50 protein-coding genes and 1 pseudogene (2 of these 51 cut by a window edge) are annotated in these 56,519 nt (G+C 73.8%); 22 read left to right on the top strand and 29 right to left on the bottom strand.

Annotated elements, in window-relative coordinates; translation table 11 throughout:
- The 3 genes from ACZ6KO_RS07235 to ACZ6KO_RS07225 form a co-directional block, all read left to right on the top strand.
- On the top strand, positions 1 to 648 hold the 3' portion of the coding sequence (locus ACZ6KO_RS07235; protein WP_469301065.1) for a cytochrome P450, cyclodipeptide synthase-associated. The gene continues 573 nt to the left of window position 1, outside the view; the window shows 648 of its 1,221 coding nt (coding positions 574-1,221); its start codon lies off the left edge, out of view; it ends in the stop codon at positions 646 to 648.
- Positions 649 to 838: 190 nt separating this feature from the next.
- Entirely contained in the window at positions 839 to 2,860 is a 2,022-nt protein-coding gene (locus ACZ6KO_RS07230; RefSeq protein ID WP_469301063.1) for an AAA family ATPase, read from the top strand.
- Between the two features lie 171 nt (positions 2,861 to 3,031).
- On the top strand, positions 3,032 to 4,396 hold the full coding sequence (locus ACZ6KO_RS07225; RefSeq protein WP_469301060.1) for a carotenoid oxygenase family protein: 1,365 nt from the start codon (positions 3,032 to 3,034) through the stop codon (positions 4,394 to 4,396).
- A gap of 40 nt (positions 4,397 to 4,436) precedes the next feature.
- On the opposite strand, the gene ACZ6KO_RS07220 is transcribed toward ACZ6KO_RS07225, so the two are convergent.
- The 3 genes from ACZ6KO_RS07220 to ACZ6KO_RS07210 form a co-directional block, all read right to left on the bottom strand.
- Entirely contained in the window at positions 4,437 to 5,087 is a 651-nt protein-coding gene (locus tag ACZ6KO_RS07220; RefSeq protein WP_469301058.1) for a CE1759 family FMN reductase, read from the bottom strand.
- The gene (locus ACZ6KO_RS07215; RefSeq protein WP_469301056.1) at positions 5,084 to 6,211 is read right to left on the bottom strand and encodes an LLM class flavin-dependent oxidoreductase; all 1,128 of its coding nucleotides are present in this window, start codon (positions 6,209 to 6,211) and stop codon (positions 5,084 to 5,086) included. Before ACZ6KO_RS07215 ends, ACZ6KO_RS07220 begins: the two co-directional genes overlap by 4 nt.
- Before the next feature lie 138 nt (positions 6,212 to 6,349).
- On the bottom strand, positions 6,350 to 7,273 hold the full coding sequence (locus ACZ6KO_RS07210) for an aldose 1-epimerase family protein (protein WP_469301053.1): 924 nt from the start codon (positions 7,271 to 7,273) through the stop codon (positions 6,350 to 6,352).
- 245 nt (positions 7,274 to 7,518) lie between these two features.
- Here ACZ6KO_RS07210 and ACZ6KO_RS07205 point away from each other — a divergent pair, with 245 nt between their 5' ends.
- The gene (locus ACZ6KO_RS07205) at positions 7,519 to 8,469 is read left to right on the top strand and encodes a DUF389 domain-containing protein (RefSeq protein ID WP_469301050.1); all 951 of its coding nucleotides are present in this window, start codon (positions 7,519 to 7,521) and stop codon (positions 8,467 to 8,469) included.
- Positions 8,470 to 8,580: 111 nt separating this feature from the next.
- Positions 8,581 to 10,422, top strand: coding sequence for a glycoside hydrolase family 15 protein (locus ACZ6KO_RS07200; RefSeq protein WP_469301047.1), 1,842 nt, complete (start codon positions 8,581 to 8,583; stop codon positions 10,420 to 10,422).
- Here the strand turns inward: ACZ6KO_RS07200 and ACZ6KO_RS07195 are convergent.
- The 7 genes from ACZ6KO_RS07195 to ACZ6KO_RS07165 form a co-directional block, all read right to left on the bottom strand.
- On the bottom strand, positions 10,382 to 12,166 hold the full coding sequence (locus tag ACZ6KO_RS07195; RefSeq protein WP_469301045.1) for a cation:proton antiporter: 1,785 nt from the start codon (positions 12,164 to 12,166) through the stop codon (positions 10,382 to 10,384). The genes ACZ6KO_RS07200 and ACZ6KO_RS07195 overlap by 41 nt on opposite strands.
- Before the next feature lie 45 nt (positions 12,167 to 12,211).
- A complete protein-coding gene (locus tag ACZ6KO_RS07190; RefSeq protein WP_469301592.1) occupies positions 12,212 to 13,246 on the bottom strand; it encodes a cytochrome d ubiquinol oxidase subunit II in 1,035 nt (344 codons plus the stop codon).
- Positions 13,247 to 13,260: 14 nt separating this feature from the next.
- The gene (locus tag ACZ6KO_RS07185; RefSeq protein ID WP_469301043.1) at positions 13,261 to 14,745 is read right to left on the bottom strand and encodes a cytochrome ubiquinol oxidase subunit I; all 1,485 of its coding nucleotides are present in this window, start codon (positions 14,743 to 14,745) and stop codon (positions 13,261 to 13,263) included.
- A gap of 33 nt (positions 14,746 to 14,778) precedes the next feature.
- Complete coding sequence (locus ACZ6KO_RS07180; protein WP_469301590.1) at positions 14,779 to 15,573, bottom strand: SDR family oxidoreductase; 795 nt, start codon at positions 15,571 to 15,573, stop codon at positions 14,779 to 14,781.
- 240 nt (positions 15,574 to 15,813) lie between these two features.
- Positions 15,814 to 17,394, bottom strand: coding sequence for a GMC oxidoreductase (locus tag ACZ6KO_RS07175; protein WP_469301041.1), 1,581 nt, complete (start codon positions 17,392 to 17,394; stop codon positions 15,814 to 15,816).
- A gap of 131 nt (positions 17,395 to 17,525) precedes the next feature.
- Positions 17,526 to 18,440, bottom strand: coding sequence for a cyclase family protein (locus ACZ6KO_RS07170; protein WP_469301588.1), 915 nt, complete (start codon positions 18,438 to 18,440; stop codon positions 17,526 to 17,528).
- Positions 18,441 to 18,514: 74 nt separating this feature from the next.
- Positions 18,515 to 20,119 carry a hypothetical protein gene (locus tag ACZ6KO_RS07165; RefSeq protein ID WP_469301039.1) on the bottom strand — a complete coding sequence of 535 codons (1,605 nt, stop codon included), beginning with the start codon at positions 20,117 to 20,119 and terminating at the stop codon, positions 18,515 to 18,517.
- Positions 20,120 to 20,655: 536 nt separating this feature from the next.
- Here ACZ6KO_RS07165 and ACZ6KO_RS07160 point away from each other — a divergent pair.
- Entirely contained in the window at positions 20,656 to 22,155 is a 1,500-nt protein-coding gene (locus ACZ6KO_RS07160; protein ID WP_469301036.1) for a glycoside hydrolase family 15 protein, read from the top strand.
- 63 nt (positions 22,156 to 22,218) lie between these two features.
- Here the strand turns inward: ACZ6KO_RS07160 and ACZ6KO_RS07155 are convergent, their stop codons facing one another.
- From ACZ6KO_RS07155 to ACZ6KO_RS07140, 4 genes are all read right to left on the bottom strand, one after another.
- Positions 22,219 to 22,761, bottom strand: a complete 543-nt coding sequence (locus ACZ6KO_RS07155; protein ID WP_469301034.1) for a sugar O-acetyltransferase — start codon at positions 22,759 to 22,761, stop codon at positions 22,219 to 22,221.
- Positions 22,762 to 22,799: 38 nt separating this feature from the next.
- Entirely contained in the window at positions 22,800 to 24,950 is a 2,151-nt protein-coding gene (locus tag ACZ6KO_RS07150) for a PIG-L family deacetylase (protein ID WP_469301032.1), read from the bottom strand.
- 421 nt (positions 24,951 to 25,371) lie between these two features.
- Positions 25,372 to 26,625 (bottom strand): winged helix DNA-binding domain-containing protein, encoded by a 1,254-nt coding sequence (locus ACZ6KO_RS07145; RefSeq protein WP_469301030.1) that lies wholly within the window; start codon positions 26,623 to 26,625, stop codon positions 25,372 to 25,374.
- Positions 26,626 to 26,629: 4 nt separating this feature from the next.
- Positions 26,630 to 27,349: an NADPH-dependent F420 reductase gene (locus ACZ6KO_RS07140; protein WP_469301028.1), complete on the bottom strand. Its 720-nt coding sequence runs from the start codon at positions 27,347 to 27,349 to the stop codon at positions 26,630 to 26,632.
- Positions 27,350 to 27,444: 95 nt separating this feature from the next.
- Between ACZ6KO_RS07140 and ACZ6KO_RS07135 the strand changes: the two genes are divergently transcribed.
- Positions 27,445 to 28,404 carry a helix-turn-helix transcriptional regulator gene (locus ACZ6KO_RS07135; protein ID WP_469301025.1) on the top strand — a complete coding sequence of 320 codons (960 nt, stop codon included), beginning with the start codon at positions 27,445 to 27,447 and terminating at the stop codon, positions 28,402 to 28,404.
- An 87-nt stretch (positions 28,405 to 28,491) separates the two neighbouring features.
- On the opposite strand, the gene ACZ6KO_RS07130 is transcribed toward ACZ6KO_RS07135, so the two are convergent.
- Together ACZ6KO_RS07130 and ACZ6KO_RS07125 are read right to left on the bottom strand one after the other, a co-directional pair.
- A complete protein-coding gene (locus ACZ6KO_RS07130; RefSeq protein ID WP_469301022.1) occupies positions 28,492 to 29,232 on the bottom strand; it encodes a sortase domain-containing protein in 741 nt (246 codons plus the stop codon).
- Between the two features lie 120 nt (positions 29,233 to 29,352).
- Positions 29,353 to 30,429: a DUF5954 family protein gene (locus tag ACZ6KO_RS07125; protein WP_469301020.1), complete on the bottom strand. Its 1,077-nt coding sequence runs from the start codon at positions 30,427 to 30,429 to the stop codon at positions 29,353 to 29,355.
- A gap of 179 nt (positions 30,430 to 30,608) precedes the next feature.
- On the opposite strand from ACZ6KO_RS07125, the gene ACZ6KO_RS07120 reads away from it, so the two are divergent.
- Complete coding sequence (locus tag ACZ6KO_RS07120; protein WP_469301018.1) at positions 30,609 to 32,144, top strand: CehA/McbA family metallohydrolase; 1,536 nt, start codon at positions 30,609 to 30,611, stop codon at positions 32,142 to 32,144.
- A 9-nt stretch (positions 32,145 to 32,153) separates the two neighbouring features.
- Here the strand turns inward: ACZ6KO_RS07120 and ACZ6KO_RS07115 are convergent, their stop codons facing one another.
- Complete coding sequence (locus tag ACZ6KO_RS07115; protein ID WP_469301016.1) at positions 32,154 to 32,918, bottom strand: hypothetical protein; 765 nt, start codon at positions 32,916 to 32,918, stop codon at positions 32,154 to 32,156.
- 128 nt (positions 32,919 to 33,046) lie between these two features.
- Positions 33,047 to 33,763 carry a TetR/AcrR family transcriptional regulator gene (locus tag ACZ6KO_RS07110; RefSeq protein ID WP_469301014.1) on the bottom strand — a complete coding sequence of 239 codons (717 nt, stop codon included), beginning with the start codon at positions 33,761 to 33,763 and terminating at the stop codon, positions 33,047 to 33,049.
- 236 nt (positions 33,764 to 33,999) lie between these two features.
- Between ACZ6KO_RS07110 and ACZ6KO_RS07105 the strand changes: the two genes are divergently transcribed.
- Positions 34,000 to 35,232 (top strand): saccharopine dehydrogenase family protein, encoded by a 1,233-nt coding sequence (locus ACZ6KO_RS07105; protein WP_469301012.1) that lies wholly within the window; start codon positions 34,000 to 34,002, stop codon positions 35,230 to 35,232.
- A gap of 72 nt (positions 35,233 to 35,304) precedes the next feature.
- On the opposite strand, the gene ACZ6KO_RS07100 is transcribed toward ACZ6KO_RS07105, so the two are convergent.
- Positions 35,305 to 36,696 (bottom strand): acyltransferase family protein, encoded by a 1,392-nt coding sequence (locus tag ACZ6KO_RS07100; protein WP_469301009.1) that lies wholly within the window; start codon positions 36,694 to 36,696, stop codon positions 35,305 to 35,307.
- A gap of 233 nt (positions 36,697 to 36,929) precedes the next feature.
- Here ACZ6KO_RS07100 and ACZ6KO_RS07095 point away from each other — a divergent pair, with 233 nt between their 5' ends.
- Entirely contained in the window at positions 36,930 to 38,243 is a 1,314-nt protein-coding gene (locus ACZ6KO_RS07095; RefSeq protein ID WP_469301007.1) for an LCP family protein, read from the top strand.
- Positions 38,244 to 38,288: 45 nt separating this feature from the next.
- On the opposite strand, the gene ACZ6KO_RS07090 is transcribed toward ACZ6KO_RS07095, so the two are convergent.
- From ACZ6KO_RS07090 to ACZ6KO_RS07065, 6 genes are all read right to left on the bottom strand, one after another.
- Complete coding sequence (locus ACZ6KO_RS07090; RefSeq protein WP_469301005.1) at positions 38,289 to 38,603, bottom strand: hypothetical protein; 315 nt, start codon at positions 38,601 to 38,603, stop codon at positions 38,289 to 38,291.
- A 187-nt stretch (positions 38,604 to 38,790) separates the two neighbouring features.
- Positions 38,791 to 41,016, bottom strand: a complete 2,226-nt coding sequence (locus ACZ6KO_RS07085; RefSeq protein ID WP_469301003.1) for an MMPL family transporter — start codon at positions 41,014 to 41,016, stop codon at positions 38,791 to 38,793.
- A 167-nt stretch (positions 41,017 to 41,183) separates the two neighbouring features.
- Complete coding sequence (locus tag ACZ6KO_RS07080) at positions 41,184 to 41,405, bottom strand: ferredoxin (protein WP_469301001.1); 222 nt, start codon at positions 41,403 to 41,405, stop codon at positions 41,184 to 41,186.
- Complete coding sequence (locus ACZ6KO_RS07075; RefSeq protein WP_469300998.1) at positions 41,402 to 42,637, bottom strand: cytochrome P450; 1,236 nt, start codon at positions 42,635 to 42,637, stop codon at positions 41,402 to 41,404. Before ACZ6KO_RS07075 ends, ACZ6KO_RS07080 begins: the two co-directional genes overlap by 4 nt.
- A 226-nt stretch (positions 42,638 to 42,863) precedes the next feature.
- Positions 42,864 to 43,409 (bottom strand): hypothetical protein, encoded by a 546-nt coding sequence (locus tag ACZ6KO_RS07070; protein ID WP_469300996.1) that lies wholly within the window; start codon positions 43,407 to 43,409, stop codon positions 42,864 to 42,866.
- Positions 43,410 to 43,542: 133 nt separating this feature from the next.
- Entirely contained in the window at positions 43,543 to 44,160 is a 618-nt protein-coding gene (locus ACZ6KO_RS07065) for a dihydrofolate reductase family protein (protein WP_469300994.1), read from the bottom strand.
- Positions 44,161 to 44,322: 162 nt separating this feature from the next.
- Here ACZ6KO_RS07065 and ACZ6KO_RS07060 point away from each other — a divergent pair, with 162 nt between their 5' ends.
- The 4 genes and pseudogenes from ACZ6KO_RS07060 (at position 44,323) to ACZ6KO_RS07045 (ending at position 46,834) form a co-directional block, all read left to right on the top strand.
- Positions 44,323 to 44,694, top strand: coding sequence for a hypothetical protein (locus ACZ6KO_RS07060; RefSeq protein ID WP_469300992.1), 372 nt, complete (start codon positions 44,323 to 44,325; stop codon positions 44,692 to 44,694).
- Positions 44,695 to 44,868: 174 nt separating this feature from the next.
- The gene (locus ACZ6KO_RS07055) at positions 44,869 to 45,504 is read left to right on the top strand and encodes a VOC family protein (protein ID WP_469300989.1); all 636 of its coding nucleotides are present in this window, start codon (positions 44,869 to 44,871) and stop codon (positions 45,502 to 45,504) included.
- A gap of 102 nt (positions 45,505 to 45,606) precedes the next feature.
- A pseudogene (locus ACZ6KO_RS07050) lies at positions 45,607 to 45,720 on the top strand (IS5/IS1182 family transposase); the annotation flags it as partial.
- Positions 45,721 to 46,192: 472 nt separating this feature from the next.
- Entirely contained in the window at positions 46,193 to 46,834 is a 642-nt protein-coding gene (locus ACZ6KO_RS07045; protein ID WP_469300987.1) for a GNAT family N-acetyltransferase, read from the top strand.
- 73 nt (positions 46,835 to 46,907) lie between these two features.
- Here ACZ6KO_RS07045 and ACZ6KO_RS07040 read toward each other — a convergent pair whose 3' ends face one another.
- The gene (locus tag ACZ6KO_RS07040) at positions 46,908 to 47,534 is read right to left on the bottom strand and encodes a response regulator (RefSeq protein ID WP_469300984.1); all 627 of its coding nucleotides are present in this window, start codon (positions 47,532 to 47,534) and stop codon (positions 46,908 to 46,910) included.
- Positions 47,531 to 48,595, bottom strand: coding sequence for a sensor histidine kinase (locus ACZ6KO_RS07035; protein ID WP_469300982.1), 1,065 nt, complete (start codon positions 48,593 to 48,595; stop codon positions 47,531 to 47,533). Before ACZ6KO_RS07035 ends, ACZ6KO_RS07040 begins: the two co-directional genes overlap by 4 nt.
- Positions 48,596 to 48,864: 269 nt before the next feature.
- Here ACZ6KO_RS07035 and ACZ6KO_RS07030 point away from each other — a divergent pair, with 269 nt between their 5' ends.
- From ACZ6KO_RS07030 to ACZ6KO_RS07020, 3 genes are all read left to right on the top strand, one after another.
- Positions 48,865 to 49,407, top strand: a complete 543-nt coding sequence (locus ACZ6KO_RS07030) for an RICIN domain-containing protein (protein WP_469300979.1) — start codon at positions 48,865 to 48,867, stop codon at positions 49,405 to 49,407.
- A 58-nt stretch (positions 49,408 to 49,465) separates the two neighbouring features.
- A complete protein-coding gene (locus ACZ6KO_RS07025) occupies positions 49,466 to 49,714 on the top strand; it encodes a hypothetical protein (protein ID WP_469300976.1) in 249 nt (82 codons plus the stop codon).
- Positions 49,715 to 50,430: 716 nt separating this feature from the next.
- A complete protein-coding gene (locus ACZ6KO_RS07020) occupies positions 50,431 to 50,823 on the top strand; it encodes a nuclear transport factor 2 family protein (protein ID WP_469301586.1) in 393 nt (130 codons plus the stop codon).
- Here the strand turns inward: ACZ6KO_RS07020 and ACZ6KO_RS07015 are convergent.
- Positions 50,820 to 51,437, bottom strand: a complete 618-nt coding sequence (locus tag ACZ6KO_RS07015; RefSeq protein ID WP_469300973.1) for a 2'-5' RNA ligase family protein — start codon at positions 51,435 to 51,437, stop codon at positions 50,820 to 50,822. The genes ACZ6KO_RS07020 and ACZ6KO_RS07015 overlap by 4 nt on opposite strands.
- 113 nt (positions 51,438 to 51,550) lie before the next feature.
- Entirely contained in the window at positions 51,551 to 51,781 is a 231-nt protein-coding gene (locus ACZ6KO_RS07010) for a hypothetical protein (RefSeq protein ID WP_469300971.1), read from the bottom strand.
- A gap of 116 nt (positions 51,782 to 51,897) precedes the next feature.
- Here ACZ6KO_RS07010 and ACZ6KO_RS07005 point away from each other — a divergent pair, with 116 nt between their 5' ends.
- The 5 genes from ACZ6KO_RS07005 to ACZ6KO_RS06985 all read left to right on the top strand — a co-directional run.
- Positions 51,898 to 52,920 (top strand): alpha/beta hydrolase, encoded by a 1,023-nt coding sequence (locus ACZ6KO_RS07005; protein ID WP_469300969.1) that lies wholly within the window; start codon positions 51,898 to 51,900, stop codon positions 52,918 to 52,920.
- Between the two features lie 346 nt (positions 52,921 to 53,266).
- Complete coding sequence (locus ACZ6KO_RS07000) at positions 53,267 to 54,109, top strand: CAP domain-containing protein (RefSeq protein ID WP_469300967.1); 843 nt, start codon at positions 53,267 to 53,269, stop codon at positions 54,107 to 54,109.
- Between the two features lie 246 nt (positions 54,110 to 54,355).
- Complete coding sequence (locus ACZ6KO_RS06995) at positions 54,356 to 54,913, top strand: hypothetical protein (RefSeq protein ID WP_469300965.1); 558 nt, start codon at positions 54,356 to 54,358, stop codon at positions 54,911 to 54,913.
- 390 nt (positions 54,914 to 55,303) lie between these two features.
- On the top strand, positions 55,304 to 56,050 hold the full coding sequence (locus ACZ6KO_RS06990; protein ID WP_469300963.1) for a thioredoxin family protein: 747 nt from the start codon (positions 55,304 to 55,306) through the stop codon (positions 56,048 to 56,050).
- Positions 56,047 to 56,519, top strand: partial view of a TlpA family protein disulfide reductase gene (locus ACZ6KO_RS06985; RefSeq protein WP_469300961.1) — the 5' portion only. It continues 208 nt past the right edge of the window; only the first 473 of its 681 coding nucleotides appear in the window; the start codon lies at positions 56,047 to 56,049; its stop codon lies off the right edge, out of view. The genes ACZ6KO_RS06990 and ACZ6KO_RS06985 overlap by 4 nt, the downstream gene beginning before the upstream one ends.

Raw genomic sequence — 56,519 nt, 5'->3', positions numbered from 1 at the left:
CTCATCCAGCGGCGGCGGCGCCACCCCGGCGAGGACCTGATATCGCGGCTGTGCACCGCCGAGTTCGAGGGGGTGACCATGACCGACCGCGAGGTCACCGCACTGGTCGTGAACGTGCTGGTCGCCGCCACCGAACCCGCGGACAAGACGCTCGCCCTGCTCTTCAAGCACCTGATCGACCACCCCGAGCAGCTGGACCAGGTCCGCCGCGACCCCGGCCTGCTCGGCGCCGCGATCGCCGAGACGCTCCGCCGCACCCCGCCGGTCCAGCTCATTCCGCGCCAGGCGGCGGCAACTGCCGTCTTCGACGGTGGCACCGTTCCCGCCGGTGCCACCGTCTTCTGCATGATCGGCGCGGCCAACCGCGATCCGGCTGCCTTCACCGCTCCGGACGCCTTCGACATCCACCGCCCGGACCTGGGCACCGCCCGCTCGTTCACCGCGGCGGCCCAGCACCTGGCCTTCGGTGCCGGGCTGCACCAGTGCGTCGGCGCGGCCTTCGCGCGCGCCCAGATCGAGACGGTCGCGGCGCTGCTCCTTCCCCTGTTCGACCAGGTTCGCCACCGCCCCGGCTCCCGCTATCAGGAGGCCGGCCTGTACACCAGGGGACCCGTCGCACTCCCCCTGGAGTTCACCCCCGCCCGGTGAGGGACAAAAGGCCGCGAATCGCCTCAAGTACCGTGTGCACGGCCTCCGTTAGGATCTCGAACCGTGGCGCGGAACCGGCGGGAAACCGGCCTTCCACATGCCGGACGCGGTGTGCCGGACGCGGTGTGCCGGGCGCGCCGCGGGAGCGAGGGCGCTCGGGCGCCGCGACGACGTCAGAAGGGAGCCCGCCATGGTGTCCGTGGGGGAAAGACTGAGCAGGGCGCGGGTACAGGCCTTCGTCGGCCGGGACGACGAACTCGAGCGCTTCCGTGCGGCGCTGGCCGGCGACCCGCAGGCCCCGTTCGCGTTCTACGTGTGCGGGCCGGGCGGCATCGGGAAGTCCACCCTGCTCCGGCGCATGGCCGACCACGCCCGTACGGCGGGCCGGCTGCTCGTCGAACTCGACGGCCGCTTCGTCAGCCGGGACCCGGCCGATTTCGAGCAGGCCGCCGGCCCCTTCCTCGACGTACCGGGCACGGTCCTGTTCGTGGACTCCTTCGAGCACTGCCAGTGGCTGGAGAGCTGGCTGTGGCACCACTTCCTGCCCCGTGCCGCGGACGACACCCTGATCGTCCTGGCCGGCCGGCGCGCTCCGCAGCCGCAGTGGACCGCCGACCCCGCGTGGTCCCGGCTCCTGCACGTGACCGAACTGGGGCCGTTCTCCGCGGAGCAGGCCCGCAGCCTGCTGGTGGCGGCCCGGATCCGGCCCGAACTGCGGGACCGGGTCCTGCGGTTCGCCGGCGGCAACCCGCTGGCCCTGTCCCTCGCGGCCGCCGCGGGATCGGCGGGCTGCGGCAGGGAGGAGATCTGGGCCCCCACGGCGGACGTCCTGCGCACCCTGCTGACCGGGCTGATCGGGGAAGTGCCCACGGCGGCCCACCGCCGGGCCCTGGAGGTGGCGGCACAGGCCCACTCGACGTCCGAGGAGCTGCTCGCCGCGGTGCTGCCCGAGGAGGACGTCCATCCGCTGTTCTCCTGGCTGCGGGACCTGCCCTTCATGGAGTCCACGCAGCGGGGGCTGTACCCGCACGACGCCGCGCGCGAGACGCTGGCGGCCGACCTGCGCTGGCGGGCGCCGAACGCCTTCGAGACGGTACGCCGGCGGCTGGCGGACGAGTACCTGCGCCTCCTGCGCGAGGCACCCGAGGAGCGGGTGTGGACCGTCACCGACGAGCTCTTCTACCTCTTCCGGGAGGGTGAGACCCTGGCGCGGCTGCGTTCCTGGTCCCGCGAGGACGAGGTGCACGACCGCCCCCTGCACCCGGACGACCTCGATACGGTGCTGCGCATGGCCGAGGAGACGGAGGGCGCCGCCTCCGCGGAACTGGTCCGCTACTGGGCGCGGCGCCAGCCGCAGGCCTTCAGCGTGTACCGGCTCGTGAGCACGGGCCGGATCGTTGCGTTCACGGCCCGCCTGGCCCTGCCGGCCCCGCCCGACCCCCAGGACCTGGCGACCGATCCCGTCGTCGCCGCCGCGTGGGACCACACCGAGGCCACCGCGCCGGTGAGCCCCGGCGAGCACATCGGCGTGAGCCGCTTCTCCGTCTACCCCGAGCGGTACCAGGTGCCCTCCCGGGTCATCGACCTGAGCAGTTCCCGGGCCCAGGCGGAGGCGGCCCGCGCGCGCGGTCGCGCCTACGGCTTCGCGGTCTTCCGGGACGCCGAGACCTGGGCCGCGCGCGTCGAGGGCACGCTCGGCGACACCGGCGCACGCCCGCGCGTCGGTCCGTACACGTACGGGCTGTTCGGCGTCGACTGGCGCGAGGTGCCCGTGGAGGCGTGGCTCCAGCGCTTCATCTCGGCCACCTCGACCACCTCGGACACCAGCGCGCCGGTCCCCTCCGGACCGTCACCGCTCTCGCGCAACGCCTTCGACCAGGCCGTACGGGAAGCGCTGGCGCACTGGCGCGATACGAGGGCCTTCGCCGCCTGCGCCCTGCTGCGCACCCGCCTGGCGGCCGATCTCGGCGATCCTGTCGCGGAGTTGCGCGCATTGCTGCGCCGGGCCGTGGACGACCTGGCCCATGACACGCGCGGGGTACGGGCCCGCGAGGCCCTGACGGCCGGCTACTTCTCCGGCGCGCCCACCCAGGAGGCCGCCGCCCGCCGGCTCGGCCTGCCGTACGGCACCTACCGCCGGCACGTACGACAGGGGCTGGACCTGCTCTGCGATGCCCTGTGGCAGCAGGAGCTGCACGGCACGCGGGGGTGAGGGGGCTCCCGACAGCGCTGCCCGGCCCGGTGGGCAGGTGGGCCGGTGGACAGGTGTGAACAGCAGTGGACAGCAGTGGACAGTGCCCGTCCCCGGTGGCACTGCCGAGTGGACACCGTCCGGGGCGAGGCTGCCCTGCGACACCCACGTCCACGACGGAGATTCCTGCCCATGACGCACACGAAGCCGTACCTGTCCGGCCACTTCACCCCCGTCGTCGAGGAGGTCACCGCCACCGAGCTCACCGTGGAGGGTTCCCTGCCCCCCGAGCTGGCCGGCCGGCTGCTCCGCAACGGGCACAACCCCAGGCCCGGCGTCACCCCCACCCACTGGTTCAAGGGCCACGGGATGGTCCACGGCATCCGGCTGCGGGCCGGCCGCGCCGAGTGGTACCGCAACCGCTGGGTGCGCACCCCGGCCCTGGACGGCGCCCCGTACATGACCCAGCACGGTCCGGACCTGACGGCCAGCACCGCCGGCACCCACGTCATCGAGCACGCCGGACGTCTCCTGGCACTGTGCGAGGCGAACCTGCCCTTCGAGCTCACCCCGGAGCTGGAGACGGTCGGCGCGCACGACTTCGACGGCAAGCTGCGCGGCGCGATGACGGCGCACCCCAAGGAGGACCCGGTGACCGGGGAACTCCACTTCTTCGGTTCCGCGCCGTTCCCACCCTTCCTGACCTACTACATCGCCGACGCCAAGGGCGAGATCTTCCACAGCGCCGAGGTTCCGGGAGCGACCGCCGCGCTCAAGCACGACTTCGCGCTCACGCGCCGCCATGTGGTCTTCGTCGAGGGCAACGTGACCTTCGACGCCACGGAGCACTCCGGCATCCCGTACAGCTGGAGCGACCAGCAGACCGCCCGGATCGGTGTCATGCCGCGCGGTGGCGACGGCGCCGCGCACGTCCGCTGGTTCTCCATCGAGCCCGGCAACATGCTCCACGTCTCCAACGCCTACGAGGACGGACAGGACCGCATCGTCCTGGAGGGCCCGACCGTGGACCGCGAGGGGTTCCGGCTGTCGTGGAACTGGTGGGTGGGGGCGCCCGGGCGGGGCAGCGAGCCCGTCTCGCGCTCCTACACCCGCCGTTGGGTGATCGACCCGGCCGCCGGCACCGTCGACGAGCAGATCATCGACGACCTGCCGGTGGAGTTCCCGACCCTCAACGAGGAGTTCCTGGGCTCGGAGAACCGCTACCAGTACGCGGTCTCGTTCCCCGACGAGCAGGGCTACGGCGGCTACGGCGTCGTCAAGTACGACCGCACCACGGGCGCCCGGCGCATCCACCAGGTGGGTGACGCCCGGATGCCGAGCGAGGCGGTGTTCGTTCCCGCCGCGCACGCCCTGCGCGAGGACGACGGCTATCTGCTGACCGTCGTGTCCGACCTCAAGCAGGACGCTTCGCAGCTGCTGGTCCTCGACGCTTCCGGCCTCGGCCGCGTCGCGACCGTCCACCTGCCCCACCGGGTGGGCGCCGGACTGCACGGTTCCTGGATCCCCGACGGCGCCCTGCCGCATCCCATGGTCTGACCGGCGCGACCGCCGGCCGCGCTCCCCCGCTGTTCGACCGCTACTCGACGCGCAGTGCGGCCAGGCGGCGTTCGAACGGCACCACCTGGAAGCCGTCCGCCGGGTCCACCGAGGTGATCGCCCCGGTCAGGGAGCGGGGGGCGATCGCGGCGGCGGTGTCCAGGTCCGGGGCGGTGGTCCGGGGGGCCATGGCGCGGGCCAGTTCCGAGCCGGCCCGGGCGATGCGCTCGGCCAGGCCCTCCTCGCCCCAGTCCTCCGAGGCCGCGTACACGGCGGTCGGCAGGGCGAGGGCGCGCAGGTAGGTGAACAGCGGGCGCAGGGCGTGTTCGGTGACCAGGGAATGCCGGGCCGTGCCGCCGGTCGCGCCGAGGAGCACCGGCTTGCCCGTGAGGGCGTCCTTGTCGATGACGTCGAAGAACGACTTGAACAGGCCGCTGTACGACGCCGCGAAGACGGGCGTCACCGCGATCAGGCCGTCCGCGGCGGCCACCGCGTCGAGCGCGGCGGCGAGCCGGTCGGACGGGAACCCGGTGACGAAGTGCTGGGCCAGGTCGGTGGCCAGGTCCCGCAGTTCCACGACCCGGGGCTCGGCGTCCAGGTACGACAGGGTCGCCGCCGTGAGGCGGTCGGCGAGGAGGCGGGTCGAGGAGGGGGAGCTCAGGCCCGCCGATACGACGACGAGGTTCGTCATGACCGGGACTCCTCCCGGTCCGAGGACTGCTGGGACGACTGCTGCGAGGACTGCCGGGATTCCGCCACGCGGGACGCGTGCGTCGGGGCGTCGGGGACGCCGGCCGGGCGCAGGTTCGCGAACTCCTTGCGCAGCACGGGGACGACCTCTTCGCCGAGCAGGTCGAGCTGCTCCAGGACGGTCTTCAGGGGCAGGCCCGCGTGGTCCATCAGGAACAGCTGGCGCTGGTAGTCGCCGGCGTAGTCCCGGAAGGACAGGGTCCGCTCGATGACCTGCTGCGGTGAGCCGACGGTGAGCGGCGTCTGGGCGGTGAACTCCTCCAGGGAGGGGCCGTGGCCGTAGACCGGCGCGTTGTCGAAGTACGGACGGAACTCGCGCACCGCGTCCTGGGAGTTCCTGCGCATGAACACCTGGCCGCCGAGCCCGACGACGGCCTGCTCGGGGGTGCCGTGCCCGTAGTGGGCGTAGCGCTCCCGGTACAGGTTCACCATCTGCCGGGTGTGGGAGGCGGGCCAGAAGATGTTGTTGTGGAAGAAGCCGTCGCCGTAGTACGCGGCCTGCTCGGCGATCTCCGGGGAGCGGATGGAGCCGTGCCAGACGAAGGGCGCGACGCCGTCCAGCGGGCGCGGGGTCGAGGTGAAGGACTGGAGCGGCGTACGGAACTTGCCCTTCCAGGTGACGACGTCCTCGTCCCACAGGCGGCGCAGCAGCGCGTAGTTCTCGATGGCGAGGTCGATGCCGTCGCGGATGTCCTTGCCGAACCAGGGGTAGACGGGACCGGTGTTGCCGCGGCCCATCATCACGTCCACGCGGCCCTCCGCGACGTGCTGGAGCATCGCGAAGTCCTCGGCGATCTTCACCGGGTCGTTCGTGGTGATCAGCGTCGTCGACGTGGAGAGGATCAGGTTCTCGGTGCGTGCGGCGATGTAGCCGAGCATCGTCGTCGGCGAGGAGGGCACGAACGGCGGGTTGTGGTGTTCACCGGTGGCGAAGACGTCGAGGCCGACCTCTTCGGCCTTCTGGGCGATGGCGAGCATCGCCTTGATGCGCTCGTGCTCACTGGGCGCGCGTCCGGTCGTCGGATCGGGCGTGACGTCACCGACGGTGAATATCCCGAACTGCATGGCTCCCCTTCCCGAGGTTGTTTACGATTCAACTATACCCGGGAACGAGTGGTGCCCCCGCCGTATTCCCCCCGATTCCCCGCGCCGCACTCCCCGCGCCGTTTCCCCGCGCCGCACTCCCCGCGCCGCTTTCCCCCCTCAGCCTCCCCACGGGGTGATCCCCCAGCGCATCGTGTGCCGCGCACCGGGCGCCAGGGCCACCACCGCGGTGCCGCTCGTGAAGGCGTCCGGCGGGCACGACATCGGCTCGACGGCCACCGCGCGGCGCCGCTGCGGCGCGGGGAGCGTGTCGCCGGTGTAGATCTGCAGGTAGTCCGCGCCCTCGCCGAGCCAGAGGTCCGTTCCGTACGCACCGGAGGGGTGGGCCAGCCGGACCACCGGGCGTCCCCGCGCGTCCCGGTCGAGGGAGCCGAACGGGGTGTCCAGCGCCGTCCCGCCGATCGCCCTGGCCGTACGGAAGTCGTACGGCGTACCGGACACCGGCTCCTCCTCCCCCACCGGCAGGCCCGCGCCGTCGGTCCGCAGCCACGTCCCGGCCGGCACGGTCAGCAGCGCCTCGTCCACCGTCCCGGTGCCGACCGTGAGGTAGGGGTGCTGCCCGATGCCGTACGGCGCCACGCCGTCGCCCCGGTTCCAGGCGGTCACGCCGACCTCCAGGCCGGCGTCGCCCAGGACGTACTCCGCCCGGGCCCGCAGGTGGAAGGGGTAGCCCGGCTGCGGCCAGAGCGTGGCCTCCAGTGCCGCCCGGCGCCCGTCCGCCTCGACGACCTGCCACGACGTCCAGCGCAGCAGTCCGTGGATGGCGTTGCCGTGCTCCGGCTCCGTCAGGGGGAGCTGCTGGACCTCGCCGTGCCACCGGTAGCGCCCGCCGCCGATCCTGTTCGGCCAGGGCAGGAGGATCTGGCCGCGGCCGGCGGTGATCCGGTCCTCGGCGCCGAATCCGGCCACCAGCTGCCGGTCCCCCACGGCGTACGACCGCAGCGCCGCCCCGAGCTCCACGACGACCGCGACGTGGTCGTGGTACCGCAGGATCGTCTGCTGTCCGGACGGGCTCTCGTGCACAGGGGGAGCCTGGGAGCGGACACGGGACGGAGCAAGCGGGACACGTGCCTTCGGACGGATTCCCGCGCACAAGTCGCCCGATGGGCCCACCGGCCCACGGCCGACGGCCACGCTGCGCGCCCGGCTGCCATTCGGGCGGGCGTCGGCCCCCCGGCGGCGGGCCTGCGCCCCGGCGGCGGCGGTCGCGGGGAGCATCGTGACGCCACCCCGCCCGGCCGCGGGGCCGACGCCCACAGGAGGGTCGGATGGACCTGATCCACTTCCGTATGGTGACGCCGCCCGAGCTCACCCGGCGCACCGTCGACCTGCTCACGGCGGACGGCCAGGTCCTCAACCTCGTGGTCTGCGAATCCGCGGCGCGCGCACCCGACGGCGACACGGTCGAATGCGATGTGGTCAAGGGCGCCGCGAACGGGGTGCTCGGCGGGCTGCGCGCCCTGGGGGTCGACCGGACCGGGTCGATCGCCGTCGACGACGTCGAGATGATGTTCTCGCAGCGCGCCGAGCGGCTGGAGGCGGACCAGCCCAGCGCGCTCGTCCACACCCCGCTGTGGGCCGCGGTCGAGGCCCACATCCGGGCCGAGGGCACCTACCTGCCCTCCTTCTACCTGTTCCTCGTCGTCGCCGGGCTCATCGGCTCGGTCGGCATCATGACGAACTCCCAGATCCTCATCGTGGCCGCCATGGTCGTCGGACCCGAGTACAACGCCATCGCCGGCATCGCCCTCGGCCTCGACCGCGGCAACCGGCGCCGGGTGCGCGAGGGACTGCGCGCGCTCTCGGCCGGGTTCCTGCTGGCCATCGTCGTCACGTTCGCCTTCTCGGTGCTGGTGCGCGCCGCGGGCCTGGAGTCCGAGGCCTTCCGGCAGGGCCTGCGCCCGGTGTCGCACCTCATCGACACGCCGGACTTCTTCTCGCTGGTCGTGGCCGCGCTCGCCGGGATCGTCGGCATCGTCTCGCTCACCGAGGCACGCGCCAGCGCCCTCCTCGGCGTCTTCATCTCGGTGACCACGATCCCCGCCGCCTCGGACATCGCCGTGTCGCTCGCCTTCGCCGACGGGTCCGAGGCCTGGGGCTCACTTCTGCAGCTCCTGCTGAACGTGGTCGTCCTCGTCCTCGTCGGCCTGCTCACGCTGCGCCTGCAGCGGCGCTTCTGGCGTCGCGCCCGCGCCGCGGCCGCCGGGCCGCAGGCGTAGGCCGTGAAACGGAGCGTCGTTCCGATCTCGGCGGGCCCCCGGCCGGTCCCGGGCTTAACCTGGCCGGGGGAGCGGATCCGGGTGACGTCTCGCAGCCGGAAGGACGCCGTGATGGACAAGTACCCGCTGATCGAGAACCACGGTCTGATCGGAGACCTGCAGACGGCCGCGCTGGTGACCATCGACGGAACGGTCGACTGGTTCTGCAGTCCGCGGTTCGACTCACCGAGCGTCTTCGGCGCCCTGCTGGACAAGGACAAGGGCGGGCACTGCACGGTCCGGCCGGCCCACGCGATGTACGCGACGAAGCAGTTGTACCTCCCCGACACGGCGATCCTCGTGACCCGCTTCATGACCGAGGCCGGAGCGGGCGAGGTGGTGGACTTCATGCCGCTGACCGGCACCACGGTCACGGCCCGCCACCGGCTGGTCCGCATGGTCCGCTGCGTGCGCGGCAGCATGACGTTCGAGGTCTCCGTCGCGCCGCGCTTCGACTACGGGCGCAAGCCGCACGAGCTCCACGTCACGGAGCACGGAGCGGTGTTCACCTCGGAGGGGGCCTCGCTCACCCTGCACCCGATCCGCGAACCGGACGACGAGCGGCTGGCGAACTCCCTGACCGGCGAGAACGATCTGCACCTCACCCTGAGCCTGAGCGCGGGACAGCAGCGCGGGCTGGTCCTGGAGACCGGCTCCGACGGGCCGCCCCGCGAGGTCCCGCTGGCCGAGTACGAGCAGCTGTTCCACGAGACCATCGGCTTCTGGCGGACCTGGCTGTCCGGGTCGCACTACACGGGTCGCTGGCGGGAGGCGGTGGAGCGCTCCGCCGTGACCCTGAAGCTCATGACGTACGCCCCCAGCGGCGCCGTGGTGGCCGCCCCGACGACGGGCCTGCCCGAGCAGCTGGGCGGGGAGCGCAACTGGGACTACCGGTTCACGTGGATCCGGGACGCCTCCTTCTCCGTGTACGCCCTGCTGGGCATGGGGTTCACGGAGGAGGCCCAGGCGTTCATCGGATGGCTCGACGACCGCATCAAGGAACGGGCCGGCGGCGAGGGGGGTTCCGGGCCGCTGAACATCATGTACACGGTCGACGGCTCCTCCGACCTGAAGGAGGAGAGCCTGGAGCACTGGGAGGGCTACGAGCGTTCGGCTCCCGTGCGCATCGGCAACGGCGCCGCGACGCAACTCCAGCTCGACATCTACGGCGAGGCGATGGACAGCATCTCCTTCGCGCACCGCCACGGGATCCACCTGGGGTACCGGGGGTGGACCGGACTGCTGCACGTCCTGGACTGGCTGGCGGACAACTGGGACCAGGCGGAGGAGGGCCTGTGGGAGACCCGCGGGGGCCGCCAGGACTTCACCTACGGCCGCGCGATGTCCTGGGTGGCCTTCGACCGGGCGCTGCGGATGGCGGAGGCCACCGGCCGGCCGGCTCCGGCGCAGCGCTGGAGCGCCGCCCGGGACGCGCTCTACGAGCAGGTCATGGCGCGGGGCTGGAGCGAGCCGCGCGGCGCGTTCGTCCAGCACTACGGCAGCGACGTGCTCGACTCGTCGCTGCTGCGCATGCCGACGGTGGGCTTCCTGACGCCCGGGGACCCGATGTGGACCTCGACGCTGAACGCGATGGAGCAGGAACTGGTCACCGACAGCCTGGTGTACCGGTACAACCCGGAGGCCTCGCCGGACGGGTTGCGCGGCTCCGAGGGCACGTTCTCGCTGTGCACGTTCATGTACGTCGACGCGCTGGCGCGGGCCGGGCGGATCGACCAGGCCCGGCTGGTGCTGGAGAAGATGCTCGGGTACGCCAACCACCTCGGCCTGTACTCGGAGGAGATCGACCTGACGGGCCGCCAGCTGGGCAACTTCCCGCAGGCCTTCACGCACCTGGCCCTCATCGACGCCGCCATCACCCTGGACGCGGCGCTGAACCGGGCGCAGCTGCGGTAGGCGCGGGGCCGAGGAGCACCCGGGAGTCGCCCTCCGCCGGGGCGCGCGGGTGGGCCGCGCCGACCGGCTCCAGCTGCCCGTCGCGCCGTACGACGAAGAGCGTCGTGTGCCCGGGCGGAAGGGGATCCGAGGCGGGCCGTACCAGGAAGCGGGCGCCCCGGCCGTGGCGCGCCGCGAGGGCGTCGCGGACGAGCTCGGGGCCGAAGAGGACGGCGCCGCCGGTGTACGGGGCCACGACCCCGCTGCTGTCGGGCGGCGGGCCGACCCGGTAGACCGGTCCCTCGACGCTGTCCTGGACGACGACGGAGGCGAGCGCGTTGAAATCGTCGTCGTCCGTGCAGAGGAAGACCGCCGTGACCCCCTCCAGGCGGGCCCCGGGGTCGGCCGCAGCCGCCAGGAGCTCGCCGGGTGCCAGTTCGAGGCCGGCCTCCTCGATACGGCGCCGCTCCCGGGCGAGCCCCGCCCACATCAGCACGTCCAGCCCGGCCGTGCGCAGGGCCAGCGCCAGATCGACCACCCAGGGCGCGCCCCCGACCAGCAGCGGCCGGGTCCGGGCGGGCCGGACGACGCCCAGCCGGGCGGCCACGGGCCGGGCCGTGAGCGCGTACACCAGGACGGTGCCGACGATCACCAGGAACGTGACGGGCAGGATGTCCTGCGCGCCGGAGAGGCCGTCGTCGACGAGGGTGGCCGAGAACGTCGCGGCGGTGGAGGCCGCGACGATGCCGCGCGGTGCCATCCAGCCGATGAACGCCCGCTCCCCGGAGCCGAGGTGGGTACGGGCCGTCGCCAGGCAGGCCACCAGCGGCCTGACCACGAGGACGAGTCCGGCGACGAGGGCCAGCGAGGGGAGCAGCACCGGTACCACGGCCCGGGGCGCGACCGTGGACGACAGCGAGATGAACAGCAGGCCGATGATGAGCTGGACGACGGTCTCGAAGAAGGGGCGGCGGGCCGGCATGTCGAACCCGGGCAGGTTCGCGGCCGCCATGCCCATCACGATCGCCGCGATGAGCCCGGTGTCGTCGAGGAGCATGTCGCAGCCCGCGGCCACCGCGACGACCGCCGCCAGCTGGGCGAGCGTCCCGAGCGTCTCGCCGAGCCGCATCCGCCGCAGGGTCGCCCACAGCAGGAGGACCCCGACCGCGCCGCCCGCCAGCCCGACGGCCAGGCTCCCGAAGAACATGCCGAACCTGGGCCCCCGGCCCGACTGGATGTGGACGATGACGTGGAAGGCGACGGCCCCCAGGATGCCGCCGATCGGGTCGATCAGGGAGCCTTCCCAGATCAGGATCTTCCGTACCCGGTCGGTCGGCCGGACGTGATCGAGCAGCGGGCCGACGACGGTCGGACCGGACACGACGAGGATCACGCCGATCATCACCGCGACCGTGAGCGGTACGTCGAACAGGGCCATGACCAGACCCAGTCCGGCTGCCCAGGTGATCAGGACGCCCGGCACGATCAGCCGTACCACCACCGACCGCGGCTCGCCCGTGAGGTGGTGCAGGCGCAGGCCCAGGCCGGCGTCGTAGAGGATGACGGCGACGGCCAGGGACACCAGCGCCGGGAAGTCGGGCGCGAGCTGGTCGGGGTGGATGACGTCGGTCAGCGCCCCGGCGGTGAAGCCGACCGGCAGCAGCACGATCAGTGACGGCACGTGCAGCCGGCTCGCCAGGATCTGGGAGCCCACGGCGAGCACCAGGGTCAGGGCGATGCCGAGCAGGATCTCGTCTTCGCTCACGGTGTTCCCGTCCCTCCCGCCCGCGCCCGGCCCGGCCCCGCGGGGTCAGTCCCGGCCCTGCGGGCCGCCGCCCCGCCGCAGGTCGGCATCGGTGAGGGGCTCCAGCTCGCCGCGCGTGTCGAGGCGGTACAGCAGGAAGACGGCGGGGAAGACCAGGGCGAGGGCCACGAGGGTGACGATGAGCAGCCAGTGCAGCGTGGCGGGCGCCCCGGCCCCCTCGGCCACCGTGAGCGAGCCCGGGATCAGGTACGGGCGCTGCGCCATCCCCCAGGCGATGACCGCCGAGGCGACGACGGCGACCGCCGTGACCCGCGACCACACGCCGGAGGCGGAGGTGCGCAGCAGCAGCCAGGCCGTCACCAGCGTCGCCCCCGCGGACACGATGACGAAGAACAGCCCGGCGCCGTGGGTGAGACCGTGCCAGACGTGCGGGGCGTCGCCGTGGGTGACGAACAGCGTGACCACCGCCAGGACGGCCAGGGCGGCGAGGGCGGCCAGGGCCCGGCGGCGGAAGTAGGCGTGCAGGTCGGGGGCTTCGAAGCGCACCGAGTCCGCGGCCAGGAACACCGCGCCCAGCAGCGCCGTGGCGACGATCGCGAGCAGGCCGAAGAGCACGGAGGTGGGGTTGGACCAGGCGTGCGCGGACGGCTCGGTGCCCGGTGCCACCCGGCCGGAGGCGATGCCGCCCACCGCGGCGCCCAGGAAGAACGGCGTGAGCAGCGAGGCGATGGCGAACACGGCCCCGAAGACGCGCCGTCCGGCGAGCCTGCGGGTGGGCTTGCGCAGGGCGAAGCCGGCGCCGCGCAGGACGGTGCCGACGGCCGCGAGGGCGAGGGGCAGCCACATGGCGAGGAACACCGTCTGGAAGAAGACGGGGAACCCGGTCCACATGATGACGAGGACGAAGATGAGCCAGACGTTGTTGACCTCCCACACGGGCGCCATGGCGTGGTCGATCAGCCACCGGGGGCGCTTGCCCCGCTCCGCCCCGCCCGCGGTCAGGTCCCAGAAGCCCGCGCCGTAGTCCGTACCGCCCGCGCAGGCGTACGCGGCGATCGCGAGCAGCAGGACGACCGCCATGACGTCGGCGGCGGTCACGGCTTGCCCCCCTCGGTCGGCGCCGGGCCGTCGCCGCGGTCGGTGGCGGTGCCGCCGGCCGCGACCGCCGGGCGGGGGCCGTAGGGGGTGTCCGTCTCCGGTGTCGGCGACGTCGCTCCCGCACCGCGCGCCTCGTCGTCCAGCCGCCATCGGGTGCGCATCTTCAGGAGTACGGCCAGGAAGGCGCCGAAGATGAGCACGTACACCACGACGACCAGCCCGAACATGGTCCACAGGGCGCCGGAGCGGGTCGCGGTGACGGCTTCGGCGACCCTCATGTTCTGGTAGACGATCCACGGCTGGCGGCCCACCTCCGTGGTGATCCAGCCGCATTCGACGGCGACGACGCTGGCCACGCCGGCGCACGCGGCGCTGCGGTAGAACCACGGGGAGGCGGGCAGCCGGCGGCGGCGCAGCCAGACGATCCCGTACCACAGGGCGAGCAGGACGAGGACGGAGCCGATGCCGACCATGATGTCGAAGGCCCAGTGGGCGATGGTGGCCTGAGTGGCGTTCGGCCGCTGGTCGGCGGGGACGGAGGTCAGTCCCGTGACCTGGGTGTCGGGGCTGAAGCCGGCGAGGATGGAGTCGAGCTGGGGGATCTTGATGCCGCCGGAGACGGTCCCGTCGGGATGGAGGCGGCCGAAGAGGTATTCCGGTACGTGCGTGTCGGTGTTCCAGACGATCTCCATCGCGGCGAACTTCACCGGCTGCTTGTGGAACACGGCGCGGGCGATGGCGTCACCGAGCATGAACTGGACCGGGGTGAAGACGGCCGCGACGGTGAAGGGCACGGTGAAGCCCAGGCGGTGGTAGTGGTCCCGGCGGCCGCGCAGCCAGCCGACGGCGTACACGCCGGCGACGACGTATCCGGCGGTGAGCAGCATGGCCACCACGAAGTGCCAGTACTGCGGCCCGAACATCGGGGTGAAGATCGCCTTCCAGACGTCCACGTCGACGGGGTTGCCCTGGTCGTCGAGGCGGAAGCCCTGCGGGGTGTTCATCCAGGAGTTGGCGGCCAGGATGCCGAAGGCCCCCAGGAGGGCGGTGGCCGGCAGGGGCAGCCCGAGCAGGAAGTGGGTACGGGCGGGCAGCCGGCGCCAGCCGTAGAGGTAGATGGCGATGAGGACGGCCTCCAGGAAGAACGCCCACGCCTCGACGCCGAAGCCGATCCCGAAGACGTCGCCCCACCGGCCCATCAGGCCCGGCCAGAGCAGGCCGAACTCGAAGGACAGGACGGTTCCCGTGACCACCCCGATGGCGAACTGCACGGCCATGACCGCCGACCAGCGCCGCGCCAGCAGCAGGGCGGTCGCATCGCCCTTGCGCAGTCCGTAGCCGTGCATGATCAGGGTGATCAGCGGCAGGGCCACGCCCAGGGGCACGAGGATGATGTGCGAGGCGAGGGTGAAGGCCATGAGCGAGCGGGCCGGCAGCATCTGGGGCGGTACGTCCGCCAGCAGGTGGACCGTGGTGTGCATGCGTGTCTCCCCCGGGGGCCGACGCGGGTGGGGTCAGCCGCCGGTGGCGAAGCCGGGGAAGAGGGTCATGCCCCCGTCCACGTACAGGGTCGCTCCCACGACGTAGTCCATGAGGTCGGAGGCCAGGCCGACCGCCGCGTGGGCGATGTCCTCCGGGTCGCCGACCCGGCCGTACGGGATCAGCGTGAGCAGGTCCCGCTCGGCCTGCTCCGTGTCCCAGGCACTGCGGTTGATGGGGGTGCGGATCGCGCCGGGGGCGATCGCGTTGACCCGGATCTTCTTCGGGGCGAGCTCCTGGGCCAGGGTCTCCATCATCATCTGGACGCCGCCCTTGGAGGAGGCGTAGTTCACGTGCCCGGCCCAGGGGATGATCTGGTGCACCGAGCTCATACAGATGATCTTGCCGGCCGATACCGACACCTCGGGGACGACCCCGCGGCGCAGGAACTCCTTCGTCGCCTCGCGGGCGCACAGGAACTGCCCGGTCAGGTTGACGTCCAGCACCTTCTGCCACTGGGCGAGGGTCATGTCGGTGAACGCGGCGTCCCGCTGGAGTCCGGCGTTGGCGACGAGGATGTCGATGGTCCCGAACTCCTCGACCATCCGGTTCGTCATCGCGACGACCTGGTCCTCGTCGGACACGTCCGCCTCGTACGCCGCCGCGCGCACCCCGAAGGAGGTGATCTCCTCGACGACCTTCTCGGCGTACTCGCGGCCGGCCACGTAGTTCACCACCACGTCCGCCCCGGCCCGGCCCATGCCGATGGCCGTGGCCTTGCCGATCCCGGAGTTGGCGCCCGTCACCAGCACCTTCTGGCCCCGGAGCAGATGTGCGGGAATCACGCCCCGGGGTACGTGCTCGGTGGAACTCAACTCTGACCGCCTCCTCCGCGACCGTGTCCCGTGCTGTCCGGGCCAGTCCGGGCGGTCCGCGTGAGGACGCCCGGGCGGGTCCGGGCGCCACACAACCACCGGCGCCGGAGCGCGGCCGCCCGCGGCGGTCCGCATTGCGTCACCCGGCTGAGGTTCTTCGCCCGTTCGGCGGTGTCCCGGCCCGGACCGCGCGGGTCAGCCGATCCGCTCCAGGATGTGGTCGCCCACCCGCAGCGCGTTCGCGATGGCCGTCAGGGACGGGTTGACCGCGCCGATGCTCGGGAAGAAGCTCGTATCGACCACGTACAGGTTGTCCAGGTCGTGCGCCTTGCAGTGCACGTCCAGGGCCGAGGAGGCCGGGTCGGTGCCGAAGCGGACGGTCCCGGCCTGGTGGGCGGTGGCCCCGATCGGCATGCCCTTGTGCAGGTAGATGCTGTGGTCCAGCAGGTGGTGCTCGTGCATGCCCAGGTGCCCGAGCATGTGCTGGAGCTTGTGCCGCAGCCGCTCCAGGCCCGCCATGTTGTTGGTCTCGTCGAGCGCGAGGTGGATCCGGCCGTCGCCGTCCAGGGTGACCCGGTTGTCGGGCAGCGGCAGGTCCTCCCCGCACAGCCAGAAGTCGACGGCGTGGTGGGCCATGACCTCGAACGGCATGTCCGGTGTCACCGCGCCCGCCCAGCGCGGGGCCTCGCCGTGGATCTGCTGAGCGTCGGACTTGCCGAGCATCTGGATCCCGCCGAGGGGGAAGTCCCAGTCGTCCGCGCCCAGGTACCAGTCGTGCAGCGCCAGGGTCTTCTGGAACTGCGTGTCGTTGGGCTCCCTGGACACGGCCATCAGGGCCAGGTTGTTGTGGCGCATGTAGAAGCGGCCGACCACGTCCGAGCTGTTGGCCAGGCCGCGCGGATGGTGGTCGTCGGCCGAAGCGAGCAGCAGCGCCGCCGAGTTGACCGCCCCGCAGGCGACGGCCACGATGTCCGCCGAGAAGCGGACCTCCTCGCCGCCGGCGAGCCGGGCGACGACCGCGCTGACGCTGCGGCCCGTCGCGTCGGTCTCCAGCCGCACCACGTGGGCGTTCGTGATCATTTCCACGTTGGGGTGCTCCAGGGCCGGCTCCACGCAGATCACCTGGGCGTCGGACTTGGCGCGCACCAGGCACGGGAAGCCGTCCACCCGGTTGCAGCGGATGCAGACGCTGTGCGGGGTCGCCCGCCCGTCGGCGTCCTGGGTCAGGTTCACCCCGATCGGCAGGTGGAAGGGGTGCAGGCCCTGCTTCTCCAGGTCGTCGCTCAACTGCTGAATGCGCGGCTCGTGTTCCACCGGCGGATAGGCGTACTGCGCACTGGCCGGCCCCTCCCAGGGGTCCTCGCCGTGCCGCCCGTGCACCAGGTACAGGTGCTCCGCCTGCGTGTAGTACGGCTCCAGGTCCTCGTAGCGGATCGGCCAGGCGGGCGAGAGCCCGTCGTGGTGACGCAGTTCGCCGAAGTCCTCGGGGCGCAGCCGGAAGAGCGCCGCGCCGTAGAACTTGGTGTTGCCGCCCACGTAGTAGTTGACCTCGGGCGGGAACTCGCGACCGTGCTTGTCGAACCAGAACTCCGGTGCGCGGTACTTGCCCTTGACGAAGACGGCGGTGGATTCCCAGTTGTCGCGTTCACGCGGGAGGTAGTCACCGCGTTCGAGGAGGAGCACGCGTTTGCCGGAGGGGGCGAGCCGGTGGGCGAGGGTGCCGCCGCCGGCGCCGGTTCCGATGATGATGGCGTCGTAGTGGGGGGTGTCGCTCACCGCGACCACCGTCCGTCCTCGGTCTGTGGTGCCGCGCCCTCACCGGGCCTGTCCGTCACAGCGGGGTCCCTCTTCGAACGTATACGGCCCTCGCCGGTGCGGCACCCCGAAGGGCCCCGGTGCCGGTACGGTCACAGGACGGCGATCGGGTTCACGGGCGAGCCGGTGGCGGCCGGCAGCCGCAGCGGGGCCACCGTGCACAGGAAGTCCCAGCGTCCGAGTTCCGCGCACAGCCGCGCGAGCTCCTCCAGGTCCAGGTAGTCCATGAGGTGCACGCCCAGGGCCCGCATCGCCAGGACGTGGACGGGGAAGGCGACGCCGGTGACCGGGCTGGGGGCGGTGTCGTTGTTTCCGTCCGAGCCGAGGACGGCGATCTGCCGTTCGGCCAGGAAACGCACCGCGTGCGGGTGCAGACCCGCCCGTGCGTGCGCGGCGTCCCACGGGCCCGTCTCGCGGCGCCGGCGCCGGTGCCCGACCCGTACGAACAGCAGGTCGCCGGGGCCGGCGCGGACGCCCTGGGCCTCTTCGGCCGCGGCGAGGTCGTCGGCGGTCACGCAGTCGCCGGGCTCCAGCCAGGGCAGCCCGCGCAGCCGGGCGGCGTCCAGGAGCACGCCACGGCCGACGATGCCGTCCCGGACCAGGTCGAGCGAGATCGGCCGGCTGCCGCCCGTCCGCAGGGCCGCCTCGGGGACGCCGCCGTAGAGCTCGCCGTCGAACACCACGTGGCACAAGGCGTCGAGGTGGCTGTCGGCGTCCCCGTGCACGTTCATCGCGAAGTGGTCCAGGGCGAAGTGCACGCCCGGGGCGCCGGTCGCGGCCTCGGCCGGGCCCGTCACGCGGTACGAGGCGCACTGCGGGTTGTCCGGACCGGGCCACGTCTCGATGGGTGCGGCCAGCGACACGGTGCGGCCGTGGCGGACCCCGGCCGCTGCCGCCGCCACGCGCTCGGGGGTGAGGTACGCCAGGGCGCCGCGCCCGTGCTCCGGGCCGCTGACCGCGTGGTCGCGCAGGTCGGCGCAGAGGGCGCGGAAGGCCTCCTCCGTCATGGGGCGCGGGGCCGCCCGGTGGGTCGTGTCGTCCGCCACTCGGGGTCCTCCTGGTCTGTGTGTGGGGGGACCGCTCAGCGGCGGTGGATGCGGGTGACGCCGTACCACTTCGACACGCAGGCGGCGGCCCAGTCGCGTTCGTAGGACGACGTGTAGAAGGGCTCGGCGAGGTTCCCGATGGGGAGGCGGCGGTACCCCACGTCCGTGGCGCCCCGCGCGGCCTCGGCGCGGATCCGGGCGTTCTGGGCGTCCCAGGCCACCGCGCGGGTGACGGTCGCGGTCGTGAGTGCCTGGACGTTCGGGACGAGCGCGGCCACCGAGACCAGCGCCAGGCAGCCGGCCGTCGCGGCGGCCGCCCCGAGGACCGGGCCGGAGGCACGGCGGCCGCGGGCCGCCGGGTACCGGCTGCCCCACGCGCCCAGCAGGGCGCCGTAGCCGCAGAGCGCCAGCTCCATCAGGACCAGGTAGCTGGTCCAGGTCCGGGCGTACGTCCACCCGTTCGGGCCGTAGCCGCTGCGCAGCCCCAGCGCGACCGCGAACGATCCGAGGAGCACCACGGGTACGGGGAGCAGGAGAAGGGTGATCAGCAGGGGGCGCGGGGCGGGCCGCCGCGGGCCTGGTGGTCCGGTGTCCTGACCCGGTCCCGCGCCGGGGCCCCGGGCCGTGGTCCCGCCGACGCCCAGGCCCACGCCCACGCCCAGGAGGACGCCGACGGCCGCGGCTCCGAGGTAGGCCCACTGGCCGGTGACCGTGTCCCACATGTGCAGCCAGCCCTCGAAGGTGCCGCGGAGCCCGTCCGCGGACAGCAGCGACTCCCCGGGCGGCTCCTGGGCGCGGCGCCACCGGGCGCCGGGGGACGTGAAGAGGACGGCCAGCCCGCACAGGAGGCCGGCGCACCACAGCGCGCACCACGTGAAGGGGCGCCAGTTCCGTGCCAGGCCGAGGCGGGGCAGGGCCAGCAGTCCGGCCGCGGCCGCGAGCAGACCGCTGACGAAGGCGAACGGCTCGCTCAGGGTGCCCAGCGCGAAGCCGATGAGGAAGGCCGCGGCGAAGCCGGCCGTACGGACGGCCGGGCGGGGATGGCGCACGGTCCACATTCCCAGCAGCAGCGCCCAGACGCCGATGACGCTGGGGATGGTGTGGGAGATCGTGGCGGGCGCCCACAGCAGGACCTGGTAGCTGCGGGTGCCGCCGAAGTAGACCAGCGCCTGGACGACCAGGGCGCAGGCGATCAGGAGCAGGGGCCGGGGGCGTGCGCCCAGGAGCCGGACGAACTCGCGCCCCAGCAGGACCAGGCCGGCCGTGAACGTGACGGCGATGACGGTGGGGAGGATCTTGATTCCGGGCGGAACGGCGGCGTGGCCGCCGTAGTCGCCGTAGAGGACACCGCTCAGGAAGGCGTTGGTGACCCGGCCGTTCTGGGTGGCGTAGAAGTCGGAGGTGATGCCGAGCACGCCCAGGTCCCGGGACTTCCAGCCGGCGCACCAGTCGTCGGAGGTGGGCCGCACGTAGAGCCCGAGGAAGCATCCGACCGCGATCAGGGCGCCGGCGGCCGCCACGAGCGTGATCCCGGCCGCCGGCAGGATCGCGCGGGGCGCGCGGCGACGGCCGGTGGCGTGGCCCGCCGCGGCGGGACGCGTGCGCAGGTCCTCGCCGCCCTCGATCGACGCCGTGCCCATGCACCACCCCTTTCGCCGCTGTGCGCGACCGGACGGGGCGGTGCGGTGCGCGGCCGTACGGGCGGCAGCCCGGCCCGGCGGGCCGCGGGGCCCGCGGGCTCCCATGGTGGGCACGGACCCCGGGGTCCGGCATCCGGGCGTCGCCAGACGGATGACACGGGCGGCGGACCCGCCCGGTCCACCCTCGGCAGGCGCACCCGCCGCAAAGCCCCCGTCCCGACGCGACCCCGGCCCCACACGAACCGCTCCCGCCACGCACCCCCGGGAACGGCACCCAGCCGGGCGTGCGCCCTCCCGCCGCGGCTTCTCGGCACCTGCCGTCCGCGTGCAACCCGACCCGGACCCCACCCGGAGCGCGCCCCACCCAAGGCCCGCCCGGCGCGGGCCGCTCCCGGCGCGGGCCCTTCGGCGGCGTCGGGCCCGGCTCACCCGGGCGGCGGGTGTGCCGTGGCGGGGTGCTCGGGGCTCTTGAAGGATGGGGGCTCCCGGCGGATCCGGCGGCCGCGCGGCCGGAAGGCCCCACGGAGGGAGTGGCGATGCGGGGTTTCCGGCTCGTGCGGTGGCTGGCCGTCGCCGCGTCCCTGGCGGGTATCGCACTCCCGGTGTGCACGGCGGGCCATCCCGCCGGGCGGCGCGCGGAGGCGGCCCGGCCGGTCGTGTTCGCCGGGCCCGCGGGGCACGACGGCCGGGGTGACGCCGTGGGCCTCTCCGTACCCGTGCCCGCCCTGCCCGCCCCCCTGTCGCTGCTGGCCCCGCCCACCGTCGGGCTGCTCTCCAACGCGACCACCGCCGAGGGCGTCCTGGCGGCCACCGCCCGGGGCGCGCGGTACGTCGAGGGGAGCAACGTCCTGCTCCTGCCCTCCGGCCGGTGGCGGTACCTGCCCGACGGAGGCACGGTCTCGGCGGTGGTGCCGTCCGGCCATCCGGCGGCGCGGCGGCAGATCGAGCGCAGCCGCGCCTGGCTGGCCGCGGGCACGGTCCCGGGCAGGTCGCCGGCCCGGCGCGCGGCGGCCGGGCGGGCCCTGCTGGCCATGCGCGCCCTGCTCCGGCCCAACGGCGCGCTGGCGGCGGGGTGGACCGCCGGCTGGATGTACTCCTGGCCGCGTGACTCCGCCTTCGTCGCCGCGGCGTTCGCGCACACGGGCCACGACGCCGAGGCGTACCGGATCCTGCGGTACAGCGCCGCGACGCAGCGGGCGGACGGCACCTGGGACGCGCGTACGAAGCTCGACGGGTCCGGCCCTCCGGACGGCCGGCGGTGGCAGCTCGACGCCAGCGGCTGGGTCCCCTGGGCCACCTGGCAGTGGTACCAGCAGGCCCGCCCGGCGAGCCGGCGCGCCCGGCTGTCCGCGCTGTACCCGATGATCCGCCGGGCGGCCGACCACGTGGCGGGCTCCCTGCGGCCGGACGGGCTTCCCCCGGCGTCCCCCGACTACTGGGAGCTGATGACGGCCACGCCGAACATCGGTACGGCCGCTCCGCTGCTCGCCGGGCTCAACGCGGCCGCGGACCTCGCCCGGGAGACGGACCGGCCGGCGGACGCGGAGCGCTGGGCCGGTGCCGCGCGGCGGCTCTCCGCCGGGATCACCACGGCGTTCGCCCCGCTGGGGTACCGGCGCACCGTCGACGGGCGCGGCGGGCACGACAGCGCGGTGGCGTTCCTCGCGCCCCCGTTCAACGCCGCCCCCGCCGGGCTGCCGCAGGCGCTCGAGGCGACGTACCGGGCCCTGCTGCTGCCCAACGGGGGTCTGACGCCCGGGAACGATCCGATGGCGCCCTGGGGGCAGAACGCCTGGACGCCCAGCACGGCCTTCTTCGCGCTCGCGTGGGCGGGCACGGGCCGGCCCGCGCAGGCCGGGCGGGTCCTGGACTGGGTGCTCGCCAAGCGGAACGCGCTCGGCGAGCTGCCGGAGAAGGTGAACGCGGCGGGCACCCCGTCGTCGGTCGCTCCCCTCGCGTGGACGGGCTCGATCGTCGTCCTCGCCCTGGTGTCGCTCGACGGCCCGGGGCTGCCCACCCCGCCGCGGCGGCCGTAGCGCTCGTGGGCCATGCGCCTGGATGCTCCATTCCAAGGGGTCGGTGAGCCAGCGGAAAAGCCTTCACCACGTTCGGTGCAGGGTCGCCTTGCTTCCGGTGACCAGGCTGGCCGGCGGAACGTCATCGGCGACGATCGCGCCGGCGGCGACCACCGCGTCACGGCCGATGCTGACGCCGGGCAGGATCGTGGCACCGGCACCGATCCACACGTTCTCCGCCACGTCGATGGGCGCGCCGGTGAGGTACAGCCGCCGCTCCTCGGGATCAACCGGGTGGCCGCTGGTGATGAACGTGACCTTCGGTCCGATCATCACGCGCTCGCCGATCCGGATGCCGGCGTAGTCCAGGAACGTGCAGTTCTGGTTGATGAAGACGCGCTCGGCGAGGTCGAGGTTCAGGCCGTGGTCCGTGTAGAAGGGCGGATAGATCGTGACCTTCGGCGGCAGCGGCTTGCCGAGGATCTGCTCGAACAGTTCCGCCTTGCCCGCTTCGTCGTCGAAAGGCAGGACGTTCAGGCGGGAGGTGAGCTCGGTGGCCCGCAGGACCCTCTCGGCCATGGCCTGGAACTCGGCGCTGTGGATGCGCATGAGACGGTCGCTGGACATGCCACGATCCTTGCTGTCCACCGGTGACCGGGCAAGACCTAGGGCAGCCGCTTCGCGGCCTGGGCCTCCGTGCGGGGCGGGACCGCCGGGTGCCACGCGGGGCGGGCGCGGTCGCCGATCGGCTCGGGGCCGGGCGAGGGCGCCGCCAGGACGTGCAGGCCGGCGTCGAGACCGAGCGCCGCCGCGACCGCCGTACCGTCCGGCCCGGCCACGGCCGCCGGGGCCCCCGAGTAGAACATCCCGGACTCGTGCCAGGGCCGCGCCCCGTCCACGCCCGACACGCTGACCGTGCCCGTGCCCGCACGGCCCGCGAGCAGGGAGCCGGCGGCGCCGACGGCGCCGTAGCCGCCCTGGCCGCCCGCCTCGGTGACCGGCGTGAGCGTCGGCGCGGCGCCGTCCGTGGTGGCCAGGCTGGTGGCGACGGTGCCCGTGCCGGGCATGCGGAAGTACAGGCGGACGCCGTCGCCCTCCGGTCGCGCGGTCAGCGTGCCGGTGGTCGCCGGCAGGCCCGTCGGGAAGGGGCCGGCGAACGGGGCGTCCGGGCCGGGCCGGACCCAGGCCAGCACGGACCCGGCCGTGGCCGCGTACACGTGGGACCGCCCCGCCGCGTCGGTCGCGGTGACCGGATCGCCCTGGAGGGCGGCGCCGCCCAGGACCTGCCAGGGGCCGAACGTGCCGCCCGGCGCCGTCTGCGCACGGGCGCGCAGCGTACGCCCGGAGTCGCGCACGTACACCGTCATCCGCCCCTCGGCGTCCACGGCGACGGCGGGTCCGCTGATCGCTGACGTGCCGGATATGTCGGTGGTGTCGGGGGTGCCCAGGGAGCGCCAGGGACCGAAGGTGCCGTCGGGGGCGTCCTGGACGGTGTGGACGACGTCGCGGCCGTAGCCCTGCGCCGTCGCGCCGAGCGTGGTGCGCGTGCCGAACACCGCGATCCTGCCGTCGGGCAGCCGGACCGCCGTCGCGCCCGCGTCGATGCCGGTGCCGGTGCCCGTGCCGGGCAGGAACCGCGGGCCCTGCCAGGGGGCGTCGGGGCCCTGGCGCGTCCAGTACGCCATCTGGGCGTCCAGGACGCCGAAGGCCCACAGCCGGCCGGGGACGCCCTCGGTCATCCAGGTGGTGCCCTCGCCGCGGCTGTAGCGCAGGGCCCTGTTCCAGCCCGCGCCGGTGGGCCGGGTCGCGGTCTTGCGGTCGCCGCAGCCGGCGGGGCTGCCGCACCAGTCCTCGCGGTCCGTCCACGCGTAGGTCTTGAGGTAGCCGAGCTTCTCCTCGGCCGTGCGCTCGTCGAGGGTCGGCGGCAGGGAGGTGTTGAGGTAGTTCACGTAGTTCTGGACCGCGAAGTGGGGCCGCTCGGCGGACTTCGCGTAGCGCTCGGCCGCGGCCTGCGCGAAGCGGGCGCCGTATATGTGGTCCTGGTGGTCGTGGAAGGGGCCGCCGCCCTCCGCGCGGCCGGGCGTCGGGTCCTGCATGCGTATCGTCGTCGGCCGGTACATCGCGAGGACGCCCGCTATGGCGTCGACGGCCTGGTCCCTGGTGTACGAGAAGGCCTCCTCGACCGGCGTCCCGGAGGTCAGCAGGGAGCCGAGGGCGGGGACCTTGGCGTCCCACAGGCCGCGCAGGCTGTCCGGATTGTCCTCGGAGATGCTGCGGCCCTCGCGCATCTGCATCCACACCAGGTGGACCTCGGGCCGGGCGAGGAGAACGTCCACCTCGGCGCTGCCGCCGCCGGCGGTGGGTACGGAGGTGCGCCGCCACGCGCTGGTGCGGTCGCCGGTGGCCATCTCCGCGTAGGCGCCGCGTATGCCGTTCTGCCGGGCCTCCGCGTAGGCGGCGCGGTCGGCGGGGCCCTCGGGGTCGTTCAGGTGGGAACCGTGGGCCTCGTTGCGGCCGTCGGACTCCCCGGAGGTCAGGAAGACGGTGGCGACCTTGGCGCCGGCGGCGATGGAGCGGCTCAGGTCGGGGTTCATGAAGAAGAGGTCGTCGTCGGGGTGCGCGACGACCTGGAGGACGGAGCTCCCGGTCACGCCGGGCCGCGGCGCCGTGTCCGTGGCCACCCGCTCCGGCGGCGGCGCGCTTGCCGCTCCGGTTCCGGCTCCGGCGTGTCCGTAGGCCCAGGTCGTCACACCGACGGCGCCGACGGCGCACGCGGCTATCAGGGCCGCGAGGCGGGGGCGGCTGGGCAGGGACATCGGCAACGCCTTGGGGATCGGTGCGGGGCGGACTTCCGCCGAGAGCTCGGCCGGCGCCCCGACGGCTCCACCGCTCTCGGAGACGACCGGGCTCGATTATGCATCGCACGATTTCGACTGACGCAGGATCAAGTGGCGTATATCGGCAATCGAGTTGATTGCGAGATATGGTCCGATTTGCCCCATTTCGGAAAGGGCTGTGATGTACGTCGCCCACCCCGTGGACACGGCGGGACGGGCGGTACGGGCGCACGACACCCCGGCCGGGTGTGACCCATTCCACGGGCGGGACGGCGCGGACCGGGGCGGAACGTGTGCGCGAGTTCACAACGGGGGCCGCCCTTCTCGGCCGGTGCTCCCGGTGCCCCGCGCGCGGCGGGTGCCGCCTGGAGTCCTCTCACGTTCGAGGAGGGGGACCCCATCACATGAGAGTCGTACGCCCCGCGGCCCCGGCGAGCCGGCGCTCCAGTGGGGTGCGGTAGCAGGGGGTGACGCGGCTGTCCGCGAGGAAGGCGGACAGCCGGTCGGCCTCTTCCGCCAGCGCCGCGCGGGCGGCCTTCCCCGGGTCGGTGAGGAGGTGGTGGTTGATGTGGCCGTCCGCGTGCTGGGCCCAGCCGCCGACGATGCGGCCGTTCCACCAGAGAGTGGGGCCGATGTTGCCGTTGCGGTCGAAGAGCGCGGCGGTGTGGCCGGGGTCGAGGTACCAGTCGCGGTGCCGCCAGCCCATCGGGGTGGGGTCGAGGCCGGGCAGCAGGGCCGCGCCGCTCTCGTCGGAGGCCATCACTCCGAGGTCGCCGGGCAGGACGTAACCGGTGCCTTCGTCGAGCTCGACGCCCTGTGCGCCGGCGGCGGCGACGGCCTTGCGGGTGTCGGTGAGGGTCCAGCCGGTCCACCACTTCAGGTCGGCCACCGTCACCGGCCCGAAGGCGGCGAGGTAGTGCCGGGCGAGCGTGGCCCTGGCCTCGGCGGCGGGCACGTCCGGCAGCGGGTGCGCCGGCGTCCAGCGGAACTGCGCGGAGGTCCAGGATCCGGCCGGGCGGGCCCGCCGGATCCGGCCCTCGGCGGCGAGCACGCCGATGACCTGCGAGCCGACGCGCTGGCGGGTCTCCCACGGCTTGCCGGGGAACATGACGATCCGCTCGCCCAAGGCGGGTACGTCGGCGACGAGTTGGGCGGCGGTGGAGCCGTCGCGGGCGGCGACGGCGTCCAGGACGGCCCGTTCCACGGCGGCGTAGCGTCGGTCGTCCCAGCCGAGGGCCTCGCGCAGTCGCGCCATGGTGTCCGCGCGGTGCCGTGCGCCGCCGTCCCGGACGGTCGCGGACCGTACGGCCGGGGCCAGCCGGGCCGGCACGACGAACATCGTGCCGCGCATGCACCGTACGCGCTCCAGTGCCGGGCCGCCGGCGGGCCCGTCGTGCGGCCCGTCGACCGGACCGTCCGGTACGGGGCCCTCGCCCGCGCTCCGGTACAGGGCCCGTTCGACGGCGGCGACGGTGGGGGCGTGTGTGCGGGCGGCCACGGCCAGGAAGACGGTCGCCGGGTCGGTGGCGTGCAGCCCGACCAGGGCGTCGGCCACCTCGTGGGGCGTCGTCGCCCTGCCGGAGGCGGTGAGCAGGTGCCGTCGGGCCAGCCGGGCCCGGCGCTCGGCGGCGGTGATACGGGGAAGGGCGGCCATGGGTTCAGCGCACGACCTTGATGCCGAAGTGGCCGCCGGCCCCCTGGCCGAGGCCGAAGCCGATGGCCGAGTGCAGGTGGGCGTACATCTCCATGCCGCGGGCGCAGACCAGGGCGCCGAGGTCGAGGATGTCGGTCCAGCCGTACGCCCGCAGCAGGTCGGTGACCCGCTCCTTGGCGTCCGGGTGGTCGCCGGCGAGGAACATGGTGTGGTCGCCGCCGCCGACGGACCCCGGGTCGACGACGGTGCTCTGCTCCTGCGTGACGAACGACTTGACGACCTTGACGGCGGGCAGGGCGCGCTGGATCCGCTCTCCGAGGCTGTCGGTGTCGCACGGGTCGAGCGCGGGCATCACGCCCCACGGCGTGGGCCAGGGGTGTTCGCTCGCGTGCCCGTAGAGGTAGGGGACGGCGTAGTCGACGAGGGTCTTGCCGGTGAGCCGGCCGGCGATGGCGGACAGCGCCGCCGGGGCGTTGTGGCCGTCGATGCCGTTGATGACGAGCTCGTCGGCGGCGGCCGCGGCCTCGCCGAAGGGCAGCAGGGTGATGCCGGGGTGGGCCGCGAGCCACCGGGCGTAGGGCTCGTTGCCCATCATGTCGGGCTCGGTGCGGGCCAGGGTGGCCTCGGGGTCGCGGGTGCCGACGAACACCTCGTGACCGAGCTCCACGAGCTTGGCGGCGTGCGCGCGGCCACCGCCCCCGGTGCCGAGAACAGTGATCTTCATGGGGAAACCTCCCGGTGTGCGGCGTGCTGGGCAGGTGCCACCGTAGAAGGGATTCAGGACAGTTCCTGTCCTTTGAACGCGGCATAGTGGAGGGCGTGACGAGTGACACGACCGCGCGGATGCTGCGCCTGCTGTCCCTGCTCCAGACCCGCCGGGAGTGGGCCGGCGCCGACCTGGCCGACCGGCTCGGGGTGACCGTGCGCACGGTGCGCCGCGACGTCGACCGGCTGCGCGACCTGGGCTACCCGGTCGACAGCGCCCGCGGCCACGGCGGCGGCTACCGGCTGGCCTCCGGGACGGACCTGCCGCCGCTGCTCCTGGGCGACGACGAGGCCATCGCGATCGCCGTCGCCCTGCGCACCGCCGCGGGCGGCCTCACCGGGATCGAGGAGACCGCCCTGCGCGCGCTGGCCAAGCTCGAACAGGTCCTGCCGCGGCGGCTGCGCGGCCAGGTCACCGCGCTCCAGGGGTCCGTCGCCGGGATCACCTGGGAGGACCGCGGGCCGCGGACCGACCCCGGGCTCCTCGCCACGCTCGCGGTCGCCTGCCGCGACCACGAGGTCCTCACCTTCGACTACACCGCCCGGCAGGGCGCGAGCGCGGCCCGCCGGGTCGAGCCCTGCCACCTGGTGGCCTCGGGCAGTTTCTGGTACCTGCTCGCCCACGACATCGGCAGGGACGACTGGCGCGTCTTCCGCCTCGACCGGATGTCCGGGCCGGCGCCGACCGGCCGGCGCGTCCCGCCCCGGCCCGTACCCGGCGACGACCCCGCAGCCTTCGTCGCCCGGCGGCTCTCGGCGGCGCCCACCCGCTACCGCGCCGTCGCCACCGTCCGCGCGCCCGCCGAGCAGGTGCGCGCCCGCGCCCGGGGCCTGGGGCCGCGCGTTCGCGCCGGTACGGCGGACACCTGCCGCGTGGACGCCTCCGACGACTCGCTGGCCCGTATCGCGCAGACCCTCGCGGCCCTGGACACCGACTACACCCTCGACGCCGACCCGGAGGTCGTACGCCACCTGCGCGAAACGGCCCGGCGGACCCTGCGCGCCACGGGCTGACCCCGTCGCCGCCGGCCGCGCCGCGGCGGGTGCCCGTGCCCGCGGACCGGCACAGCCCGCGGCGGGTGTCCCTGCCCGCGGACCGGCTCAGCCCGCGGGGCGCGGGCTTCCGGTGGTCTTGCGCAGGACGCCTATCTTGTCGATGCGGTGCTCCGGGTTGCCCTGGGCGTCGCTCCAGAAGTTGCCCTCGGCGTGATCCTCGGGCGTGGCGCAGGTGGAGATCGTGATCATGGCCTGGGTGGGGGCCGCCCCGGGGGCGCCGGGCACGGCGGCGCGCTGTTCGCTCAGCGAGCGCTCCGACCGGAAGGACGTCTTGCGGGTCGCGACGATCTCGTAGGTGTACACCGTCTCGCCGACGGTCACGAGGACGGTGTCGCCCTCGTCCACGGCGGGCAGGTCGCGCAGCGGGCCGCCCGCCGACAGGCGATGCGCGGTGACCAGGTAGTTGCCCACCTGACCGGGTCCGACCCCGCCCCGGCTCCCGTACGGGCTGGCCGCCACGCCGCGGTCCTGGATGCGGGTGCCGGGTACGTCGTCGGTGGTGCCCTCGTAGGGCACCACGCGCAGCCCGGTGACACCCGCGGAGGGTATGGACAGCGTCGAGGCCACGGGCCCGGCGGCCGGGGACGGTGCCCCGGCCGCCGGGGACGCCGCGGAGGCCAGGGGCGTGGAGGCCACAGGCGCGGCGGCCGGGGCCGACACGGGCGGTGAGGCCGGCGGCGCGGCCGACGGACCGGCGGCGGCCGAGGGCGTACACCCCACCAGCAGGGCGGTCGCGACACCCGCCAGGACGACGGGTACGGCGCGGGTCGGGAACGGCAGGGGCATGGGCGGCATCCGTGTCGATCGGCTCGGCCGGGTCGCGCGGCAGGTGGCACGGCCCGGTTCACCTTCAGCGTGACATACGGAGCAAGCGGCCCATAAGGGTCCCGTTCTGTGACCGAGCCCTCAGTCCTCGGGGATGACGTTGCCGTCCTCGTCGAGCCCGAGGTGGATGCGTTCGGGGTCGTGGCTGTCGGTGTCGGACGGCCGCGGTCCCTCGGGGCCGTCCGGGCCCCAGCGCAGCAGCCGGCGGGTCCGGCCGATCTGGTAGACCGTGTCCCCCAGTTCCAGCCGGTTGACGCGCCGCCCGGTGCGCAGCCTCTCGGAGGCCTCGGCGTACGGGGCCAGCCCGGCGGCGGACGGTCCGCCGCCCGCGGCCACGCTGCGGGCGTCGGCCTCCACGTCGGTGTCGACGGGGATGAGCCCGCGCATCCGCGGCCAGGCCCACGTCAGGCAGAAGTCCAGCGACTTGCGGGCCTCGTGCGCGCTGACGTGCGGGCCGTTGACCGGCTTCCAGCCGTTCCCGGTGCGCTCGACGACCGCGAACGTGGCCGGCAGCAGCAGCACGTCGGGGTGCGTGTCCAGCGCACGCAGCGAGTCCTCGCGCACGTCCTCGGGGAACCGGTCGCCGCGGTAGGCCAGGGTGCGCAGCGCCAGCTGCTCGAGCGCCTGGGTCGGGGTGACCGGCGCGTCCGGGTCCAGCAGCAGGCCGTCGTCCACCCGCGGTATCCGGGGGCTGCGGTTCCAGTCCGGGGCCGGGGGTTCCGGGTCGGTGGGGCGGGGCGGCTCGATGCCGTGGGCGCCCAGGCCGGCGTACTCCTCCGCGCGCACGACCCGGAACCGGGTGGTGCCCACCGTCAGTTCGTCGACCCGTTCGCTCTCCAGGCGGGCGACCGCCGCCAGCAGCGCGCGCCGCTCGGCCCGGTCCCGCGCCTCGTCCTTCGCGCGGAACCAGAGCTTGCTGTTGAGACTGTCGCGGGCCATCTGCGGGCAGCCGGAGGTCACCGGGACCATCACCCGCCACCGCGCCCCGTCCCCGGCGCTCTGCGTGGCCACCCCGAACAGCGGGCCGCGGACGGCCACGTCGCCCGCGCGTGCCACGGCGTCCACGGCGTCGGCCTCCACGGCGGCTTCCACCGGCTCCACCGGCACCCGTACCACCAGCGGACGGGCGCCCGAGGGCCCCATATCTCCACGGTCCATGCCCCCATCCTGCCGAGCGCGGTGCCCGCGCGCCGCCGCTTCACGCATTCCCCACTCCCGGGCGCTCCGTAAGGCGGCGTCTCTACCCCGGTCCCCCGCCCGTGCGCGAGAATTAACGTTGCGGCACCAGACTCGGAACGCACCACCCCCGTCTCTCCACACCCTGGGATGTGACCGGCGTGAGCGGATCGTTGGGCAGGCGCGCAGTCTTCGTGGCGGGTACGGCCACCGTCCTCACCCTGGGGCGGGTCGGCTTCGCCGGCCCGGCCGTGGCGGGCGAGGGCGGAGCGGGGGCGGCCGGAGCGGGCGAGGAGACCCGGACGGTGAGCGGCACCCTGCCGCCCGGCGCGCCCGACTTCGTCGAACTGCCGGTGGACGTACCGCGCGGGGTACGGGAGATCGAGGTCTCCTACACGTACGAGAAGGCGAGCGTCCCGGCCGGCACCCCGAACAACGCCCTGGACATCGGCGTCTTCGACGAGCGCGGCACCGGCCTGGGCGGTGAGGGCTTCCGCGGCTGGTCGGGCGGTGCCCGCAGCTCGTTCTTCCTGCGCGCCGACGCGGCCACCCCCGGCTATCTGCCCGGCCCCGTGCGCGCCGGGACCTGGCACATCCTCCTCGGCCCCTACACCGTGGCCCCGCAGGGACTGCCGTACACGGTGACGATCACGCTCCGGTACGGCGCCCCGGGCCGCACGCCCCGGCCGGTGCACCCGCCGCAGCGGGCCAGGGGCCGGGGCCGGGCCTGGTACCGCGGCGACTGCCACCTGCACTCCGTGCATTCGGACGGGCGCCGCACGCCCGCCGAGATAGCGGCCCTGGCCCGCGCCGCAGGGCTGGACTTCATCAACACCTCCGAACACAACACCCACTCCTCGCACGGGGCCTGGCAGGGGCTGTGGGGCGACGACCTGCTGATCCTCACGGGCGAGGAGATCACCACCCGCAACGGTCACGTCCTCGCGATCGGCACGGACCCGGGCACCTTCGTGGACTGGCGCTACCGCGCCCGCGAGAACCGTTTCGGCCGGTTCGCCCACGCGATACGCCGGGCGGGCGGACTGGTGGTCCCGGCGCACCCGCACGCCACCTGCATCGGCTGCAACTGGAAGTTCGGCTTCGCCGACGCCGACCTGGTGGAGGTGTGGAACGGCCCGTTCACCCCCGACGACGAGGTGAGCCTGGCGGCCTGGGACGCCACCTTGGCCACCGTCCGCCCCGGCGGGCCGTGGACCCCCGCCATGGGCGGCAGCGACGCCCACCGCGACCCCGACCGGGTGGGCGGGCCGCAGACGGTCGTGCTGGCCGAGGAGCTGAGCCGCGACGCGATCCTGGCGGGCCTGCGCGCCGGCCGCGCGTACGTCGCCGAGTCGGCCGCGGTCACCGTGTCCCTCACGGCCGTCGGCAGCCGCGGCCGGCGCGCGGGCATCGGCGAACACCTCCCCGCGGAGCCCGCGGAGCCGGTCACCGTCCACTGCGAGGCCTCGGGCGCGCCCAGCTGCACCCTCTCCCTCGTCACCGACCAGGGCACCTTGCTGACCACCGCGCTCCCGGCCTCCGGCACCGGCTCGGTGGCGTGGCCCACCACCCCGCGCCGCACGACGTACGTACGCGCCGAGCTGCGCCGCGCCCCCACCGTCCCCGGACTCCCGGGCCCCCTGGCGGCGTTCACCAACCCGCTCTTCCTCGGCGGGCCCGGCCGGGGCCCGGCGTAACGGGGCGGCTCAGGCGGACCGGCTGTCCCAGCGCAGGGCGGCGTACGTGGCGGGGAGGGCGATCAGGGCCCAGACGAGGACGGTCATGGCCGCCGCCGTCCACGCGTCCCACAGGCTGAGGCAGCCGAACGCCACGACGAGCGGTATGACCGCCACGGCGATCCACTTCGCCGGGCCGAAGCGCACCCGGGCGGTGACGGGACGGCCGGCGGCCAGGCCGCGGGCCCGGCGGGCGCTGCCGTACGCGGCGAGGAAGGCGATCAGCGACAGCCAGACGCCGACCAGGGTGAGACCGACGAACATCGAGGCGTCGTCCGGCAGTTTGTGGAGTCTCTCGGTGACCCCGTCGCGGCTGACGGATACCCGGACGTCGCGCCAGGTGACGACCTCCACCTCGTCGCCCGGCTTGATGGCGTGGGCCAGGTCGCCGTTCGACTCGAGGTCGATCGAGCGGTCGGCGGGGGCCGGGACGGGAGGCTGGAGCCGTACGCGGAAGACAACCACCGCTCTGCCGCTGGTGGCCTCCCCGGCGGTGCGCACGGTGCCGCGGATCGTGCGCAGGCAGTCGTCCGCCCTCCGTGCGTCCTCCTCGGCGGGGCCGCACGCCCGGGCGTCCAGGAACGCCCGTTCGTCGGCGATGGCCCCGGCGACGGGAACGGTCACGGCGGCGCAGAGCGCGAGCAGCAGCAGTCCCAGCAGCGCGCAGGCCGCCGCGCGTATCCGCTCCCACCGTGCGCGGTCCGCTGCCTCTCGCTCCCCCGTGTCCAGAGCCATGTCCGTTCCCCCCCGGCCGTCAACGGCCGTTATGCGCCTTACGGTTGCGTTCCGTCGAGTATCGCTCACGCGGGCCGCCGCATGGACGGGAGCCCCTCTGGCCTGCGTCGTCCGGGTGGAGCACCCCGTCAGCGGCTTCCGGTGCGCAGGGCCCGGAGCCGGGCCTCGGCGCTCGCGAGCAGCATGTCGAGGGCGACCGGGTAGGCGCTGCGGTTCATGCGGGCCGCCAGCAGCCGCGCGGTGGCCGCGATGTTCGGGTACTCCTCGGCCGGCAGCCGGGCGTAGGTGGATTCCCACTGCTTCTCGTCGGAGGTCCGGGAGGTCGCCGTCAGGGCGAGGGCGCCGGCGTCCAGGGCGGCGAAGGCCAGGCTCTGGTCGATGAAGGCGTGGAAGATCAGGACCGCCTCCGCGTCGGGGAAGCCGGCGGTGCGCAGCACGCCGAGAACGGCCTCGTCGGCGGCGATCTCTCGGGGCCGGCCGGTCACGCGGCCGGCGGTCAGGACGGCGGCCTGCGGGTGGGCGAGGTAGGCGCCGTGGATGCGCAGGCCGAGGTCACGCAGGTCGGGGCGCCAGTCCCCGGTGACCGCCCAGCCGTCCAGGGCCCGGCCGATCAGTTCCTCGCCGATGGCGAGGGTGAGGCCGTCCATGCCGTCGAAGTACCGGTAGAGGGTGCTGGGGTCCGCGCCGAGGGCGGCACCGAGCCGGCGGGCGGACAGTCCGGCGCTGCCGTGTTCGCGCAGCATGCGCAGGGCGGTTTCGACGATCAGACGTTCGGACAGCACGGTGCCCTGCCGGGTGGGGCGCCGCCGCCTGCGGGCCTCTTCGGGGACGACCTGCTTCGCCATCGGGCGCCTTCCTCCACGGGGACGGACGTACGGACGTACGGACGTACGGACGTACGGATGCGGGGGTACATCGGACATACCGGACGTGCAGACATGTCGACGTACGGCCGCGACCGGACCGGCGACCGCACGAGGGACCTTATGCCAACACCATTGACCTTGTCTCGGGGGCCCGGCTTTCATCCCTTCCCATGGGGCGCGGACCTCCGTGGGCCTCACCGAGAGAGGGTTTCGTCATGCGTGTTCTGCTTGTGGGCGCCGGTGGCGTCGGTACCGCGATCACCCGGATCGCGGCGCGCCGGGACTTCTTCGACCACTTCGTGGTCGCCGACTACGACCTCGCCCGCGCCGAGGCGGCCGTGGCGGCGCTCGGCGACGGCGCCGGCGCCGGCCGGTTCAGCGCGCGCCGGATCGACGCCTCCGACGAGGCGGCGGTGGCCGCGCTCCTGACGCGGGAGCGCTGCGACGTCCTGCTGAACGCGACCGACCCGCGGTTCGTGATGCCGCTGTTCGAGGCGGCGCTCGCGGCGGACAGCCACTACCTGGACATGGCGATGTCGCTGTCCCGGCCGCACCCCGGCCGGCCGTACGCGCAGTGCGGGGTCAAGCTGGGCGACGAGCAGTTCGCGCGGGCGGAGGCATGGCGGACGTCGGGCCGGCTGGCGCTGGTCGGCATGGGCGTGGAGCCCGGTCTGTCGGACGTCTTCGCCCGGTACGCGGCCGACGAGCTGTTCGACGAGATCGATGAGATCGGGATCCGTGACGGGGCGAACCTGACGGTCGAGGGCTACGACTTCGCCCCCTCGTTCAACATCTGGACGACGATCGAGGAGTGCCTGAACCCGCCGGTGGTCTACGAACGCGATCGCGGCTGGTTCACCACGGAGCCGTTCAGTGAGCCCGAGGTGTTCGACTTCCCGGAGGGCATCGGCCCGGTGGAGTGCGTCAACGTCGAGCACGAGGAGGTGCTGCTGGTCCCGCGCTGGGTGGACGCCCGGCGGGTGACCTTCAAGTACGGGCTGGGCGAGGACTTCATCGGCAAGCTGCGGGCCCTGCACGCGCTGGGCCTGGATGCGACGGAGCCGGTCGCGGTGCGCGGCGCGGACGGCGCCGGGGTACGCGTCTCCCCGCGCGACGTGGTCGCCGCGTGCCTGCCCGACCCGGCCACGCTGGGCGAGCGGATGTCCGGCAAGACGTGCGCGGGCACCTGGGTGAAGGGCACCAAGGACGGCCTGCCGCGCGAGGTGTACCTCTACCACGTGGTGGACAACCAGTGGTCGATGCGGGAGTACGGATCGCAGGCCGTGGTGTGGCAGACCGCGGTCAACCCGGTGGTGGCGCTGGAGCTGCTGGCCGGCGGGGCGTGGGCCGGGGCCGGCGTCCTCGGCCCGGAGGCCCTCCCCGCGCGCCCGTTCCTGGACCTGCTGACGGCGTACGGCTCCCCGTGGGGCGTCCGGGACCAGGGCTGATCCCAGGGAGCCGCACCCGTACGCGACCCCCGGAAGGCCGCCGGCCCCCGCGGTTGCGGGGGCCGGAGGAGGTCAGGAGCGGGGCGGGCCCGTCAGGATCGTTTCGGGGGCGGGGGCGGGGGCGGAGGCCGGAGACGGGGACGGGGCGTCCGGTGGGGTCGGGGCCGCGGGGGCCGGCTGCGGCCGGCGGCGGTTCGCGGCCTGCTGGACCCTGCGCCCCAGGCGCTGCATCGGCATCTCGACCAAGTGGTACATCAGGTGGCTGAGGCCCAGCACCGCGCCCAGGTAGATCGCCGTCCAGGCGATCCGGCCGGGCGTCGAGGACGGCACCGGCGGTACGCCCACCAGCGGCTCGATGACGTGCAGCAGCGGGATGTGCACCAGGTAGACGGAGAAGCTGATCGCGCCGAGCCAGGTCAGCACCTTCGGGAAGCGCCGCCCCCGCGCGAGGAAGCCGAGCCCGAACAGGGCCCAGGCCCCCAGGTAGGACAGGGTCCAGGCCTGCCAGCTCGCGGTCCAGGTGTGCTCGACGACCTCGCCGCGGTTGTACAGCGGGCCGACCAGCGCCCCTGCGGCGATCACGACGCCGCAGGCCAGCAGCGCCGGGAGGCGGCCGAGTTCACCGTGCTGGGCCCGGTACACCACGGTGCCCGCGAACATGGTCGCGAAGATCATCGCGGTCTCGAACAGCGGGGCCCGGCCGTTCAGCGCGACCAGGGCCAGACCGGTTCCGCCGAGGAGCAGCGCGCCGGCCTGCGTCAGCCGCCTGTTGCCGCTGAGCGCGCCGGCGAGGCCCGCGAGCACGATCGGCGTGACGATCAGCAGGAGCGGCCGGGGCGAGCCCAGGTGCGCCGACAGCAGTTGCGTACCCGTTCCGACGGCCGTACCGAGCGCCAGGGCGGCCGCGGCGAAACCGACCGCGATCGGGGCGCTCTGCCGGTGCAGGCCCCGGGTGAAGAGGGCGGTGACGAGGAAGTAGAAGACCATCTCGTAGCAGAGCGTCCAGGTGACGTTCATGCCGTTGGTGACGCCGAGGAAGTCCTGGAGCATCAGGCCGTTGGCGGTCAGCGAGACCGGGTCGTCGCCGGTGCGCAGGAGGGCAATGGAGCCGTCGCCCTCCGGCAGCAGGAGGATCAGCACGACGAAGGCGGCGATCAGGGCCGGGTAGATCCGGAAGATCCGCCCGATCCAGAAGCCCCGGACGTCACCCCGGCGTTCCAGCGAGGCCGGGATGATGTACCCGCTGACGATGAAGAACAGCATGACGCCGAACAGGCCCATGTCGAAGTTCCGCCACACCACCCCGCCGAACGGCAGCAGCCGCAGGACGTCGAAGTGGTGCAGGGCCACGATCAGGGCGGCGACGCCACGCAGCGCGTCCAGCCAGCCGAGTCGGGCACCGGATGCGGAAGGCCGGGTGGGGCCGGACGTCCGCCGGGCGAGTGGGGGTATTGGCAGTCTCACCGCAGGGACGATAGCTCACTGCGCGGCGGGCCCGGACGTGGCGAACCTCACCGGGAATCCGCAGGTCGTTCGCGTGTACGACGTTCACTCGTCATGTCGGGCGGCTCGGCGGACGAGGCAAATGGGGGCGTTCGGCGCACCGGCCGGACCAGCCCCGGGCGTGTGGCCGGGACCGGGCCGCCCCGGCCCGCTAGCGTCGGTCAGCCCACCGGCTCCTCCCCCTGGAGTGTGCGTTGCTCCGACGTGCCACCGCCCTGGCCCTGCTCACCACCCTGGTCTCCGGCGCCGCCTGGGCCGGTAGTCCGGCCGGCCGCTCCGGCCCGGACCGGGGGACGAACATCCTCGTCGTCGGGACCGACAGCCGGGCCGGGCTGTCCAAGGCCGAGAAGGAGCGGCTGCACGTCGGTGGGAAAGGGTGCAACTGCACCGACGTGATGATGCTCGTCCACCTGTCGCGGGACGGCCGGCGCGCCAGCGTGGTGTCCATCCCCCGCGACTCCTACGTCGAGTACGCCGACGGCAGCGGCGTGAAGGGGAAGATCAACGGCGCGTACGACCGCGGCGGCGGCCCCCTGACCGTCAAGACGGTGGAGAAGGCCACCGGGCTGCACGTCCACCACTACCTCGAGACCGGCTTCACCGGCTTCGAGCGGGCCGTCGACGGACTGGGCGGGGCCACGGTGTGCACCGACACGCACTTCAAGGACGAGAACTCCGGTCTCGACCTGATCCCCGGGTTCCACCACACCGACGGCAGGGGCGCCCTGCGCTACGTCCGGGCCCGCCACGTCGGACGCCCCGGCGACCTCGGCCGGGTCAGGCGTCAGCAGCGGGCGGTGTCGGACCTGCTGACCCGTCTGACCGCCGAGGGCGCCCTGGCCGACCCCCTGGCCACGGCCACGACCGTGCGGACACTGCTGAAGTCCGTACGGACCGACGCGGGCACCGGGCTCACCGACCTGGTCCGCATCGGTCTGACGCTCGGGCGGCTGAGCCCGGAGCGGACCGAGTTCGCCACCGTCGCGATGCGCGAGTTCGACCACCGCGTCCCCGGCGTGGGTTCCACCCTGCTGTGGCACGAGGAGCGCGCGCGGGCCCTGTGGGCGGCGCTGGCCGCCGACCGGCCGGTCGCCGGTGACCCGCGGATCCAGCCGGTCGCCCGCAATCCCGTGCCCGCGAACCCGGCCGCGATCGCGGTCCGCGTGGACGACGCCGGCGTCGCCACCGCCCTGCGGGCCGGCGGGTTCGCCGTCACCGACACGTCGGCGTCGGCCCCCGCCGGCCGTCCGGCCGGCTCCCCGCTGATCCGGTACGCCCCCGGTCGGGAGGCCGACGCGGCCACCCTGGCGGCCGCGCTGCCGGGCGCCCGCCGGCAGGTGGTGGCCGGCCACGACCGGTCGCTCGATGTCACGGTCGGCACCCGGCCCGTACGGGTCGAGGAGGTCACCTACGACCGGAACATCGCCGACGGTGCTCCGGTGACGGGCCGGCGGCTCGGCTGTCTCGGCGAGCAGGGCGAGCTCGTCCGGGCGGCCCTCGCCGGTTAGTGCGGTGGCCGTACGGGCAGCGGCCGCGGGCGCGGCACCTCGCCGTCAGCCGGTACGGCGGGTGCGGGCCGGGCGGCGGGCGCTGGGCATCAGGGCCAGGGCGAGCAGGAGGAACACGGCGCCCGGCATCGTGACCATGGGCCGGTAGGACGCGTCGACGGCCAGCAGGCCGACCAGCTGGGCGCCGAGCGCGGCGGCGGCGAGCAGCTGGGCCCAGCCGAACAGCCGGGGGCGGACGATGTGCCGGCGCTGCTGGGGCATCATCCAGCCGGTGGCGAGCGTCGCGACGCCGGAGGCGGCGAGCAGCACGGCCATCAGGCCCAGGGGCAGGCCGAGGTAGAGGGAGAGGTCGTCTTTCATGGCGGCAGGTCCTCCTTGTCCGGCGGCTCCGGCGGCTCCGGCGGCTCCGGTCCCTTGCGTGGTGGCGGCGGCTCCGGGTTCGCGCCCGTGGGAGTCGATCATGTCAGGCGGCGCCACGACGCAGCGCACCGGTCCGGCGAGGAGGCCGCCGGGCCGGTGCGGTAGCAGGTGACAGGGGGAGGGGCGGTCAGCTCACGAGGTGGCGCTCCGGGGCCGTCCCCTGCGGGTGCCGCGTCAGCTTCTCGCCCTCCACGTCGACGTTGGGCAGGAGCCGGTCCAGCCACTTCGGCAGCCACCAGGCCGACGTACCGAGCAGCGCGAACAGGGCGGGCACGAGGGCCATGCGGACGACGAAGGCGTCGAAGAGGACGGCGACCGCGAGCCCGAAGCCGATCATCTTGACGAAGTCGTTGTCCTCCATGATGAAGCCGGAGAAGACGCTGGTCATGATGATCGCGGCGGCGCCCACGACCCGGCCGCCGTAGCGGAATCCGGTCGCCACCGCCTCCCCGGGGCGGGCGCCGTGGACGTACGCCTCGCGCATCCGGGACACCAGGAAGACCTCGTAGTCCATCGCGAGGCCGAAGACCACGCCGATCAGGAAGATCGGCAGGGTGCTCATCACCGGGCCCGGGTGGTCGACGCCGAGGAGGCCGGCGAGCCAGCCCCACTGGAAGACCGCCACGACGGCGCCGAGGGCCGCGGTCACCGACAGCAGGAAGCCGAGCGCCGCCTTGAGCGGGACCAGCACCGAGCGGAAGACCAGCATCAGCAGCAGGAACGCCAGGCCGACCACCAGGGCCAGGTACGGGAGCAGGGCGTCGTCCAGGGTCTGCGAGAAGTCGATGAACATGGCGGTCTGGCCCGCGACCAGGATCTCGGTGGCGCCCGTCCGGGACTCCAGCCCGGCCGCCAGGCCGCGCAGCGAGCGCACCAGGTCCTCGGTCCGGGAATCGGTCGGACCGGTCGCGGGGACGACGTTGACGAGGGCGGTGTCGCCCGCCGGGTTGGCGGTGGCGGGGGCGACGGCGTCGACCCCGTCGGCCTTCTCCAGCGCCGCGCGGACCTGCTCGGCCGCCGCCTTGGCGTCCTTCGCCTCGACGGTGACCGTCAGGGGTCCGTTGAATCCGGGGCCGAACGACTGCGACAGCATGTCGTACGCCTTGCGCTGGGTGGTCTCCGGGGCCATGGTGCCCTCGCCCGGCAGGCCCAGTTCGAGGCTTGCGGCGGGCACGGCGACGGCGCCCAGGCCCAGGACGCCGAGCAGCAGGACTGCGACCGGGCGGCGCAGCACCAGGGAGGCCCACCGGGCGCCGAGGTTGGGCCGGCCGGCGGCGGCCCGGTCCGCCCTGCGCTGCTGCCGCTTCGACAGCGGCTTGCCGGTGTAGCGCTTGCGCTCCGCGCGGGCGAGCACCTTGACCGGGGCGAAGGCGAGGAGCGCGGGGACGAAGGTGAGGGCGACGAGGACGGCGACGGCGACCGTTCCGGCCGCGGTCAGGCCCATCTTGGTGAGCATCGGTACGTTCACCACCGCGAGCCCGGCCAGGGCGATGATCACGGTGAGGCCGGCGAAGACGACGGCCGAGCCGGCGGTGCCGACGGCGTGGGCCGCGGCGTCGGCGGGCGCGCGCCCCTCGGCGATCTCGGAGCGGTAGCGGGAGACGATGAAGAGGGCGTAGTCGATGCCGACGGCGAGGCCGATCATCATCGCGAGCGTGGAGGTGGTGGAGGACAGTCCGAGGGTGCTGCCGAGCGCGGTGATGCCGCTGATGCCTATGCCGACGCCGATCACCGCTGTCAGCAGCGGCATTCCGGCGGCCACCAGCGAGCCGAACGTGAGGAGCAGGACGACGGCGGAGACCAGGAGGCCGAGCTGTTCGCCCGTGCCGCCCATGGCCTGCTCGATCTTGACGGCGTCGCCGCCCGCCTCGACGACCAGGCCGGTGCCCCGGGCCCGTTCCATCGCCCCGGTCAGTCCGTCGTGCGCCGCGTCGGTGAGTTCGGTGGCCGTCGCCGTGTACGTCACGTAGGCGTACGTGGTCGTACGGTCGGCGCTCACGGCACCCGCCTGGAACGGGTCGGCCACGGCGGCGACCTCGGGCGCCTTGGCCAGGTCCGCGACGAGCTGCTCGACCTGGGCCTTGCGGGCGGGCGAGGTGATCTGCTCGGCGCCGGGGGCGCGGATGACGACGCGGGCGGTGGCGCCGTCCGCGCGGACGTCGGGGAACTTCTCCTGGAGGAGGTCGAACGCCTTCTGCGACTCCGTGCCCGGCATGGAGAAGGTGTCGGCGGGCGGCGGCGGGGCGGTGGAGGCGGCGAAGCCGGCGCCGACGAGGGCGAGGAGCCAGAGGAGGACGACCAGGCCCCGCCGTCGGAAGGCGAAGCGGCCGAGTGTGGAAAGGAGCGTAGCCACGGTGGTGAGGTCCTGTCGGTGAGTGGAGGACGGATCGTGCGTGAGGACGGATCCCGTGGTGAGGCGGGAGGAGAGAGGGGGCGCGGGCGCCGTACGGTCGCCGGCGCCCCTGAGGAGGGGGGCGCGAGCGCCGTACGGACACCGGCGCCCCCGAAGAAGGGGGCGCGCTACGGAGCGGCGGGGCCCGGCTCCGTGACGGTGATGGCGCCGGCCGGGCAGACGCCCGCGGCGAGCCGGACCGCCGTCGCGCGGTCCCGGTGCGGCCGGGCGTCCACCAGGACGACCAGCCCCTCGTCCTGGTCCTGGTCGAAGACCTCGGGGACGGTCAGGACGCACATGCCGGCGCCGAGGCAGCGGTCGCGGTCGACGCGCACGTCCACGCCGGTCACGCCTCGTCCCAGACCACCGGCAGCCGGTGCACGCCGTAGACGTTCATGTCGGTCCGCAGGGGCACCTCCTGCGCCGGTACGTCCAGGCGCAGCGTGGGGAAGCGGCGCAGCAGGGCGGGCAGGGCCACGGTCATCTCCACGCGGGCCAGTTGCTGGCCCAGGCACTGGTGGATGCCGTGCCCGAAGCCGAGGTGGCCGGTGGCCTTGCGGTGCAGGTCCAGGACGTCCGGGTCGGGGAACCGCTCCGGGTCGCGGTTGGCGGCCTCGAGGGAGAGGGTGACGGTGTCGCCCGCCCTGATCAGCCGGCCGTCCAGTTCGACGTCCTCCAGCGCGGACCGCACGCCGGTGGGGGCGACGGTCAGGTAGCGCATCAGCTCCTCGACGGCCTGCGGGGCGAGGTCCGGGTCGGTACGCAGCGCCTCGGCCTGGGCCGGGTTGCTGAGCAGCGCGAACGTGCCGTGGGCGAGCATGTTGGCGGTGGTGTCGAGGCCGGCGGCGAGCAGGAAGGCGCCGACGCCGACCAGTTCCTCGTCCGTGAGGTCGTTGCCGGCGGCCAGGTCGCCGAGCAGGTCGTCGGAGGGTTCGGCCCGCTTGGCGGCGACCAGCTCCGCCATGTACTCCTGGAGCCCGGTCATGGCGGCGTACTGGTCCTCGGGGCTCGCGTCCGTGGTCATCACGGTGTCCGCGTAGCCCTGGAAGCGCTCACGGTCGGCGTAGGGCACGCCGAGCAGCTCGCAGATCATCAGGGCGGGAAGGGGCCGGGCGAAGGCCTCGACCAGGTCGGCGCGCTGCCCCCGGCGCGCCATGGCGTCCAGGTGCTCCCGGGTGATCTCCTCGACCCGGTCGGTGAGCAGGCGCATGCGGCGGACGGTGAACTTGCCCATGAGCAGCCGCCGTAAGCGGGTGTGCTCGGGGGCGTCCATTCCGGTCATGTCACCCACGGGGGCGGGGGGCAGCGGACCCTCGGGGCCGCCGGGAAAGGGGTAGTGGATCAGCTCGTAGCGCGAGCTGAAGCGGGGGTCGCCCATGATCGAGCGGACCGTGGCGTAACCCGTGGCCAGCCAGCCGACGTGTCCGTCGGGGTAGGCCATGGGGATCAGTGATGCGCGTTCGCGCAAGGAAGCCAGGCCGGCCGGGGGGTCGAAGGGGCAGCCGGCGGCGCGCTGCCTGGGGAGCGTGACGGGTTCGGCATCGCCCGTGGTCGCACCTGCGGCGGTGGGTTCTTGCTGCATGGGTCCTCCTGGGAACCGGATGGGGTGTGGACGTGGACGTGGATGTGGACATGGCTGGCTGTGCCATGTCACATGGCATGCAGTGGTGTGATGCTGCGCGTCGCGCGGTCCTGCGGGTGTGACGGGTCGCGCCTCGACGAGGGTGTCGCGGCGCCCGCTCGCGCCGATCCCCACGGTGGCGATGCGGCGTCCGCGGAGGTGCGCTACCCCGGTGACGGGCCGGCCGTCAGCGGACCCAGCCCTGATGGCTCCGGCCCATGCGCGCGGTGCGGCCGGACTGCCGGGCCTGCGGTGCGCCCGCTTCCAGGGCGAAGGCCACCGCCCGTACGAGCCAGGCGTTGACGGACAACCCCTCCCCGGCCGCCGCTTCCTCCACCCGGGCCTTGAGCGGAGCGGGGAGCCGCAGGTTGACGCGGGCCGTCGCTCCTTCGTCGCCGTCCGCAACGCCTGACGCCGCGGACGCCACCGATGGCACCATGGGTGGCACCATGCCGGAGAGGCCCGCCCCGTCGCCGGGCATCTCCGGGGCGGACGGCACCATCACCACGAACTCGGGATCCAGCCCCCGCAGCCGCACGTCCACCGAGCCCGGCGCCAGATCGCGGGTGATCTCGTCCGAGGCCGCGGACAGCGCGTTCAGGAGCGTCAGCCGGGCGGCCGACTCCAGAGGCGCCGTCAGCCGCTCGGCCAGGGCACGCGCTTCCTCGCCACCGGCGTTCGCGGCGACCGCGAGCTCATGGCGGAGGCGGGCGACGTAGGGGGTCAGGTCCATGCCCTCATCATGGCGCCACAATGGCGCCACGTCAAGCCTTCATGGCGCCACATGGCACCGCTTGGCGCCATCCCGACGTCACGCAGCACCACGCAGCACCACGCGGCGCCACGCGCCCACGGGCGGGACTCCCCTACCCCTCGCCCTTCTGCGGCAGGTGACCCGTGACGTCCTCGTAGCCGGCCTGCGCCGGTGCGGGGGCGGGGGCGTAGAGGAGGTTCAGCACTCCGGTCCGGAAGGTCTCGGCGGAGACCAGCTCCAGCGGGACCGGGGCCCCGGCCTCGTCGAACAGGCGCATCCCCTTGCGGACGGCGATGGGGTGCACCAGGAGGTTGAGTCCGTCCAGGAGGCCCGCGGCGAGGAGAGCGCGGACCACGGAGACGGAGCCGCTGATCCAGATCGCCGAGCCCGGACCGTCCTTCAGCGCCGCGACCGCCCCTTCCAGGCCGCCTTCCAGCTGCTCGGAGTTGCGCCAGGTGAACGTCAGCCGCGAGCGAGAGACGACGATCTTGCGGGCGTCGCCGAGGACCTTGGCGAAGGGGGCGTCCTCGCCGCCCGCCGCCTCTCGCGCCGGCCAGGCCCCCGCGAAGCTGTCGTACGTCCTGCGGCCCAGCAGGAGGGTGTCGGCCGTACCGAGGGTGGCATCGACGGCCGCCCCCATCTCGTCGTTGAAATAGGGGAAGTGCCACTGGTCGGGAGCCTCGACGACACCGTCGACCGAGATGAACAGCTGCGCGTTGATCTTCCTCATGCCGGCTCCTGGCGATCTGGTCGGCCCGCGCCCGTGCCTCCGCCCGCGCCCGCGCCCCTGTCCTTGCCCTGACCGCCCATCCAACCGGACGTCACGGCCCGGACCGGTACGACGCTCCCGGGCGCCCGTTGCGCCCGACCCGGTAGCCTGCCGCCGGGCACGATGCGGAGCATCGCGACGGACGGGGAGTGGGGGCAGGCCATGGGGGACGATCTGCGGCGCGAGCGCTGGATCATCACGGCGGAACGGGTCTCGGAACGGCGCGGGGACGACGGCGGCCAGCTGGAGACCGTGACCGAGCTCGACGGCACCCGGCAGGAGGCCGAGGCCGCACTGGAGCAGGCCGCACGCACCATGCAGGTGGGCACCTTCCTCCAGGAACGCCGCCGGCTGGTGTACCGCCAGCTCGACGGCTCGTACCTGGTGCGCTGCACCGGTTTGATGGGCGGTCATCATTCCCGGGTGCTGCGTGCCGCGCGCCTGGTCTGGGACTCCGGCGTCCAGGGCGGCGCCGGCGCACCGGACGGCGGCTGAGCCGGTCGGGCGTCGCCTCGACGAGGCGGCAGCGCTGCTGCCCGGCTTCGACCGGGCCTCCCCCGCCGGAATGCCGGTGATCGATCCGCTCCACGGCTGAATCCACGGCGGACGCGGCCGGGGCGGCGGGCGTGGCGCCGGCATTTGTGCGGGTTGTCGGGTGACGATGGCGCAGTGCGACTTGATCACGTGTCCTATGCGGTGGCCCGCGACAGCTTCGTCTCGACCGTCCAGTGGATCGGATCGGCCCTCGGCGCCGGGTTCGTCGACGGGGGCGTGCACCCGCGATTCGGTACCCGCAATTTCATTCTCCCGCTGAGCGGCGGCACCTACGTCGAGGTGGTCACCACACTCGACCACCCCGCCGCCGACCGCGCACCCTTCGGCCAGGCGGTCGCGCGCCGCGCCGCCGAGGGCGGCGGCTGGCTCGGCTGGGTGGTCTCCGTCGACGACATCGCCCCGGTCGAGGCCCGCCTCGGCCGCACCTCGGCCGAGGGCCACCGTGTCCGCCCCGACGGGTTCGACCTGAGGTGGAAGCAGATCGGCGTGCTGGAACTGATGGAGGACCCACAACTGCCCTACTTCCTTCAGTGGTTGGTCCCCATCGAGGAGCGCCCGAGCGCCGAACCGCGCACCTCCACCACCATCCACGGGGTCTCCATCGCCGGCGACGCCGCCTCCATCGCCGAATTCCTCGGCGAACCGGCCGACCACCCCCTCGACCAGATCGACGTCACCTGGGTCGAGGATGAGGAACCGGGCCTGGTCTCGGTCGAGTTCGCCACCGCCCACGGCCCGGTCACGATCTGACCAGGGCCCGCCTGCCCCGCCGGAGCAGCCGGCTGGGGTCTCCTGGCCGGCGCGTGCCTCTTTGCCGGGTTGGTCAGTTGATCGGATGCGTCTGCCCGATCAGAGATCGGTCACCGCCTGCGGCGAGGACGCCGAGGCGGTAGCCCGCCCGGCTTCGACGCCGAGCTCTACAAGCAGCGGAACAGCGTCGAACCCTGCATCAACCGCCTCAAGCGGAGGCAGAACCCAGGTGTGTTGTCCGGGCAGGCCGGTGACGCGGCTGGCGGGTGTTCGGCCGCCTGGCTCCGGATGACGCCATCGGGGCCGCGACCCAGCGTCTGGCATCGTGGCCCGGCTTCGGGCACTCCTGGATGATCACGGGGCCGAACGTGCCGTAGAAACCGGGTACGGGCCTGGGACCCCTCCCTCGACGGGCGCAGCCTACGGGGCGCGCGTACTCGGCGGGCGGCGGGATCACCCCGAGCGCGAGAGCCGCCGGCCGAAAGGGCTCAACCGTTGGAGCGGGCTCCTCACTTCGTGGCCCAGGTCGATCGGGGAGACGGCGCACCGCCTGGTCGACCCGCGCAGTCGAGTCCGGAGTTGGAAAACTCCGCAGCTCACGCGTGACGACACAGCAGTTCCCCTGACCGGCGACACGTGATGATGTAATAACCCTTACAGGAAGCGGGTCATTACATGTGGGGGAATCATGTCGGAGGACCGGATCACCAGCTGGGTGAAGCAGTGGATCGACGGCTGGACCGTCTCGCGCGGCGCGGCCGACCCGGTCGAGGAACCGTGGGGGTGGACCATCGCCGTGGGGCTGCCGAAGGAGGTCGCCCGGCACGTGGTACCCGTGCCCGCGGAGGCCGACGTCCGCAAACTGGCCGCCACCGCCCCGCCGGCCACCTGGCTGAAGCTCTTCGCTCCGGACGAGGTGGTGCGGCCCTGGGTGGGGGACGAGTGGGAGGCGGACATCGCCGGCTTCCTGATGACCTTGCAGCTCGCCCCGGCTCCGGCCGGTGCGCCGCCAGCCGGATACACCCTGACGTCCTGGAGCCGGGGCGGGGTGATCAAGGCCCTGGTTCGCACCCGGGACGGGCAGCTGGCCGCGAGGGGTCAGGTGGGCCTGGCCGGCCGCACCGCGGTGGTGGACCAGATCGAGACCTCCCCGGACCAGCGACGCCGGGGCCTGGGCGCCCTGGTGATGCGCACGCTGCAGAACGCCGCGTGGGAGGCGGGGGCGCGAGACGGGATACTGGTGGGCACGCCCGACGGCAGGGCCCTGTACGAAGCTCTGGGCTGGGCCCTGCGCTCCCCGATGGCCAGCCTGGCCCGCCGGGCGGAGTGACGTCGGCCGCGGAGGACTGGACCGCAGGCCCGTCACGTGCTGCGGGCGCTCGCTCGTGGGGCCGTCTCGCGCGTCAGGTGCTCAGGCCGTCCTCATGGAGGCGTTGGGCCAGTTCGATCTTCGTGTACGCCGGGCGGCCCACCTGCCGGTACTTCTCCTTCACCTGGTCCAAGTAGTACTTGGCCGTGTTGATGCTGATTCCCGCGCGCCGGGCAGTGGCCTTCAGGGTCAGACCGGACGCGTAGTCGCGGAGTACCTGCCGTTCCCGGGGAGCCAGGTGCGGCCGGGCCGGACCGCTGTCGTGGACCCAGGCGAAAGCGAGTTCCGGGGAATGGGCCGTGCCGCCCCGCGCCACGGTTTCGACGGCCTCGACGAGGGAGTCCAGCGCGTGGTTCTTGGTGAGGTAGCCGTCGGCTCCGGCTGCCACTGCGGCCACGACCCTGTCGCGGTCGGCCACCGTGCTGATGACCAGGACCTTGCTCCCGGCCGCCCGTACCCGTCGTACGTTCGTCTCCGGACGGGATCCGTCGCGCAGCACGAGGTCGAGGAGTACCACGTCGGCCCTCCCCGCGGGCCCGGCGAGCAGTTCGCCGACCGTTGCCGCGGTCCCGAGCAGCCGCAGTCGTTGCTGGCCGGACAGCCAGGAGCTGAGCCCGTCGAGGAGCATGCGGTCATCGTCGACCGCGGCGATGTCGATCACGCCGGCCAGCGCAGTTCGACGACGGTCCCCTCGCCGGGGCGGCTGTCCACCTCTGCATGTCCCCCGATGGATGCCATCCTGGCGAATACGGATCGGCGCAGTCCGGTACCCGTGGCGCGGCGGGCAGGATCGGAGGCGTCGAAACCGACGCCGCGGTCGGCCACGGTGACCTCCACCCCACGCGTGTCGCCGACGGCGGTGAGGTGGGCCACCCGGGTAGCCGCGTGCCTGCGTACGTTGTTCAGTGCCTCGGACACGGCGGCGGCCAGGGCTTCGGCGACCTCCCGCGGCAGATCCGGCACAGCGTGGTATTGCGCGTTCACCGTCAGCCCCAGACTCTCCGCGGATCGGACTGCCTCCTCCAGTGCGGCGCCCAGGCCCAGGGAGCCGGTCGTACGAGGCTCGTACGTGTGGTGTGGCGTCTCGTCGAACTGAACGAGGCGTCTCAGGTAGGCGGCTTCCCGGGCACAGCGGTCTCGGACCGCCGGCGCATTGGCGTCCACGCGGCCGGACGCGATCGTGGTGAGCGTGGCGAGCACCGTGTCGTGCAGTGCCGCATGGTGCGCCGTCCGCTCGGCCTGCCGTGCCCGGGCGGCCTCGGCCGCGACCGCCTGCTCCTGCGCGGCGTCCAGGGACACCCCCTGGCGGCGGAGGTACCACCAGCCCGAGCCGACCGAGGTCACGCTGACGAGGAGTGCGCTGACGTGCTCGAAGGCCCTCGCCGAGTCGGAGTTCGGCACCACCCCGTATACGGCCGGTGATGTCACCAGCAGGAGCAGGACGGACAGGGCTGTGCCTCGCTGATCGAGCGCCACGACGGCGGCTGCCGCAGCCGACAGCCCTTGAACCATCAGCCAGCCGTGTGGATCCACCGCCGGCCCGTCACCGATGAGTGCGACGGCGACGAACGGCAGGACACAACCGGTCAGCAACACGTCGGCCCAGACCGCCCGGGCGGCGAACCGGCCGCGCACGAGTGCCGGGGCGTAGAGGAACACCGTGATGACGCATACACAGGCCAACAGCACAACGGCTCGAACGTCGACGGGGTCGGTGATCACGACGCTGACGGCAACCGCCAGGTGCGCGAGCCGAAAGAGCCCGGTGGCCTGCACGGCCCATCGACGCGCACGCTGAAGCCCCACTCCCGTACCCCCCTGTGACGAGATCCCCCGCCGGTACCCCCCTGAACGGGTGGGTGCCGTGGTTTCAGTGGATCTCGGTACTTTTCTCGGCGTCAAGGCTGTCCTCGGACACGACCGACGCGACCGACACGACCGGTACGCGTGACACAACCGATACGACCGACACTATCGACCAGGGAGTCCCTGTGATCCGATCGTCCTTACTGCGTCTGCGCTCCGGCGCCCTCGCGCTCGCCGCCTCGGCCTGTCTCGTCGGAGGGGTCGGCTCCGCCCACGCCGCCTCCTCGACCGGTGCCGAGGTCGTGCCCGGAGGCGCGCACCAGTACCGCAACGCCGTCACCGGCAAGTGCCTGGACGTCCGGGGCGGGTCGCAGGACCCGAACGCGGTGATCCAGCAGTTCGACTGCAAGTGGGCCCTGAACCAGCAGTTCGTCTCGCAGTTCACCGGGTCGGACCCCACCACACGGCTGCAGCCCCGTCATTCGGGGATGTGCGCCAGCGCCGCCGGCAGCTGGCCGGGCTCGTACGTCACCCAGCAGCGCTGCCTCGGCGGCCCCGGCGAGCGCTGGGAGCTGGTGGACCTCGGCGGCGGCGCAGTGGCCGTCAAGAACGCCTTCACGGGTCTGTGCCTGGACGACGCCGGATGGAGCGACGGCAGCCGCCGCGAGGTCCGGCAGGCCGTGTGCCGGAACGGCGGCGCACAGGTCTGGACCCGTCACCCGGTATGAGCTCACGCCGCTGCCGTACCCGGCATGCCCCGTGAGACGGACCGCTGAGGAGGACGACATGCACACCACGAAGAGCTGGACGGCCGGCATCGCTCTGGCCGCAGCCCTCGCCGGGGGTGTCGGCACCGCCTTCGCCGTCGGCCCGGCCAGCCCGGCGGCGGTAACGGCCGCTGCCCCGAACCGGCCCGTTCTCGTCGGCTACTACGGCACCAGCGAGGAGTGCTACGAGGCGGGCTCCGCCATCGTGGGCGAGCACGCCTGCGTCTTCGCGGGGGCCCGGGGATGGGCTCTGTACGTCTTCGGCTGACGGCACGGCAAGTGACCGTCCCGGCCCTCGCCTCCGCCGACCCGGCCAGGGTGGCGGTGAGGGCCGGGACAACGCACTTAGCCGAACGGGCCCTCGGCCGTGAAGCCGCGCAGATTTTCGTAGCCGGAGATCGCCATGGTTCGATGAGTACTCAGCCGCCACGGTGGTGGCAGGCCTCCAGCCCCAGAGGTCGAAAGGGATTGATCTTGGACGACGCGGTCTCAGCTGACGATCCGGACCGGGAGCCGGACGAGCACGTGCGGTTTGCCCGCTACCGCCGGGCGTTCGACAAGGTGCCCGCCGAGGACGCGGCCGCTCTCGTCACCCGTGTGCTCACCGACCCCGATGCGGGGATGGCGAACAGCGCCGTGTGCGAGTACCTCGACCGGCGGGCCGCTGAACTGCTCACGGACCCCGGCTATCCCTCCTGGTGCCTCGAAATGACCGGCCCCGTGGCGAGGGACGACTTCTCCGCCCGACGCCTGCGCGAGTGGACTCTGCTGCGAACGATGACCTTGGATGAGCCGTGGGGCGCCGAGACCCTGCTCGCAGCCTCCAACTGGCTCCAGCTCCACGCCGCAGAGGAGTCATCGGCCCCGACCGTCCTTGCGGTACTGGCTGAGGGCGGCCGTACCCGGCGCATCCGAAACATCGCCAGGTCCCGCCTCTCTCCGGCCCCCCGCAGTCCTCGCCCTACCTCACCCCAAGGAAGTCCCATGACGCGTACCGGCATCGAGGCCGCCCTGAAGGACCTGCTCTTCAACCGCGACCTCTCCGTCGAGGAGGCGGCCGACCGCCACTTCACCCCGGACTACCGCCAGCGCACGGACGGGCAGTGGTCCGACCGCGCCGGGTTCGTCGAGCACATCGCCCACCTGCGCGATGTCGTCGCCGACGGACACGTCGAGGTGCACGAGGAGCTGTACGACGGCAGCAAGTACGCCGACCGGCACACCGCCCACGTCACGAAGACGGACGGCTCGACGGTGCGTCTGGAGGTCTACCTGTTCGGCGAGTTCGCACCCGACGGCCGTTTCAGCCGCATCGAGGAGACCACCTTGATGGTCGAGGGCGCCGAAGACGACCGCAACCTCGGCAGCGCCCGCTAGCCCTCTGTGTGCCAGTGGACGGCGCCCGTGCCCAGGGTGATCGTGGCGCGGGGCCGCATGGGGCCGTCGCCGCGGCGCGAGAGCAGCACGATCTCGTCCACGCGCGCCGGCATGCTGCCCAGCCGGGCCGCGCACTCGGCGGCCAGATGCCGCGGGTCGTGGGTGCGGCCCAGGGACAGGTGGGGCGTGAAGGCGGGGAACCGTCCGCCGCAGCGGGGGAACGGCTCCACCAGGGCGCGCTCCAGCTCCGTCCACGGGGCGAGGCCCGCCGCGGCGGGGTCCAGCCAGACGGTGGCGTAGGCACGGTGCCGGAAGGAGCGGACTCCGCTCAGGCGTACGGCGAACGGTGCCCGGCCGGCGGCCGCGGCGGCCAGGAGCAGGGCCGCCACCGGGAAGTCGGCCTCCGGGACGAAGCCGAAGACCAGGTTCACATGGGGCGGCCAACGGCGGATCTGGGGGTCGTGCACGGCGCGGATGTCCTGGATGGCGGGCCACAGCGGGGCCGGGGGGAGCCAGACGACCGCGGTCCGGGGGGTCGGAGCCACCTCCAGGAACCCTGGCACGCCGTCCCCGGCACCGCGGCCGCCGTCGGCTCCGGAAGAGGACAGGTCCACACCCCCATGATGTCCCTTTCGTCCGCCCGCGTCCCTCCCCCGGGCGCATGAAGGTCAGGGGCCGGTCGGCGGTGCGCTGACGACGTCCGCCAGTTCGCCGGCGGACTCGGCGGTCAGCCGGTAGAACCCCTGGAGGCTGATCGACCGTTCGAGCAGGCCGCCTCCACGTGCACGGCGGCGCCGCAGCCGCCGCCACCGAGCATCGACCAGTCGGCGTGCCCGGGGAACGCCGGGTCCTGCCACGTCGCGGGAGCGGCGCCGCAGCAGTCGCGCCGCTCCAGGTCGACCACGCGCATCCGGCTGACGACGAACACGACGCGCTGCTTGACGTGCAGTGCGTACACCTCGTCCCCGGGGCGGGCCCCGGACCAGGCGGGCAGCGAGGTGTGGGCCCCGCTGAAGGCAACAGGCGGTCGCGGGGGCGGTTGCCGAGCGCGGGCGGTGTGATTGGCTACGCCGTATGGACAACGGGCGAGTGGGCGCCGGCGGTACGGGGGCCCGAACCGCGGCAGTTCCTCCTTTCGATCCCGAACTGGGCCCCGTGCTGGCGGCCTTGGGCGAGGAGGTCCGGGAGCCGATGACCCCGGACAACCTCGCGGACCGGCAGGCGCGGGACGCCACCTCCCGGCCCCGGCCCACCGTCGAGGAGCTGCGGGCCGACGGCCGGTTCGAGGTGGCTGAGTTGTGCGTGCCGGGACCGCCCGGAGCGCCGGACGTCACCCTCGTGAGCGCACGGCCGGCCGGGCTCGGCAGGCCGTTGCCCCTGCTGTACTACATGCACGGCGGCGCCATGGTCATGGGCAACGCGTGGTCCGTGCTCCCGCGGATCCTGCGCGAGTGGGCCCTGCCCCTCGAACTGGCCGTCGTCTCGGTCGAGTACCGGCTCGCGCCGGGAACGCGGTACCCGGGTCCGCTGGAGGACTGTTACGCCGGACTCGTCTGGGCGGCCGGACACGCGGCCGACCTCGGTATCGACGCCGACCGGATCGTCATCGGCGGCAAGAGCGCCGGCGGCGGGCTCGCCGCGGCCCTGGCCCTGCTCGCCCGCGACCGCGGCGGTCCCGGGGCCCTGGGGCAGCTGCTGATGTCCCCGATGCTCGACGACCGCCTCGGCACCTTCTCCGCCCGGCAGATGACGGGCGTCGACATCTGGGACCTCACCTCCAGCGAGACCGCCTGGCAGGCACTGCTGGGCGAGCGCCACGGCAGCGCGGACCTGCCGCAGTACGCGGCCCCGGCCCGGGCCACCGACCTCGCCGGACTCCCCCCGGCCTACCTCGACGTCGGGTCGGCGGAGATGTTCCGGGACGAGGGCGTGGCGTACGCGAACGCGATCTGGCAGGCCGGCGGCCGGGCGGAACTGCACGTGTGGCCCGGCGGCTGCCACGGCTTCGACAGCCTGGCGCCCCGGGCGACCGTCAGCCAGGATGCGCGCGAGGCCCGCACCCGGTGGCTGCGGCGCCTCCTCGACCGGCAGGGATGAGCGGGCTCCCTTGCGCGGGGTCCATGAGCGGGGCCGGGGCGTGAAACCTCGGGCGGGGCATGCCGGTTGGCGAGGTCCCAAGTCCGGCGTCGGGGCCCGCCCGGCACCGGCCCGGGGCGAGGTGACCCGGGCGACTTGAGGGGATTGTCCGGCTCGTCCCTGTGGCTTCCCTGCGGGCTTCCTTAAGGGAACGTGAAGTGGCCCTCCTGGCGGCTCTTTTGGCTGATCACCGACCTAAGCTCAGGCGGACTCCCCTCCTCCCCTTCTCCTGTGAGGTGTTACCGGCATGAGCCGCAGCCGAACTCCCGAAACGTCGCCCCGTGTCGAGGCACGACGGAGGAAGGCGGTGCGCACCCGCATCGTGCTGTCGGTCACCGCGGCGGCCGCGGCCGTGGCGGTCGGGGTGGCGGTGGCCGACTCCGACGGTGACGCCCGCAACGACCGGGCGGCCGACGCCGCCGGTACGAAGGCCGGTTCCGCGGCGCCGGGCGCGACCGACGGGACCGGGACCGCCTCCGCCACCGCAGCCGTCCCCCCGCCCACCGCCGACGCCACGGCCTCGGCCACGGCGAGCGCCAGCCCGTCCGGGACGCCCGACGCCGGCACCACGGGATCCCCCACTCCCCCGAAGCCGGCCGCCGGCGGCGACACGGGCGGCGCGGGGTCCGCGCCGACCCAGGCGGACAAGCCCACGCGCAAGCCCGCCACGACCACGGGCGGTGGCTCAGGCTCCGGATCGGGCGGATCCGGCGGCTCCGGCTCGGGCGGCGGCTCCGGCTCCGGCTCCGGCGGCGGGACCGTCAACACCGACGCCGAGTCCGCGGTCCTCTCCCTGGTCAACAAGGAGCGGGCGGCCGCCGGGTGCGGCCCGCTGACCTCCAACGCCAAGCTGAGCGCGGCCGCCCGGGCGTACAGCGACACGATGGCGCGCAGCGGGGTCATGTCCCACACCGGGCCCGACGGGTCCACCATGACCAGCCGCGTGGAGGCCGCCGGGTACGCCTGGTCCCGCCTGGGCGAGAACATCGCCCGCGGTCAGGCCGACGCCACCGCGGTCATGAACGCGTGGATGAACAGCTCCGGCCACCGGGCCAACATCCTCAACTGCTCCTTCAAGGAGATCGGCATAGGAGTCCACAAGGGCGACGGCGGCCCGTGGTGGACGCAGAACTTCGGCGCCCCCAGGTAGCCCTGAGGCAAGCCCCCCACGTAACCCCCCGGCAAGCCCCGAGGTATCTCACCGCCCCCACAGGCACCCCCCACAAAGCACCCCCCACCGGCCGCCTGGCGGCCCCGACGTCCTCCGACCCGTATCCGGGCCGGAGGACGTCGGCGTTCGCCGGGGCGAACCGGTACGAAGCGGCCCTTCGGAGCGAACCGGAGCGGAGGGGGGAGCCGGTGTCACGGCGGCCGGGGCGTCGGCCACTATGGGGCGGTGCCCCGTATTCCGCGTTACCTGCTCATATGGCTGTCGTGCACGGCCGCCAGCGTGACTGCCGTGCTCGCCACGGTCCAGTTCGTTGTCGGCTCGACCCGGCACACGCCCCCGGTCGCGCGGTCCGCCCCGACGGTCATCGACACGCCGCCCGCGTGGACGGCGCAGAGCCCCTCGCCCCCCGCGCCGTCCCCGAGCCCGTCCGCCAGCGCCTCGCCCACCACGTCGCCGCGGCCGTCCTCCCCGGCCGCGAGCCCCACCCCCGCCAAGGCCGCGCCCGAGACCCCGCGGGATCCGGCCCCCCGGAACGTCGACTGCGAGCAGGGCGGCGCCGGCCTGCACACCGTCCCCGCGCAGGGCGGCAAGGCCACCGTGCGGTACGGCGGCCGCGGCGTGTGCCTGATCTCCGCGATCCCCGCCCGCGGCTTCAAGGCCACCACCTCACAGACCGCGGACCACACCCTCACGGTCACGTTCAGCGGCCCCGGCCACGAGTCGGTCATCACGGCCACCATCAACCCGACGGCGAAGGCCAGCGTCCGCGAGACCTCGTTCTGAGACCGCGCGAGAACGACGCGCCGACCGCCCGTCCCGGCGGCCATCGGCTCCGGCCGCTCCGTTCCGCTCGGCCGCGCCGGTCCCTTTCGTCGCGTTCACCGCGTTCACCGCGTTCGCCGCCTTCACCGCGTTCTGGGCCCTGTTGGACCGGGTTCCGGCGAAGCGGAACGTGAGCTCTTCCTTAGGGCAACCTCAAGATCCGGCACAGGCGGTTCCGGCGGCGCCGGGCGGACCTATGCTCGCGTCAGCCGAGCGGCCCTCGGCGCCGGGACGTGCCGAACGCGACGCCCGGCGCGGCGCCGGGCCGCCGGTTTCACCGTGCCGGGAGGCGTTCTCGCCCTTCCCGCAGTCCGAACCGTGCCTTGGGGTGTCTTCGCCATGAGTTCTCGCATGCTCCGACCCGTCCGCTCCGCCGCGCCCCTGGGGAGGCGACTGCCGCTCGTCGCCGCGGCCGTGGTCGCGGCAGGGCTGGCCACGGCCTGCGGGCCGTCCTCGCAGCCCACCGGATCCGCCGCATCGGCGCCCGGCCGGTCCGCGCAGACCCTCACCCCGGAGGCGGCGTCCACGACGGGGGCAACGGACGCGTCGCCCACCGCGTCGGCCTCGCCGTCCGCATCGCCCTCGACGTCGGCGTCCGCGTCCGCCGGGACCCGGCCCGCGTCCTCGCCCACCCCCTCGCGCACCCAGACCGGTTCCGCCGCAGGCCGCAAGCCCGGCGCGTCCACGGCGCCCGCGCCGGCCCGGATACCCGGCCCCGGCTACGACAGTTCGGCCGACGCCCAGAAGCAGATCGACGCGGCGCTGCGCGCGGCGAAGGCCGACGGGCGCACGGTGCTGCTCGACTTCGGCGCGAACTGGTGCGGCAACTGCAAGGCCGCCGACAAGGTGTTCGCCCAGCCGCAGACGGCGGCGATCCTGGGGGCCTCGTACCACCTGGTGAAGATCGACATCGGTGGCGACAGCTCCGCCAACTCGGCGCTGCTGCGCAAGTACAGCCCCTCGGGCGGGACGTACACGATGCCCGTCCTGGTCGTGGTCTCCCCGTCCGGCACGGTGCGCACCGACACCCACGTGACGGGCAACCCCTCGCTGACCGCGGACGGCATCAACTCCTTCCTCCGGAAGTGGGCGTCATGAGACCACCGCGCCGGCGGTCCGTCGCCGCACCGGCCGGGGCCGGCCTCGTGGTGGCGGCCGCCCTGGTCCTCGCCGGCCTCGCCACGGACGACGGGGGCGATACGGGCGCCCCCGGCACGGCGGGGCGGGCGGGCGGCGCCGTCCGGCCGGCGGACGGGGCGAGGGTCGTGGCCCCCGGCGCCCGGCAGGACGCGCCGGCCCTGGCCGGTGACGACCTGGACGGCAGGCCGGTCAGCCTCGCCGGCCTGCGGGGCCAGGTCGTCGTGGTCAACGTCTGGGGTTCCTGGTGCGGTCCCTGCCGCGCGGAGGCCGACGACCTGGAGCGGCTGAGCCGGCAGACCCGGGGCCAGGGGGTGACGTTCCTCGGCATCAACACCAGGGACCTGGACCGGGCGGCGGCGCAGTCGTTCGTCCGCGCGCACGGTCTGAGCTTCCCCAGCCTCCACGACCCGGACGGTGCCCTCCTGCT

The sequence above is a fragment of the Streptomyces sp. NPDC042102 genome (assembly GCF_055582305.1).
This window is presented reverse-complemented; position numbering and strand designations above follow the sequence as displayed.

What these genes read in the sequence shown, in the direction of transcription:
- ACZ6KO_RS07230 (WP_469301063.1), top strand. Translation starts at nt 839, where the DNA reads ATGGTGTCCGTGGGGGAAAGACTGAGCAGGGCGCGGGTACAGGCCTTC.
- ACZ6KO_RS07225 (WP_469301060.1), top strand. Translation starts at nt 3,032, where the DNA reads ATGACGCACACGAAGCCGTACCTGTCCGGCCACTTCACCCCCGTCGTC.
- ACZ6KO_RS07220 (WP_469301058.1), bottom strand. Translation starts at nt 5,087, where the DNA reads ATGACGAACCTCGTCGTCGTATCGGCGGGCCTGAGCTCCCCCTCCTCG.
- ACZ6KO_RS07215 (WP_469301056.1), bottom strand. Translation starts at nt 6,211, where the DNA reads ATGCAGTTCGGGATATTCACCGTCGGTGACGTCACGCCCGATCCGACG.
- ACZ6KO_RS07205 (WP_469301050.1), top strand. Translation starts at nt 7,519, where the DNA reads ATGGACCTGATCCACTTCCGTATGGTGACGCCGCCCGAGCTCACCCGG.
- ACZ6KO_RS07200 (WP_469301047.1), top strand. Translation starts at nt 8,581, where the DNA reads ATGGACAAGTACCCGCTGATCGAGAACCACGGTCTGATCGGAGACCTG.
- ACZ6KO_RS07190 (WP_469301592.1), bottom strand. Translation starts at nt 13,246, where the DNA reads ATGGCGGTCGTCCTGCTGCTCGCGATCGCCGCGTACGCCTGCGCGGGC.
- ACZ6KO_RS07185 (WP_469301043.1), bottom strand. Translation starts at nt 14,745, where the DNA reads ATGCACACCACGGTCCACCTGCTGGCGGACGTACCGCCCCAGATGCTG.
- ACZ6KO_RS07170 (WP_469301588.1), bottom strand. Translation starts at nt 18,440, where the DNA reads ATGACGGAGGAGGCCTTCCGCGCCCTCTGCGCCGACCTGCGCGACCAC.
- ACZ6KO_RS07165 (WP_469301039.1), bottom strand. Translation starts at nt 20,119, where the DNA reads ATGGGCACGGCGTCGATCGAGGGCGGCGAGGACCTGCGCACGCGTCCC.
- ACZ6KO_RS07160 (WP_469301036.1), top strand. Translation starts at nt 20,656, where the DNA reads ATGCGGGGTTTCCGGCTCGTGCGGTGGCTGGCCGTCGCCGCGTCCCTG.
- ACZ6KO_RS07155 (WP_469301034.1), bottom strand. Translation starts at nt 22,761, where the DNA reads ATGTCCAGCGACCGTCTCATGCGCATCCACAGCGCCGAGTTCCAGGCC.
- ACZ6KO_RS07150 (WP_469301032.1), bottom strand. Translation starts at nt 24,950, where the DNA reads ATGTCCCTGCCCAGCCGCCCCCGCCTCGCGGCCCTGATAGCCGCGTGC.
- ACZ6KO_RS07145 (WP_469301030.1), bottom strand. Translation starts at nt 26,625, where the DNA reads ATGGCCGCCCTTCCCCGTATCACCGCCGCCGAGCGCCGGGCCCGGCTG.
- ACZ6KO_RS07140 (WP_469301028.1), bottom strand. Translation starts at nt 27,349, where the DNA reads ATGAAGATCACTGTTCTCGGCACCGGGGGCGGTGGCCGCGCGCACGCC.
- ACZ6KO_RS07130 (WP_469301022.1), bottom strand. Translation starts at nt 29,232, where the DNA reads ATGCCCCTGCCGTTCCCGACCCGCGCCGTACCCGTCGTCCTGGCGGGT.
- ACZ6KO_RS07125 (WP_469301020.1), bottom strand. Translation starts at nt 30,429, where the DNA reads ATGGACCGTGGAGATATGGGGCCCTCGGGCGCCCGTCCGCTGGTGGTA.
- ACZ6KO_RS07115 (WP_469301016.1), bottom strand. Translation starts at nt 32,918, where the DNA reads ATGGCTCTGGACACGGGGGAGCGAGAGGCAGCGGACCGCGCACGGTGG.
- ACZ6KO_RS07110 (WP_469301014.1), bottom strand. Translation starts at nt 33,763, where the DNA reads ATGGCGAAGCAGGTCGTCCCCGAAGAGGCCCGCAGGCGGCGGCGCCCC.
- ACZ6KO_RS07105 (WP_469301012.1), top strand. Translation starts at nt 34,000, where the DNA reads ATGCGTGTTCTGCTTGTGGGCGCCGGTGGCGTCGGTACCGCGATCACC.
- ACZ6KO_RS07090 (WP_469301005.1), bottom strand. Translation starts at nt 38,603, where the DNA reads ATGAAAGACGACCTCTCCCTCTACCTCGGCCTGCCCCTGGGCCTGATG.
- ACZ6KO_RS07075 (WP_469300998.1), bottom strand. Translation starts at nt 42,637, where the DNA reads ATGCAGCAAGAACCCACCGCCGCAGGTGCGACCACGGGCGATGCCGAA.
- ACZ6KO_RS07070 (WP_469300996.1), bottom strand. Translation starts at nt 43,409, where the DNA reads ATGGACCTGACCCCCTACGTCGCCCGCCTCCGCCATGAGCTCGCGGTC.
- ACZ6KO_RS07065 (WP_469300994.1), bottom strand. Translation starts at nt 44,160, where the DNA reads ATGAGGAAGATCAACGCGCAGCTGTTCATCTCGGTCGACGGTGTCGTC.
- ACZ6KO_RS07060 (WP_469300992.1), top strand. Translation starts at nt 44,323, where the DNA reads ATGCGGAGCATCGCGACGGACGGGGAGTGGGGGCAGGCCATGGGGGAC.
- ACZ6KO_RS07045 (WP_469300987.1), top strand. Translation starts at nt 46,193, where the DNA reads ATGTCGGAGGACCGGATCACCAGCTGGGTGAAGCAGTGGATCGACGGC.
- ACZ6KO_RS07025 (WP_469300976.1), top strand. Translation starts at nt 49,466, where the DNA reads ATGCACACCACGAAGAGCTGGACGGCCGGCATCGCTCTGGCCGCAGCC.
- ACZ6KO_RS07020 (WP_469301586.1), top strand. Translation starts at nt 50,431, where the DNA reads ATGACGCGTACCGGCATCGAGGCCGCCCTGAAGGACCTGCTCTTCAAC.
- ACZ6KO_RS07005 (WP_469300969.1), top strand. Translation starts at nt 51,898, where the DNA reads ATGGACAACGGGCGAGTGGGCGCCGGCGGTACGGGGGCCCGAACCGCG.
- ACZ6KO_RS06990 (WP_469300963.1), top strand. Translation starts at nt 55,304, where the DNA reads ATGCTCCGACCCGTCCGCTCCGCCGCGCCCCTGGGGAGGCGACTGCCG.